Annotated in this window: 44 protein-coding genes (1 of these 44 running past the window's edge); 28 read left to right on the top strand and 16 right to left on the bottom strand. The window is 68.5% G+C overall.

Annotated elements, in window-relative coordinates:
• Nucleotides 1-388: 388 nt before the first annotated feature.
• On the bottom strand, nucleotides 389-1,600 hold the full coding sequence (tyrS, locus tag Q0P60_RS07760; protein ID WP_294990605.1) for a tyrosine--tRNA ligase: 1,212 nt from the start codon (nucleotides 1,598-1,600) through the stop codon (nucleotides 389-391).
• Between the two features lie 167 nt (nucleotides 1,601-1,767).
• Here tyrS and Q0P60_RS07755 point away from each other — a divergent pair, with 167 nt between their 5' ends.
• Together Q0P60_RS07755 and Q0P60_RS07750 are read left to right on the top strand one after the other, a co-directional pair.
• Complete coding sequence (locus Q0P60_RS07755) at nucleotides 1,768-3,240, top strand: peptidoglycan DD-metalloendopeptidase family protein (protein WP_294990602.1); 1,473 nt, start codon at nucleotides 1,768-1,770, stop codon at nucleotides 3,238-3,240.
• A gap of 65 nt (nucleotides 3,241-3,305) precedes the next feature.
• A complete protein-coding gene (locus Q0P60_RS07750) occupies nucleotides 3,306-4,433 on the top strand; it encodes an anhydro-N-acetylmuramic acid kinase (RefSeq protein ID WP_294990597.1) in 1,128 nt (375 codons plus the stop codon).
• Between the two features lie 68 nt (nucleotides 4,434-4,501).
• Here Q0P60_RS07750 and Q0P60_RS07745 read toward each other — a convergent pair whose 3' ends face one another.
• From Q0P60_RS07745 to Q0P60_RS07735, 3 genes are all read right to left on the bottom strand, one after another.
• Nucleotides 4,502-4,732, bottom strand: coding sequence for a hypothetical protein (locus Q0P60_RS07745; RefSeq protein WP_005420465.1), 231 nt, complete (start codon nucleotides 4,730-4,732; stop codon nucleotides 4,502-4,504).
• Between the two features lie 78 nt (nucleotides 4,733-4,810).
• A complete protein-coding gene (locus Q0P60_RS07740; protein ID WP_294990592.1) occupies nucleotides 4,811-6,115 on the bottom strand; it encodes an MFS transporter in 1,305 nt (434 codons plus the stop codon).
• Nucleotides 6,112-6,912 (bottom strand): exodeoxyribonuclease III, encoded by an 801-nt coding sequence (locus Q0P60_RS07735; RefSeq protein ID WP_294990589.1) that lies wholly within the window; start codon nucleotides 6,910-6,912, stop codon nucleotides 6,112-6,114. Before Q0P60_RS07735 ends, Q0P60_RS07740 begins: the two co-directional genes overlap by 4 nt.
• A gap of 161 nt (nucleotides 6,913-7,073) precedes the next feature.
• Here Q0P60_RS07735 and pyrE point away from each other — a divergent pair, with 161 nt between their 5' ends.
• From pyrE to Q0P60_RS07695, 8 genes are all read left to right on the top strand, one after another.
• Nucleotides 7,074-7,733, top strand: a complete 660-nt coding sequence (gene pyrE, locus Q0P60_RS07730; RefSeq protein ID WP_294990586.1) for an orotate phosphoribosyltransferase — start codon at nucleotides 7,074-7,076, stop codon at nucleotides 7,731-7,733.
• Nucleotides 7,734-7,751: 18 nt separating this feature from the next.
• Complete coding sequence (locus Q0P60_RS07725) at nucleotides 7,752-8,414, top strand: hypothetical protein (RefSeq protein ID WP_294990583.1); 663 nt, start codon at nucleotides 7,752-7,754, stop codon at nucleotides 8,412-8,414.
• A gap of 185 nt (nucleotides 8,415-8,599) precedes the next feature.
• The gene (locus Q0P60_RS07720) at nucleotides 8,600-8,692 is read left to right on the top strand and encodes a potassium-transporting ATPase subunit F (RefSeq protein ID WP_005407770.1); all 93 of its coding nucleotides are present in this window, start codon (nucleotides 8,600-8,602) and stop codon (nucleotides 8,690-8,692) included.
• Between the two features lie 12 nt (nucleotides 8,693-8,704).
• The gene (gene kdpA, locus Q0P60_RS07715) at nucleotides 8,705-10,411 is read left to right on the top strand and encodes a potassium-transporting ATPase subunit KdpA (protein ID WP_294990579.1); all 1,707 of its coding nucleotides are present in this window, start codon (nucleotides 8,705-8,707) and stop codon (nucleotides 10,409-10,411) included.
• Nucleotides 10,412-10,421: 10 nt separating this feature from the next.
• Nucleotides 10,422-12,479, top strand: a complete 2,058-nt coding sequence (gene kdpB, locus Q0P60_RS07710) for a potassium-transporting ATPase subunit KdpB (protein WP_294990576.1) — start codon at nucleotides 10,422-10,424, stop codon at nucleotides 12,477-12,479.
• Entirely contained in the window at nucleotides 12,476-13,126 is a 651-nt protein-coding gene (gene kdpC, locus Q0P60_RS07705; RefSeq protein WP_294990574.1) for a potassium-transporting ATPase subunit KdpC, read from the top strand. Before kdpB ends, kdpC begins: the two co-directional genes overlap by 4 nt.
• Before the next feature lie 51 nt (nucleotides 13,127-13,177).
• The gene (locus Q0P60_RS07700) at nucleotides 13,178-15,838 is read left to right on the top strand and encodes a sensor histidine kinase KdpD (RefSeq protein WP_294990571.1); all 2,661 of its coding nucleotides are present in this window, start codon (nucleotides 13,178-13,180) and stop codon (nucleotides 15,836-15,838) included.
• Nucleotides 15,819-16,532, top strand: coding sequence for a response regulator transcription factor (locus Q0P60_RS07695; protein WP_053448563.1), 714 nt, complete (start codon nucleotides 15,819-15,821; stop codon nucleotides 16,530-16,532). Before Q0P60_RS07700 ends, Q0P60_RS07695 begins: the two co-directional genes overlap by 20 nt.
• 105 nt (nucleotides 16,533-16,637) lie before the next feature.
• Here Q0P60_RS07695 and Q0P60_RS07690 read toward each other — a convergent pair whose 3' ends face one another.
• Genes Q0P60_RS07690 through coaBC form a run of 3 tightly spaced genes read right to left on the bottom strand, consistent with a single transcriptional unit; the run spans nucleotide 16,638 to nucleotide 20,731 of the window.
• Nucleotides 16,638-18,986 carry a phosphomannomutase/phosphoglucomutase gene (locus Q0P60_RS07690; protein WP_294990565.1) on the bottom strand — a complete coding sequence of 783 codons (2,349 nt, stop codon included), beginning with the start codon at nucleotides 18,984-18,986 and terminating at the stop codon, nucleotides 16,638-16,640.
• 12 nt (nucleotides 18,987-18,998) lie between these two features.
• Entirely contained in the window at nucleotides 18,999-19,472 is a 474-nt protein-coding gene (dut, locus tag Q0P60_RS07685; protein ID WP_294990562.1) for a dUTP diphosphatase, read from the bottom strand.
• Entirely contained in the window at nucleotides 19,469-20,731 is a 1,263-nt protein-coding gene (coaBC, locus tag Q0P60_RS07680; RefSeq protein ID WP_294990559.1) for a bifunctional phosphopantothenoylcysteine decarboxylase/phosphopantothenate--cysteine ligase CoaBC, read from the bottom strand. Before coaBC ends, dut begins: the two co-directional genes overlap by 4 nt.
• A 228-nt stretch (nucleotides 20,732-20,959) precedes the next feature.
• On the opposite strand from coaBC, the gene Q0P60_RS07675 reads away from it, so the two are divergent.
• From Q0P60_RS07675 to Q0P60_RS07660, 4 genes are all read left to right on the top strand, one after another.
• The gene (locus Q0P60_RS07675; protein WP_294990556.1) at nucleotides 20,960-21,586 is read left to right on the top strand and encodes a response regulator transcription factor; all 627 of its coding nucleotides are present in this window, start codon (nucleotides 20,960-20,962) and stop codon (nucleotides 21,584-21,586) included.
• 70 nt (nucleotides 21,587-21,656) lie between these two features.
• Nucleotides 21,657-22,361 (top strand): DNA repair protein RadC, encoded by a 705-nt coding sequence (gene radC / locus Q0P60_RS07670; protein ID WP_294990554.1) that lies wholly within the window; start codon nucleotides 21,657-21,659, stop codon nucleotides 22,359-22,361.
• A gap of 113 nt (nucleotides 22,362-22,474) precedes the next feature.
• A complete protein-coding gene (gene argS, locus Q0P60_RS07665; RefSeq protein ID WP_294990551.1) occupies nucleotides 22,475-24,169 on the top strand; it encodes an arginine--tRNA ligase in 1,695 nt (564 codons plus the stop codon).
• 21 nt (nucleotides 24,170-24,190) lie between these two features.
• Nucleotides 24,191-25,105, top strand: a complete 915-nt coding sequence (locus Q0P60_RS07660; RefSeq protein ID WP_294990548.1) for an SPOR domain-containing protein — start codon at nucleotides 24,191-24,193, stop codon at nucleotides 25,103-25,105.
• 98 nt (nucleotides 25,106-25,203) lie between these two features.
• Here Q0P60_RS07660 and Q0P60_RS07655 read toward each other — a convergent pair whose 3' ends face one another.
• On the bottom strand, nucleotides 25,204-25,956 hold the full coding sequence (locus Q0P60_RS07655; protein ID WP_294990545.1) for an SDR family NAD(P)-dependent oxidoreductase: 753 nt from the start codon (nucleotides 25,954-25,956) through the stop codon (nucleotides 25,204-25,206).
• A 169-nt stretch (nucleotides 25,957-26,125) separates the two neighbouring features.
• Between Q0P60_RS07655 and Q0P60_RS07650 the strand changes: the two genes are divergently transcribed.
• On the top strand, nucleotides 26,126-26,593 hold the full coding sequence (locus Q0P60_RS07650; RefSeq protein WP_294990542.1) for a DUF1456 family protein: 468 nt from the start codon (nucleotides 26,126-26,128) through the stop codon (nucleotides 26,591-26,593).
• On the opposite strand, the gene Q0P60_RS07645 is transcribed toward Q0P60_RS07650, so the two are convergent.
• Nucleotides 26,562-27,449, bottom strand: a complete 888-nt coding sequence (locus tag Q0P60_RS07645) for a LysR substrate-binding domain-containing protein (RefSeq protein ID WP_294990539.1) — start codon at nucleotides 27,447-27,449, stop codon at nucleotides 26,562-26,564. The genes Q0P60_RS07650 and Q0P60_RS07645 overlap by 32 nt on opposite strands.
• A gap of 143 nt (nucleotides 27,450-27,592) precedes the next feature.
• Between Q0P60_RS07645 and Q0P60_RS07640 the strand changes: the two genes are divergently transcribed.
• On the top strand, nucleotides 27,593-28,741 hold the full coding sequence (locus Q0P60_RS07640) for an MFS transporter (RefSeq protein ID WP_345780321.1): 1,149 nt from the start codon (nucleotides 27,593-27,595) through the stop codon (nucleotides 28,739-28,741).
• Here the strand turns inward: Q0P60_RS07640 and Q0P60_RS07635 are convergent.
• Complete coding sequence (locus Q0P60_RS07635) at nucleotides 28,738-29,436, bottom strand: TorF family putative porin (protein ID WP_294990533.1); 699 nt, start codon at nucleotides 29,434-29,436, stop codon at nucleotides 28,738-28,740. The genes Q0P60_RS07640 and Q0P60_RS07635 overlap by 4 nt on opposite strands.
• Before the next feature lie 178 nt (nucleotides 29,437-29,614).
• On the opposite strand from Q0P60_RS07635, the gene Q0P60_RS07630 reads away from it, so the two are divergent.
• A complete protein-coding gene (locus Q0P60_RS07630) occupies nucleotides 29,615-30,004 on the top strand; it encodes a DUF6165 family protein (RefSeq protein ID WP_046984111.1) in 390 nt (129 codons plus the stop codon).
• A 6-nt stretch (nucleotides 30,005-30,010) separates the two neighbouring features.
• Here Q0P60_RS07630 and Q0P60_RS07625 read toward each other — a convergent pair whose 3' ends face one another.
• Nucleotides 30,011-30,688 (bottom strand): response regulator transcription factor, encoded by a 678-nt coding sequence (locus Q0P60_RS07625; protein WP_294990526.1) that lies wholly within the window; start codon nucleotides 30,686-30,688, stop codon nucleotides 30,011-30,013.
• 199 nt (nucleotides 30,689-30,887) lie between these two features.
• Nucleotides 30,888-31,460 (bottom strand): Ax21 family protein, encoded by a 573-nt coding sequence (locus tag Q0P60_RS07620; RefSeq protein WP_294990522.1) that lies wholly within the window; start codon nucleotides 31,458-31,460, stop codon nucleotides 30,888-30,890.
• A gap of 209 nt (nucleotides 31,461-31,669) precedes the next feature.
• Between Q0P60_RS07620 and Q0P60_RS07615 the strand changes: the two genes are divergently transcribed.
• Nucleotides 31,670-34,072 carry a DPP IV N-terminal domain-containing protein gene (locus tag Q0P60_RS07615; RefSeq protein WP_294990519.1) on the top strand — a complete coding sequence of 801 codons (2,403 nt, stop codon included), beginning with the start codon at nucleotides 31,670-31,672 and terminating at the stop codon, nucleotides 34,070-34,072.
• Nucleotides 34,073-34,164: 92 nt separating this feature from the next.
• Nucleotides 34,165-34,524, top strand: a complete 360-nt coding sequence (locus tag Q0P60_RS07610) for a DUF1428 domain-containing protein (RefSeq protein ID WP_294990516.1) — start codon at nucleotides 34,165-34,167, stop codon at nucleotides 34,522-34,524.
• Nucleotides 34,525-34,539: 15 nt separating this feature from the next.
• On the opposite strand, the gene Q0P60_RS07605 is transcribed toward Q0P60_RS07610, so the two are convergent.
• Nucleotides 34,540-35,229, bottom strand: coding sequence for a hypothetical protein (locus tag Q0P60_RS07605; RefSeq protein ID WP_294990513.1), 690 nt, complete (start codon nucleotides 35,227-35,229; stop codon nucleotides 34,540-34,542).
• Nucleotides 35,230-35,335: 106 nt separating this feature from the next.
• On the bottom strand, nucleotides 35,336-36,241 hold the full coding sequence (locus tag Q0P60_RS07600) for a histone (protein WP_294990510.1): 906 nt from the start codon (nucleotides 36,239-36,241) through the stop codon (nucleotides 35,336-35,338).
• 490 nt (nucleotides 36,242-36,731) lie between these two features.
• Between Q0P60_RS07600 and Q0P60_RS07595 the strand changes: the two genes are divergently transcribed.
• From Q0P60_RS07595 to Q0P60_RS07555, 9 genes are all read left to right on the top strand, one after another.
• Nucleotides 36,732-38,165, top strand: coding sequence for a Do family serine endopeptidase (locus tag Q0P60_RS07595; protein ID WP_294990508.1), 1,434 nt, complete (start codon nucleotides 36,732-36,734; stop codon nucleotides 38,163-38,165).
• Between the two features lie 101 nt (nucleotides 38,166-38,266).
• Complete coding sequence (locus tag Q0P60_RS07590; protein WP_010486932.1) at nucleotides 38,267-38,632, top strand: hypothetical protein; 366 nt, start codon at nucleotides 38,267-38,269, stop codon at nucleotides 38,630-38,632.
• Between the two features lie 8 nt (nucleotides 38,633-38,640).
• On the top strand, nucleotides 38,641-39,111 hold the full coding sequence (locus Q0P60_RS07585; protein WP_294990504.1) for a phage holin family protein: 471 nt from the start codon (nucleotides 38,641-38,643) through the stop codon (nucleotides 39,109-39,111).
• Nucleotides 39,108-39,563: a protein sip-5 gene (locus tag Q0P60_RS07580; protein ID WP_294990501.1), complete on the top strand. Its 456-nt coding sequence runs from the start codon at nucleotides 39,108-39,110 to the stop codon at nucleotides 39,561-39,563. The genes Q0P60_RS07585 and Q0P60_RS07580 overlap by 4 nt, the downstream gene beginning before the upstream one ends.
• Before the next feature lie 73 nt (nucleotides 39,564-39,636).
• Nucleotides 39,637-40,746, top strand: a complete 1,110-nt coding sequence (locus tag Q0P60_RS07575) for an AI-2E family transporter (protein ID WP_294990498.1) — start codon at nucleotides 39,637-39,639, stop codon at nucleotides 40,744-40,746.
• A gap of 31 nt (nucleotides 40,747-40,777) precedes the next feature.
• The gene (locus Q0P60_RS07570) at nucleotides 40,778-41,497 is read left to right on the top strand and encodes an HAD-IA family hydrolase (protein ID WP_294990495.1); all 720 of its coding nucleotides are present in this window, start codon (nucleotides 40,778-40,780) and stop codon (nucleotides 41,495-41,497) included.
• Nucleotides 41,498-41,500: 3 nt separating this feature from the next.
• Nucleotides 41,501-42,868 (top strand): M17 family metallopeptidase, encoded by a 1,368-nt coding sequence (locus tag Q0P60_RS07565; RefSeq protein WP_294990492.1) that lies wholly within the window; start codon nucleotides 41,501-41,503, stop codon nucleotides 42,866-42,868.
• 136 nt (nucleotides 42,869-43,004) lie between these two features.
• Nucleotides 43,005-44,108 (top strand): catalase family peroxidase, encoded by a 1,104-nt coding sequence (locus tag Q0P60_RS07560; RefSeq protein WP_294990489.1) that lies wholly within the window; start codon nucleotides 43,005-43,007, stop codon nucleotides 44,106-44,108.
• Nucleotides 44,105-44,641 (top strand): cytochrome b, encoded by a 537-nt coding sequence (locus tag Q0P60_RS07555; RefSeq protein ID WP_294990486.1) that lies wholly within the window; start codon nucleotides 44,105-44,107, stop codon nucleotides 44,639-44,641. Before Q0P60_RS07560 ends, Q0P60_RS07555 begins: the two co-directional genes overlap by 4 nt.
• A gap of 557 nt (nucleotides 44,642-45,198) precedes the next feature.
• Here Q0P60_RS07555 and Q0P60_RS07550 read toward each other — a convergent pair.
• Together Q0P60_RS07550 and Q0P60_RS07545 are read right to left on the bottom strand one after the other, a co-directional pair.
• The gene (locus Q0P60_RS07550) at nucleotides 45,199-45,801 is read right to left on the bottom strand and encodes a response regulator transcription factor (RefSeq protein WP_294990483.1); all 603 of its coding nucleotides are present in this window, start codon (nucleotides 45,799-45,801) and stop codon (nucleotides 45,199-45,201) included.
• On the bottom strand, nucleotides 45,798-46,180 hold the 3' portion of the coding sequence (locus Q0P60_RS07545; protein WP_294990480.1) for a sensor histidine kinase. The gene runs 841 nt beyond the window's last position; 383 of the gene's 1,224 nt are visible here — the last part of the coding sequence; the start codon falls outside the window, past its right edge; the stop codon is at nucleotides 45,798-45,800. Before Q0P60_RS07545 ends, Q0P60_RS07550 begins: the two co-directional genes overlap by 4 nt.

Raw genomic sequence — 46,180 nt, 5'->3', positions numbered from 1 at the left:
CTTCACAAGATACCTGCGCATACTTTCAAAGATCCGGGGAAGTGGCCTCAGCGCCATTCCCGTGTGCTGCGAAGTTTCCTTCGTAGCGAGCCGCCCATTATGCCAGACTTTTTCAGTCCGTCAACACCTTCGTTCGATCATCTCGTTCGGCGGTGGTGGGCGCCCTGTTGTCGCTGAAGCCCCTTGGTGGCGACCCCTGCGACGGGGGAGAGAAAGTATGTCCCTATTCGCCCCGTTTGTGAAGGGGGTGTGGCAACTTTTTTCACTGGATGTTGCATCCGTTCATCCAGCCCGCTGCGGGAGGCCCCCGCAAGGAGCAGCCGAGCGTGGGCTCGGCTCTGCAAGAGCCTATAAGCCGGGGCCGGCTGGCGCCGGCCCCGGCTTCTGCTCAGGCGGCAACCAGGCGCACGCGGGCGAAGGTGCGCTTGCCAACCTGCAGCAGGCCTTCAAAGCCGGGCAGCAGCACCTGCTGGCCATCTTCCACGACTTCACCGTCCACCTTGACCGCGCGCTCCTTGAGCTTGCGGTTGGCCTCGGAATTGCTCGGGGTCAGGCCGGCAGCGGTCAGCAGGGCCGCAATACGCAGGCCTTCGGCCGGGATCGCCACGTCCTGCAGCGGCAGCTGGGTGATGTCGCCCTGCCCGGTCACCGCCGCTTCCCAACCGGCAATGGCCTGTTCGGCCGCCGCGGCATCATGGAAGCGGGTAGCCAGCTCGCGCGCCAGGCGCAGCTTGACCACACGCGGGTTCAGGCCGCCACTGGCCACCTGCTCGCGCAGCTGCACGGCTTCGGCCTGGCTGATGTCGAAGGACAGCAGCTCGATCCAGCGCCACATCAGGGTGTCGTCCACCTTCATGGTCTTGGTGACGATGTCGATGGCCGGTTCGCTGATACCAATGTAGTTGCCCAGCGACTTGGACATCTTGTTGACGCCGTCCAGGCCTTCCAGCAGCGGCATGGTCAACACCACCTGCGGCTTCTGCCCATGGTGTTCCTGCAGGCCGCGGCCCATCAGCAGGTTGAACTTCTGGTCGGTACCGCCCAGTTCGACGTCAGCCTCCAGGGCCACCGAGTCGTAACCCTGTACCAGCGGGTACAGGAATTCGTGGATGGCGATCGACTGCTGGGCGGCGTAGCGCTTGGCGAAGTCGTCGCGCTCGAGCATGCGCGCCACGGTGTGCTGGCCGGCCAGGCGGATCATGTCGGCCGCGCCCATCTTGCCGAACCACTCCGAATTGAAGCGGACCTCGGTACGGCTGCGGTCCAGCACCTTGAAGACCTGTTCCTCGTAGGTCCGGGCATTGGCCAGCACGTCCTCGCGGCTGAGCGGCTTGCGGGTCAGGCTCTTGCCGGACGGGTCGCCGATCATGCCGGTGAAGTCGCCGATCAGGAAAATGACCTGGTGGCCAAGGTCCTGGAACTGGCGCATCTTGTTCAGCAGCACCGTGTGGCCCAGGTGCAGGTCGGGCGCGGTGGGGTCGAAGCCGGCCTTGATCCGCAGCGGGCGGCCTTCCTGCAGGCGCGCACGCAGATCCTCAAGCTTGAGGATCTCGTCGGCACCGCGGCCGATCAGGGCAAGGGCTTCTTCAATCGAGGACACGTGACTACTCCCGGCAACGCCGATTCTTGTGTGGGGTGTTAAAGCGAAGTTAACCCGATTGGCTTCACAAAAGCCAATGGGCACAAGGGTTTGACGCGGTTTTCTCAGGTGTCTATGGTAACCGGCGATCAGGCCCGCGCTCCCGGGCTGCCAGGAAAAAACCGCCGATGCACAATTCCGAACAAGGGCGCGCACGCAAGCAGCGCTTCCAGGAACGCCTCCACGTCCTGCACGACAACGCCCTGCATCGGAAGCTCAGGCAACACCTTCCCGCCGCCTTCAGTGAGCGCTGGACCCGGCGCCACTGGATGCACGCCAGCCTGTTTGCGACCATCGGCGCCCTGGTGGCGACGATCGTCCCCGGCTTCTCGCACACCATCGATGCGCCGTTTGCCGACAGCCACACCAGCCTGGCGCTGCCGTTGCCGCCACTGACCATGGCCCGCCAGCAGCAGGTGCCCGGCGACAGCTGGCAGGTGCTGCGCGTGCAGCGTGGCCAGACCCTGAGTGACCTGTTCGACAAGGCCGGCATCCCGGCCACCACCCTGCACCGGGTGCTGGACCACCCCGGAGCGCGCGAGGCGCTGACCAAGCTGCGCCCGGGTGCCGAGATCGCCTTCGACATGCCGCTGTCCGGTGACCTGCGCAGCATCCGCTTCGACCGCGACGACGACAACCGGGTCGAGCTCAGCCTGGCCGGCGACGACATCAAGGAGAAGGTGACCCGGCGCGAGACCTCCACCCGCACCGTGGTCACCAGCGGCGAGATCACCAGTTCCCTGTATGCCGCGGCCCGCCGCGCCGGCTTGTCGCCGTCGGCGATCGCGACGATGACCGACGACATCTTCAAGTACGACATCGACTTCTCGAAGGACCTTCAGCCGGGCGACCGTTTCAGCGTGGTGATGGATGAAACCTGGCGCGAAGGCGAGAAGGTGGACACCAGCAAGATCCTGGCGGCGACCTTCACCACCGGTGGCAAGACCTATTCCGGCTTCCGCTTCGACCGCAACGGCAAGTCCGAGTACTACGACATCAACGGCCGCTCGCTGAAGAAGAGCTTCATCCGCATGCCGATCCCGTTCGCGCGGCTGAGCTCGACCTTCGGCGCCCGCAAGCACCCGGTGCTGGGCAAGATGCGCATGCACAAGGGCGTGGACTACGCTGCGCGCACCGGCACCCCGATCATGGCCGCCGGCGACGCCCGCGTGCAGTTCGCCGGCGTGCAGAACGGCTACGGCAACGTGGTGATCCTCGACCACGGCCGCGGCCACACCACCCTGTACGGCCACATGTCGCGCTTTGCGAACATCAAGACCGGCCAGCGCGTGGCCCAGGGCACGGTGATCGGCTATGTGGGCTCGACCGGCCTGGCCACCGGCCCGCACCTGCACTACGAATTCCGCGTCAACGGCGAGCACCGCAATCCGCTGACCGTGACCATGCCGCCGCCGGAACCGCTGAAGGGCGCCGAACTGGTCGCCTTCCGCGCGCAGACCGCGCCGGCGATGGCACGCATCCAGGGCATGGAGAAGCTGATCTACGCCGATGCCAGCCCGGCGCCGACCAGCCGCGACGAGGCCGCCCCCGAGGTGGCCAGCGCCAAGGACAAGCCGGGCAACGGCCGCAAGCGCGGCTGAGCCCCTGCGTTGACGAAGAAGGACGCGGCAGCCCAAGCTTGCCGCGTCCTTTTTCTATGCCCGCCATGAACACCACTGCCGACACTGACGCCCCCCTGTACCTTGGCCTGATGTCGGGCACCAGCGCCGACGGCATCGATGCCGCGCTGGTGCAGTTCCCCAGCGGCGGTGGCTGCCGCTTCGTGCACGGGCTGACCGCCCGCTGGGAGCCGGTGCTGCGCGCGCGGCTGGTGGCGCTGGGTGAAGGCGGCCCGCTGCAGTCGCTGGAAGAGCTGGGCGAACTGGACGCGCGGATCGCGATCAGCTTCGCCGAGGCCGCCAACCAGCTGCTGGCCGAGGCCGGGATCGCCCCTCACCAGGTGCGTGCGATCGGCTCGCATGGGCAGACCGTGCGGCATCGCCCGCTGGCCGACCCGGCCTTCACCGTGCAGCTGGGCGATGGCAACCGCATCGCCGAACTGACCGGGATCACCACGGTGTGCGACTTCCGCCGCCGCGACGTGGCGGCAGGCGGCCACGGCGCACCGCTGATGCCGGCCTTCCACCTGGGCATGCTGGGCACCTCCGACGAGGACCGTGCGGTGCTCAACCTGGGTGGCATCGCCAACCTCACCCTGATCCCGCGCGAAGGCGCGGTGCGCGGCTTCGATACCGGCCCGGCCAACGCGCTGATGGATGCCTGGTGCCAGCGCCACACCGGCCGCACCTTCGATGCCGACGGCGCGTATGCCGCCAGTGGTGCGGTGGATCCGGCCCTGCTGGCCGGATGGCGTTCGGACCCATGGTTCGCGCTGCCGCCGCCGAAGAGCACCGGCCGCGAACAGTTCCACCTGGCCTGGGCCGAGGCGCACATGGGGGAAGGCGAATACACCGCCGCCGACGTGCAGGCGACCCTGCTGGAGCTGACCGTGGTGACCGTAGCCGATGCATTGCTGGCGCAACAGCCGCACACCCGGCGCCTGCTGGTCTGTGGCGGCGGTGTGCGCAACCGGCAGTTGATGAAGCGGCTGGCAGCGCGGCTGCCCGGGGTGCTGGTGGAGTCCAGCGCAAGCCATGGGCTGGACCCGGAGTACGTGGAGGCGATGGGCTTTGCCTGGCTCGCCCAGCGCACGATGGACGGGCTGCCCGGCAACCTGCCGAGCGTGACCGGGGCGAACGGCCCGCGCATCCTGGGCGCAATCCATCCGGCGTGAGCACCGGCCATCCACGCGTGGCGTGGGCCTAGCGGGCGTGTGCGGTACGCCGCGGCATGCCCGCGCGGCTAATCGAAGCCCTGCCCTGCGGGCAAGGCCTGCAGCGCCGCGATGGCATCGGACAGCGCGTCCACTTCGGGATCACCGAAGCCGGAGCGGACCTCCAGCTCACTGCTGAACAAGCCCTGCTCCAGCAACGCCGCGCAGGTCTGTTCGTGGGTCCAGCCGCGGGCCACCGCGACACGTCGGATACGTTCCAGCAGCAGCGGGTCCAGGTCCCGCAGCACAACGTCGGCCATGCTCACTTCCCCGTTCGCAAGGCACCGCCCCCTCGGCGCGTCGGGGGCGATGATCCCGCAGACCGGGCGGGCAGGCAATCAGGCGACCGGCGGCGGCCCGCGATCGACGATGCGCGGCCACAGCCAGGCCAGCAGCAGCAGGGTCGGCACCACGGTGACCGAGCTGAGGATGAAGAACGTGCTGTAGGACGTGGCCTCGACGATGTAGCCGGAGACGCCGCCGACGAACTTGCCCGGCAGGTTGGCCAGCGAGACCAGCAGCGCGTACTGGGTGGCGGTGAAGTTGCGGTCGGTCAGCGACGACATGAAGGCGACCAGCACGGTGCCGGCAAAGCCCTGGAACAGGTTGTCAGCGCTGAGTGCGGCATAGAACGCCCACAGCTTGCCCGGGTTGTGCGCCATCAGCAGGAAGGCCAGGTTGGACAGCGCCACGCCCAGCGCGGCCACCAGCAGCATGCGGCGGAAACCAAACGCGGCCACCGCGATGCCGCCCAGGAAGGCGCCTGCAATGCCCATCCATACGCCGAACAGCTTGGAAACGGTGGCGATATCAGCCTTGTCGAACCCCGAGTCGAGGTAGAACGGCCCGGCCATCACGCCGATCACCTGGTCGGGGAACTTGAACAGGCCTACGAAGGCCAGCAGAACCAGGGCCAAGGCCACGCCGTTGCGGCTGAAGAAGCTGGTGATGGGCTGGACGAAGGCCTCGGCCACATCGATGCGGCGCTGCACGGCCGTCGCCGGACGTTCCGGTTCGGCGCACAGCAGGGTGGTGATGATCGGCAGCAGCATCAGCGCGGCCATCGCCAGGTAGGCAACGATCCAGCCCTCGAACTGGGCCAGGTACAGCGCGCCGGCACCGGCCAGGATCAGGCCGATCCGGTAGCCCAGCGTGTAGGTGGCTGCCAGCGCGGCCTGGGCCGCCTGCGGGGCGATCTCGATACGGTAGGCATCGACCGCCGAATCCTGGGTGGCGCCGGCGAACGAGGCCACCAGCACCCACATCACCAGCGGCCAGACGCCCTGCTCGGGCCGCACGAAGGCCAGCGCGACCAGGCCGACCAGCACCATCGCCTGCGATACCAGCAGCCATGAACGGCGGCGGCCGAGCCCCCCCAGCAGCGGGAAGGCGTAACGGTCCAGCAGCGGCGCCCACAGGAACTTCAGCAGGTAGAAGAAGCTGGCCAGGCTGATCAGGCCGATGCTGCCGAGGTCGAGGCCGACGTCGCGCAGGCGCGTGGACAGGGTCTGCGAGGCGATCAGCAGGAACGGCAAGCCGCTGCCAAAGCCGAGCATGGCCATGGTCAGCGCCGACGGGGTGCCGAAGGCGCGCTTGATGCCTGCCCAGCCCTTGTAGCTGACCGGCTTGGCCGCCTCGGTCACAGGTCGTAGTCCACGGTGAACGGGGCGTGGTCGGAGAAGCGCTCGTCGCGGTAGATCGAGCAGCCGCGCAGGCGGTCACGCAGGCCCGGGGTGATGAACTGGTAATCGATGCGCCAACCGACATTGTTGGCGCGGGCGGCACCACGGTTGCTCCACCAGGTGTAATCCTCGCCGGTGGGATGCAGCAGGCGGTAAGCGTCAGCCCAGCCCCGTCCGGCGCCGACATCGGTGGCCTGGCCATGGTCGGCGCACAGGGCGTTGAGCCAGTCGCGCTCTTCCGGCAGGCAGCCGGAGTTCTTCTGGTTGGACTTCCAGTTCTTGATGTCCAGCGCCGAGCGGACGATGTTCCAGTCACCGCACAGCACGTAGTCACGGCCACTGCGCGCCCATTCCTCGAGGATCGGCCGCAGCCATTCCATCACTTCGAACTTGAAGCCCTGGCGCAGGTCGCCCGAGCTGCCGGACGGAATATAGAAGGAGACCACGCTGAGGTTGCCGTAGCGCGCCTCGATGTAGCGTCCTTCATCGTCGAACGGGGCCCAGCCCAGCGAGGTGATGACCTGGTCCGGCTCGCGCTTGCTGTAGATCGCCACGCCGCTGTAGCCCTTCTTGGTGATGGCGTCGCGGTAGAAGCAGTGGTGGCCGTCCGGACGGAACATCGGGTCGGTCAGCTGGTCTTCCTGGGCCTTGGTCTCCTGGATGCACAGGACGTCGGCGTCCTGGGCCCGGAACCAGTCGAGGAAGCCCTTGGTCGCGGCGGAGCGGATGCCATTGGCGTTGAAACTGATGATGCGCATGCGGGGACCTGCGGCGGGAAACCGGGCAAGCATACCGGTTGCCTGCCGGGCTGCGCAGTCCGCCAGGCAGGGCCGCAACCGCCTTCACAGAGGGCCGGACGAGCGCGAAACGCCCAGCTGGATTAGGATTTGCTCTCCAAATGAAGATGAATCGAGTTTTGATGAGCGACCACCGCCACCGTTTCCTGCAGCTGGCCCTGACCGCCGATGCCCTGCGCTTCGGCCAGTTCACCCTCAAGTCCGGCCGGCTGAGCCCCTATTTCTTCAACGCCGGTCGCTTCGACTCCGGTTCGCTGCTGTCCCAGCTCGGCGCCTGCTACGCCGACGCCATCGACGCCGCCGGAATCAAGTACGACGTGGTGTTCGGCCCCGCCTACAAGGGCATTCCGCTGGCCACCGCGATGGCCTGCGAACTGGCCCAGCGGGGTCGTGACCTGCCGCTGTCGTTCAACCGCAAGGAAGCCAAGGACCATGGCGAGGGCGGCCAGCTGATCGGCGCCGACATGAACGGCAAGCGCGTGCTGATCGTTGATGACGTGATCACCGCCGGTACCGCGATCCGCGAAGCGCTGGCCATCATCCGCGCCGCTGGCGGCACTCCGGCCGGCATCGTGGTGGCCCTGGACCGCCAGGAGATCGCCTCGGAAACCGACCGCCGTTCGGCGGCGCAGTCGGTGGCTGAAGAAGCCGGCATTCCGGTGATCGCCGTGGCATCGCTGGCCGACCTGCTTGATTTCGCCTCCGGCAACCCGGAACTTGTGGGCTACCGGCAGCCGCTGGAAGCCTACCGGGCCCAGTACGGCGTCCGTTCGATCCGCTGACCGACCAGGGGAAAGGTCATGTCCCGAGTTCCTGCCGTGCTGTTTGCCAGCCTGTTGCTGGCTGCGCCGTTCACCGTGCCGGCGCAGTCGCGCGACAGTGGCAAGGTGGAAAAGAAGCTGTACTGCTGGAACGAGGGCAAGGAGCGGATCTGCAGTGATTCGCTGCCGGCCGACGCGGTCAATCACGCCCGCGAGGAATTCAATGCGAAGAGCGGCCTGCGCAATGCACAGGTCCAGCGCGCGTTGACCGACGAGGAGCGCGCGGCCGCCAGCACGGAGGCCGCGCAGCAGCAGCTGGACCTGATGGCGGTGCAGACCCGCCAGCGCACCGAGCAGGCGATGCTGTCCACCTATGGCAGCGAGGACGATCTGCGGCGGGTGTTCGCCGAACGCCAGGAAGTGCTGGACAACAACCTGAAGACCGCCGAGTACAACGTCACCAGCCTGCGCGAATCGCTGGTGGCCCTGCTGTCGGCCGCGGGTGACCGCGAGCTGTCCGGAAGCAAGGTGACCGACAAGCAGGCCGAGGCGATCCGCCAGCGGCACGTGCAGCTGCGGTCGCAACAGCGCCTGCAGGCCGGATTCCTGCAGCAGCAGCAGGCCCTGAAGGCCGAAATCGACAGTACCCTGCAGCGCTATCGCGAGCTGAAGGGGCTGCTGCCGGCGAGCCAGGCACCGTAGTTGCCGCGCGGCCGCGGCCGGCAACCGGCGCGCCATCCACGCAGGCGCCGGCCTTGGTTACGGTTTGGCCGGCGGAATTTATGCACTCTTTACGCGTCGGCCCGGTCCGGCGCGTAGTGCGTTTATGGGCGGCAGGACGACGATGACGGCCTGAGGTGGAGGGGTTCCACCAGGACGCTATTGCAATGTCCCCCTGGCTGTCGTTGTTGTGTGGCGTGCTGGTGCTGGTCGCCGCCGCTTATCTTCTCTATGTCGTGCTGCGGCCCGAGTCGTTCTGAGCGGAGCCTGCCATGACCGAGATGCTTGTCATTATTGCCGCCAGCCTGCTGCTGGCGTGGCCGTTGGGCCTGTACCTGGCGCGCGTGATGCGTGGTGCGCCGATGAAGGTGGACATCCTGTTCCACTGGATCGAGAAGCCGTTGTACAGGGTGTTCGGCGTCGATCCATCGCGCTCGATGTCCTGGCGCGGCTATGTGCTGGCCTTCGTGCTGAGCAACGTGGTGGTCGCGGTGCTGACCCAGGCGGTGTTCATGACCCAGGCCTGGCTGCCACTGAATCCGGACCAGATCCCGAACATGCGCTGGGATACCGCGCTGCACACGATGATCTCGTTCCTGACCAACACCAACCAGCAGCACTACTCCGGCCAGGCGCAGCTGTCCTATCTCTCGCAGATGACCGGCATCACCGGCCTGCAGGTGGTGACGCCGATGATGGGCCTGGCGTTGGCCGTGGCCACGCTGCGGGCGCTGTTCGCGCGGGCACCGCAGGCGGCGGCCGCCGTTGCTGGCGATGACCGCCAGGTGGCGGTGGGCAACTATTACGTGGATGTGGTGCGCCTGTGCGTGCGCTTCCTGTTGCCGCTGTGCCTGGTCTGGACGCTGCTGCTGACCAGCCAGGGCGTGCCGTCGACGATGGCGGGCGGTCCGCAGGCCACGCCGATCGACGCCAGCGCCGGCATGGCCACCCAGAAACTGCCGCTGGGCCCGGTCGCAGCGATGGTCGCAGCCAAGCAGCTGGGCGCCAACGGTGGCGGCTGGTATGGCCCGAACAGCAGCTTCCCGCTGGAGAACCCGACGCCGCTGTCGAACGCGCTGGAGATCGTCGGCATCCTGCTGGTGCCGATGGCGGTGATCTTCATGATCGGTGCATTCACCGGCCGCCGCCGCTTCGGCGCACTGGTGTTCAGCTGCATGCTGGGCATGTCGCTGCTTTCCACCGGCGCGATGATGTGGAGCGAAGGTCACAGCGCCAGCGCCGCCACGCCATTGCTGATGGAAGGCAAGGAGGTCCGCTTCGGCGCCGATGGCACCGCACTGTGGGCGGCGGTCACCACCCAGGTCTCCAACGGCTCGGTGAACGGCATGCACGATTCGCTGGCACCGCTGAGCGGTGGCATCGCGATGGTCAACATGCTGGTCAGTGCGATCTGGGGCGGCATCGGCTGCGGCCTGCAGCAGTTCATCGTGTACCTGCTGCTGGGCGTGTTCCTGGCCGGGCTGATGACCGGGCGTACGCCGGAACTGTTCGGGCGCAAGCTGGAGACGCCGCAGGTACGCCTGCTGGCCCTGCTGGTACTGCTGCAGCCGATCACCCTGCTGGTGTTCACCGCGATCACCCTGGCGGTGCCCGGCCTGGCCGGCACCTCCAACCCAGGCTTCCATGGCATCAGCCAGGTGTTCTACGAGTACGTCTCGGCCTATGCCAACAACGGTTCGGGCTTTGAAGGCCTGGGTGACGCCACGCTGTGGTGGAACCTGAGCTGCTCGCTGGTGCTGCTGCTCGGCCGCTTCCCGCTGCTGGTGATTCCGCTGGTGGTGGCTGCGCAGCTGGCCGCCAAGCGCCAGGCGCCGGAGTCTGCCGGCAGCCTGCAGATCGAAACCCCGACCTTCGCCCTGACCCTGGTCTCGGTGATCGTCATCCTGACCGTGCTGCAGTTCATGCCGGCGCTGGTTCTCGGCCCGATCGCCGACCACCTGAGCCTGGGACTGCACTGAGGACACCCCCATGAGTAGTCATGCAAGTTCAACCCGTAGTACCCATGCCCCGCGCCCTGCCCTGCTCGATGGCGCCGGCCTGCGCCGTGCGCTGATCGAAGCGGTGCGCAAGCTGTCGCCGATGCACCTGGTGCGCAGCCCGGTGATGGCGGTGGTGATGGCCGGCACGATCGTGGCCGCGATCGTCACCCTGACCGGCAATGCGCCGCTGGGCTTCGGCCTGGCGGTGACCGCGATCCTGCTGGTGACCGTGCTGTTCGGCAATTTCGCCGAGGCCGTGGCCGAAGCGCGTGGCCGTGGCCAGGCTGCGTCGCTGCGGCGTGCCCGCCAGGACCTGGTGGCGCGCCGGCTGTCCGCTCCGCAGCCGGGCGCGGCTGAAGCCCAGGTGCCGGCCGCCGAACTGCGTCCGGGCGACCACGTGATCGTCAGTGCCGGTGAACTGGTGCCGGCCGATGGCGAGATCGTGCAGGGCCTGGCCACCATCAACGAAGCGGCGGTGACCGGCGAATCGGCACCGGTGCTGCGCGAGGCCGGCACCGACCGGTCCGGCGTGATCGGCGGTACCAAGGTGCTGTCCGACCAGATCATCGTGCGCGTCACCGCCGAGCCGGGGCACAGCTTCCTGGACCGGATGATCGCGCTGGTGGAAGGCGCCAACCGGCAGAAGACCCCGAACGAGGTCGCGCTGACCCTGCTGCTGGCGGCGATGACGCTGACCTTCCTGGTGGTGGTGGCGACGCTGCCGGCGATCGGCGCCGCGGTCGGCGTCAAGGTCGACCCGCTGCTGCTGATCGCGCTGCTGGTCTGCCTGATCCCGACCACCATCGGCGGCCTGCTGCCGGCCATCGGCATCGCCGGCATGAACCGTGCACTGGCCGCCAACGTGCTGGCCAAGTCGGGCAAGGCGGTGGAAGTGGCCGGTGACGTCGACGTGCTGCTGCTGGACAAGACCGGCACCATCACCTACGGCGACCGCCAGGCCAGCCACTTCCACCCGTTGGCCGGTATCGACGCCAGCCAGCTGCGCGAAGCCGCCCTGCTGTCGTCGCTGGCCGACCCGACCCCGGAAGGCAAGTCGATCGTGCGCCTGGCGCGCGAGCAGGGGTGCGCCACCGCCGAACCGGAACATGCCGAGTACCTGGCCTTCAGCGCGCAGACCCGCATGTCCGGTGTCGACCTGGAGCATGGACGGCAGATCCGCAAGGGCGCGCTGGATGCGATCCGCAACCACGTGCAGGCCCTCGGTGGCACCGTGCCGGTTGAACTGGGCGGCCGCGTCGAGCAGGTCGCACGCAATGGCGCCACCCCGCTGGTGGTGGCCGAGGGTCGCCACGTGCTGGGCGTGATCGAGCTGTCGGACGTGGTCAAGCACGGCATGCGCGAGAAGTTCGCGCAGCTGCGCGCCATGGGCATCCGCACGGTGATGATCACCGGCGACAACCCGCTGACCGCCGCTGCCATCGCTGCCGAGGCGGGCGTCGACGACTACATCGCCGAGGCCCGCCCGGAAGACAAGCTGGCGCGCATCCGCCAGGAACAGGCCGGTGGCCGCCTGGTCGCGATGGTCGGCGACGGCACCAACGATGCCCCGGCACTGGCCCAGGCCGACATCGGCCTGGCGATGAACTCGGGCACCCAGGCAGCGAAGGAGGCCGGCAACATGGTCGATCTCGATTCGGACCCGGCCAAGCTGCTGGCGGTGGTGGAAGTGGGCAAGCAGCAGCTGATCACCCGCGGCGCACTGACCACCTTCTCGCTGGCCAACGACGTGTCCAAGTACTTCGCGATCCTGCCGGCGCTGTTTGCCGCAGCCGTTCCGACCATGGCCGCACTGAACGTGATGCAGCTGTCGAGCCCGCGCAACGCGGTGCTGGCGGCGCTGATCTTCAATGCCCTGGTGATTCCCGCCCTGATCCCGCTCGCCCTGCGTGGCGTGCGCTTCCGCCCGGCCACCGCCACCGCGCTGCTGCGCCGGAACATGCTGGTGTACGGCCTCGGCGGCGTGCTGCTGCCGTTCGCGGCGATCAAGGCCATCGACCTCCTTCTTGTCCTGGTATTCGGCGCATGAACCGTTCTGCTTCCACCTCCACCTCCGTTCCGCACGACGCCAAGGCCGAGACCCGCGTGGCCAACCTGCAGGACGGTGCCAGCTGGCGCCCGGCGATCGGCCTGGGCCTGGCCACCCTGCTGCTTGCCGGCGCGGTCTACGCCGGCATCGCCACCGGTTTTGCCGGCCTGGCGTTCCCGACCCAGGCCGAAGGCAGCCTGCTGCGCGATGGCAGCGGCCAGGTGCGCGGCTCGGCGTGGTTGTCGCAGCCGTTCAGCGGCGACGGCTACTTCCAGGCACGGCCGTCGGCGGCCAACTACGACCCGATGGCCGCAGCGGGCTCCAACCTGGCGCGCAGCAACCCGGCCCTGGCCGAGCGGGTTGCCGCCAGCACCGCGGCGGTGGCCGCACGCGAAGGCGTCGCCCCGGCGCAGGTGCCGGCGGACCTGGTCACCCAGTCCGCGGGCGGACTCGATCCGCAGCTGTCGCCGGCCGCGGCCGCGCTGCAGGTGGCACGCGTGGCACGCGCCCGTGGCCTGCCGCTCGAACGCGTGCAGGCGCTGGTGCAGGCCAATACCGAAGGACGCCAGTGGGGCGTGTTCGGCCAGCCGCGGGTGAACGTGGTGAAGCTCAACTTCGCGCTGGACCATGCGGCCAAGGCGCCGTGATGCGGGCATGCACCGGCTGCGCGCACAATGGCGGCCATGACAGCGGCCCCCATGACTGATGCGCGTACCCGCCAGGCCGATGCCCTGGTTGAAGGCCTGCAACGCGAAGCCGGCGGCAAGCTGACCGTGTTCCTGGGTGCGGCACCGGGCGTAGGCAAGACCTACACCATGCTGACCCGCGCACAGGAACAGCTGCGGCGTGGGGTCGACCTGGTGGTGGGCCTGGTCGAGACCCACGGCCGCGCCGACACCCAGGCGCTGCTGGAAGGCCTGCCGCAGCTGCCGCTGAAGGACGTGGCCTACCACGGCCATGCCCTGCAGGAGATGGACCTGGATGCCGTGCTTGCACGGCATCCGGCGCTGGTGCTGGTCGACGAGCTGGCCCACCGCAACGCGCCGGGCAGCCGCCACGAACGACGCTGGCAGGATGTGATGGAACTGCTGGACGCCGGCATCGACGTCTGGACCACGGTCAACATCCAGCACCTGGAAAGCCTCAACGATGTGGTCATGCGCATCACCGGCGTGCGCGTCAGCGAAACCGTTCCGGACGGCGTGCTCGACCGCCTGCATGACATCGTGCTGGTCGACCTGCCGCCGCGCGAACTGATCGCGCGCCTGCAGCAGGGCAAGGTCTATGTGCCGGAACAGGCCGCGCAGGCCCTGCAGGCCTTCTTCTCGCCGGCCAACCTGACCGCCCTGCGCGAACTGGCAATGCAGGAGGCCGCCGACCGCGTCGACAGCAGCCTGCGCGAAACCCGTGCCGCGCGTGGCGAGGGCAACCTGCCGCTGCGCCGCGGCGTGCTGGTGGCCATCGATGGTGGCGGCCAGAGCGAGTACCTGGTACGCGTGGCGCGGCGCATTGCCGAACGCCGCGACGCACCGTGGACCGTGGTAACCGTGCAGGGCCGGCGCCAGGACGAGGCGACCCGGCGCGAGATCGATGCCGCCTTCGCACTGGCGCGCCGCCTGGGCGGTGACGCCGAACTGCTGCATGGCTCGAGCATCGCCGATGCCCTGCTCGACCACGCCGCCCACAACGGCGTATCGACCCTGGTCCTGGGCCGGACCCGCGAGCGACCGCTGGCGCGGATGTTCAACCGCACCCTGACCCAGCAGCTGATCCAGCGCGGCGCGCACTACGAGATCACCATCATCAGCACCCCGCAGGCCCGTGCACGTTCGCGCCGCGAGGGCCTGCTGCCCCCCATGCGCGGCATCAGCCATGAGCCCGTGCAGGCCCTGATCGCCACCGCGCTGGCCTGCGCCGTGGCATGGCTGGCCGAACGCTGGGTCGGCATGGCCGACCTGTCGATGGTGTTCATCGTGGCGGTGGTGCTGGTGGCCGCGCGCACCCGCGCCAGCGTGGCGGTCATGGCCGCGATCCTGTGCTTCCTTGCCTACAATTTCCTGTTCATCGCCCCCCGCTTCACCTTTGCGATCGGTGCGCGCCAGGGCGTGATCACCGTGTTCCTGTTCCTGGCCGCCGCGCTGGTGGCCGGCCGCCTGGCATCACGCCTGCGCATGCAGGTGATCGCGCTGCGCGCGGCCAACCGCCACGCGCGCGCGCGCCAGCAGCTGGGCCGGCAGCTGGCCAGTGCCGCCGGCCACGGCGAAGTGGCGCAGGCTGGACGACAGGCACTGGAGCAGGCGATGGATGTGCCCGCGTGGTTGCGGATCGGCACCGATACCGCCGCCGGTGGCCGCAGCCAGCCCGGCGACACCGACCTGGCCGCCGCCGACTGGGCACTGCGCCACGGCCAGCCCAGTGGACGCTTCACCGATACCCTCGCGGGTGCACAGTGGTGGTTCCTGCCACTGCTGGATGGCGAGGACCACGCGATCGGCGTGGCCGGCCTGTACCTGCCCGGCGCGCAGGCACGGCTGCTGCCCGAGCAGCGCCAGCTGGCCGAAGCCATGGTCGATGACATCGCACAGGCCGCGCTGCGTACGCGGCTGGTGGCCGAGCTGGAGCAGGCACATGTCAGCAACGAGACCGAGCGCCTGCGCTCGGCCCTGCTTTCTTCGGTGTCGCATGACCTGCGCTCGCCGCTGGCGGCGATGATCGGTTCGGCCGACAGCCTGGCCAGCTATGGCGCGGCGATGGATACCGCCGATCGGCGTGCCCTGCTGGACACCATCCTGGTCGAGGGCGAGCGGCTGGACCGCTATATCCAGAACCTGCTGGACATGACCCGGCTCGGCCACGAAGGGCTGAAGATCAACCGCGATTGGATCGGCGTGGACGAGCTGATCGGGTCGGCGGCACGGCGCCTGCAGCGCTACCAGCCCAAGGTCCGCCTGGAACTGGATATTCCCTCCACGTTGGCGCCGATCTGGGTGCATCCGGCGCTGGTCGAACAGGCCGTGTTCAACGTGATGGAGAACGCGGCCAAGTTCTCGCCGCCCGAGGCCGCCGTGCAGGTGCAGGCACGCGAGCTGGACGGCCAGCTGCGCATCGACGTGATCGATGCCGGTCCCGGCATCCCCGATGACGAGCGTGCGCGCATCTTCGACATGTTCTACAGCGTCGAGCGCGGCGACCGCGGCCGCCACGGCACCGGCCTGGGCCTGACCATCTGCCAGGGCATGATCGGCGCGCACGGCGGCAGCGTGCAGGCGCTGCCCGGACGCGACGGTCGCGGTACCCTGATCCGCATCACCCTGCCCCTGCTCAAGCCAGCCTCCCACGATGAGCCCGACCCCGATTGATGCCAGCGTGCCGGCCGCGCGCGTGCTGGTGATCGACGATGAAACCCAGATCCGCCGGTTCCTGGACATCAGCCTGCGCGCGCAGGGCTACCAGGTACGCCAGGCCGCCACCGGCCAGGAGGGCCTGCAGCTGGCGGCCAGCGAAGACATGGACCTGGTGATCCTGGACATCGGCCTGCCGGACATGGAAGGCCACGAGGTGCTGGAGCAGCTGCGCCAGTGGAGCCAGGTGCCGGTGATCATGCTGACCGTGCGTGCCGGCGAGGCCGAGAAGGTGCGGGCACTGGATACCGGCGCCAACGACTACGTGACCAAGCCGTTCGGCACCCAGGAACTGATGGCGCGGGTGCGGGCGCTGCTGCGTACCCGCAGCGTGCCCAGCGATGGCACGCCGCCGGTGTTCGATGACGGCCACCTGCACGTGGACCTGGTACGCCGGGAAGTCGCGCTGGACGGCGAGCCGGTGGCGTTGACCCGCAAGGAATACGCGCTGCTGTCACTGCTGCTGCGCAATGCCGGCCGGGTGGTGACCCAGCCGCAGATCCTGCAGGAGATCTGGGGGCCGACCCACCAGCAGGACACCCATTACCTGCGCATCCTGGTTGGCAAGCTGCGGCACAAGCTGGGCGATTCGGCGCTGGATTCGCGCTACCTGTTCACCGAACCGGGCGTGGGACTGCGGTTCAAGGGGTGAGGTGTGCCGACCAACGGTCGGCACCCACCACAATGCATACTGTTGCTGATGTTGCCGGCCAGCGGCCGGCACTACCGCAGGTGCCGGGCGCAGCCCGGCCTCACCTCAGAATCCCAGCGGGGTGTCGCCCAGCACCGGTTGCAGCTGGCTGCGGAACAACGCCTGGATACGCTCCAGCGCTGCCTCGTCGTTGCCTTCGAAACGCAGCACCAGCACCGGCGTGGTGTTGGAGGCGCGCACCAGGCCCCAGCCATCGGGGAAGTCCACGCGCAGGCCATCGATGGTCGACAGCCGGCCGCCCACGTACGGGTTGTCCGGCGACTGCGCCGCTGCCACCAGCATGGCCACCAGTGCGTGCGGCGTACCTTCGGACACCGCTACCTTCAGTTCCGGCGTGGCCACCATGTCCGGCAGCTCGGCCAGCACTTCATCCGGGGTTTCCTCGCGCTGGGCCAGGATCTCCAGCAGGCGCGCCGCTGCATACAGGCCATCGTCGAAGCCGAACCAGCGTTCCTTGAAGAAGAAGTGGCCGCTCATCTCGCCGGCCAGCTCGGCGTCGGTTTCGCGCATCTTCGCCTTCATCAGCGAATGACCGGTCTTCCACATCAGCGGACTGCCACCGTTACGCAGCACGTGGTCGGACAGCTTGCCGGTGCACTTCACATCGTAGATCACCATCGCGCCGGGGTTGCGCATCAGCACATCGGCAGCGAACAGCATCAGCAGGCGGTCGGCATAGATGATCTTGCCTTCGCCGGTGACCACGCCCAGCCGGTCGCCATCGCCATCGAAGGCAACACCGAGGTCGGCACCAAAGCGCTTGACCGTCTGCACCAGGTCTTCCAGGTTCGCCGGTTCGCTGGGATCGGGATGATGGTTGGGGAAGCTGCCGTCCACATCGCAGTACAGCGGGATGACTTCGGCGCCGATCGCTTCCAGCAGCTGCGGGGCGAGTGCGCCGGCGACGCCGTTGCCGGCATCGGCCACGACCTTCAACGGCCGGTCCAGCTGCACGTCATCGGCGATGCGCTGGATGTAGTCGGCCGCCACCTCGCGCTGCTGGTAGTCGCCAGGTTCGGCCGCCTGCACCAGGCGGCCCTCGACGATGCGCTGGTGGAGATCGGTGATGGCATCGCCGGACAGCGTCTCGCCGCCGATCACCACCTTGAAGCCGTTGTACTCGGGTGGATTGTGGCTGCCGGTGACGGCCACGCAGGTGCCGGTGCGCAGATGGAACGCGGCGTAGTACACCAGCGGCGTCGGCGCCAGCCCGATGTCGATCACCGCACAGCCGGCGCGGCGCAGGCCTTCGGCCAGCCCTGCGGCCAGTTCCGGCCCGGACAGGCGGCCATCGCGGCCGATCACCACTTCGCGGAGGCCCTGCTCCAGCGCCACGGTGCCGATCGCCTGGCCGATCAGCGCGGCGGTCCTGGCGGTCAGTTCGCTGCCGACAACGCCACGGATGTCATAGGCGCGGAAGATACCGGCGGCCAGTTCCTCGGCCGGCACCGGCGGCGGCGGCGGCGGCGGCGCGACGTCATCGCTGGCGGCAGCGGCCAGCGGTGGCGGCGCCCTCTGCAGGGTCTCGCTCAGGGTCGGGCCGTGGTCGGCTTCCGCTGCGGCGGCACGGCGCGGCAGCGGCAGGGTCTTCGGCAGACGGCCGCGTCCCACCACCAGCAGCACGGCAATGAAGGCCAGCAGCAGCGCAACGATGGCGCTGGCCAGCGCACCGAGGCCGAGCGGGCCGGGCTCGACGTTGGGCACCGCCGCCACCAGCCGCAGCGGCGTGCCCGGAACCGGCCGGGCCAGCGCTTCGGCACTCTCGGCCAGGCTGGCATCGCCCTGGGCGACAAGATCATGTGCGCCCTGGCGCAGGGCGAGGAAGCCAGTGGACGGCGCACTCACCTGGTCGAGCGGAGAGGTCAGCCGCAACAACGGCTGGCGCACGTAAAGTACGGCCGGGCCAAGGCTGCCCAACTGTACCGGCGCCGCCAGCCCCAGGCGGTTGCCACCGCCATCGCGGACCACGCGCAGCCCGGGCCGGGCCTCGGCCAGCGCTTCTTCCAGCAGGGCCAACCGGGCATAGCCGAAGGCTGCCGGGTCGGCATAGGCACTGGCCAGATCGGCAGCCAGCACGTCAACCTGCTCAACGCCGGTCCAGCTCTCGCGCACGGCCAACGCCGCCGCTGCGGCATCACCGGCCTGCAGCGCCTGCTGCACGCGTTCATTCTTCAGCTGCTGCTGCAGCTGCTTCAACTGGCCGGCCGCCGCATCCTGCAGGCCCTGCACGGCCTGGTCACGCGCTTCTTCCAGCGCCTGGCCATTGGCCTCCTGGCGCCATTGCTGCACCGCGCTCCATCCGAACCAGCCGGCCAGCAGGACCAGCAGCCCGCCCAGTAGTGGCGCGCTGCGTCCCAACGACCGTCCCCGCTGTCCTTCCCCGATGCCGCTCATCGATGTCCCCCGTCAACGCACCCCGGTATGGCCGAATCCACCCGTTCCGCGCACGCTGTCGGTGAAAGTATCCACCACCTGCAGGCTGACGCGGGCGATCGGTACCACCACCAGCTGCGCGATGCGATCGCCCGGCTCGATGGTGAAGGCCTCGCGGCCACGGTTCCAGACGCTGATCAGCAGCGGCCCCTGGTAATCGGCGTCGATCAGGCCGGTGCCATTGCCGAGCACGATGCCGTGGCGGTGGCCCAGCCCCGAACGCGGCAGGATCACTGCGCACAGGTTCGGATCGGCAATGTGGATGGCCAGCCCGCTGGGAACCAGCGCGGTGTCACCCGGCTGCAGGGTCAGCGCGGTATCCAGCGCGGCGCGCAGGTCCATGCCGGCACTGGCTTCGGTGGCATAGGCCGGCAACGGCCAGCTGTCGCCGAAGCGGGGATCCAGCAGCTTGACCTGCAGCGGTTGGGACGTGGATGGGTGGGTCATGCCTGGAGTCTCCGCGCGATCAGCGCCAGCAGTTGTTCGGCCAGCTCGCGCTTGGAGGTGGCCGGGAATACCTGTTCACCGTCCTGCCAGAAGGCAGTGGCGGCATTGTTGTCGCTTTCGAAGCCGCCGCCGCTGATGCCGACCTGGTTGGCGATCACCAGGTCCAGGCGCTTGTCGACCAGCTTGCCACGCGCATATTTCTCCACATCGTGGGTCTCGGCGGCGAAACCGACCACCAGCTTCAGCGACTGCGTCTGCGCGGCGACTTCGGCAAGGATGTCCGGCGTGCGCACCAGCTCGATCACCAGCGACTGGCTGTCGGCGGTCTTCTTCAGCTTCTGCGCGGCCACCTGGCGCGGCGTGTAGTCGGAGACCGCCGCGGCACCGATATAGATGTCGGCCGGCAGCGACTTCAGCACGGCCTCGCGCATCTGCGCGGCCGAGCGCACATCGACGCGCTGCACGCCGGGCGGCGTCGGCAGCTGCACCGGACCGCTGACCAGCACCACCTGCGCGCCCATCGTCGCGGCGGCGGCGGCCAGGGCAAATCCCATCTTGCCGCTGCTGCGGTTGCCGACATAGCGCACCGGGTCGATGTCTTCATAGGTCGGGCCCGCGCTGATCAGCAGGCGCAGGCCCTGCAGCGCGCGGGTTTCCGGCGCGGCAACCGCTGCTGCCGGGCTGCCGTTGGCCGCAAGCGCGGCGACGATGTCGCCGGGTTCGGCCAGGCGGCCGGGGCCGGATTCGCCTTCGGCCAGCGGGCCATCGACCGGACCGATCACCTGCGCGCCGCGCTGGCGCAGCAGGGCGATGTTGGCCTGGGTGGCCGGATGCAGCCACATGCGGTGGTTCATCGCCGGGCAGAGGGTCAGTGGCGCGGTGCTGGCCAGGCACAGGGTGCTGACCAGATCATCGGCATGGCCCTGGGCCAGCCGGGCCAGCAGATCGGCGGTACCCGGCGCGACCACGATGCGGTCGGCCCAACGCGCCAGTTCGATGTGGCCCATGGCCTGTTCGGCGGCGCTGTCCCACAGCGTGGTGCGGGTTGGCTGCCCGGACAGGGCCTGGAAGCTGAGCGGAGTGACGAACTGCTGGGCACCGGCGGTCATCGCCACCTGCACCTGGGCACCGGCGTCGCGCAGGCGCCGCACCAGTTCCAGAGCCTTGTAGGCCGCGATCCCGCCTCCGACGCACAACAGCAGTTTCTGACCTTCCAGCGCGCGGGCCGGCGCGGGGGAAGCGTTGGGGGAGTCAGCCACCTGGAATTCCTGTGCAAACGAGGGCGTTAGCTTACCCGATGGCCAGTAATGTCCCGGTGCACGGTGCACATAGCCGGCAGCTATCAGCAGATGGAGTCGGTCCGGGTTGACCGGAGTTCACCCGGCATCGGTTTCGGACCATTCCTATACCGCGACCGCCCAGGCCTTTGCAGAATCGAACGTTGTCCGCTGCCTGCAGCCCTTCATCCACGCTCCGAGGAACCCCCTTTGCACCCACGCATCATCATCGCCGATGACCATCCTGTCGTCGTGCACGGTATCCACACCGTGCTGCAAACCCATCCGCTGCAGATCGTCGCCAATGCCGGCGACGGCGCCGAGCTGCTGCAACTGCTGGAGCGTCTTGAGTGCGACGCAGTACTGACCGATCTGGCAATGCCGGGCCCCGGCCCGGAAGGGGCGGAACTGATCGGCACGCTGCATGCCCGCCATCCCGGCCTGCCAGTGGTGGTGCTGACCAGCGCCCGCAATCCCGGCCTGCTCGACGGCCTGTTGCGCAGCGGCATCCGTGGTCTGGTCGACAAAAGCGCCGACTTCAACGATCTGCCGCAGGCACTGAACGCGGCGCTGTCCGGACAGCTGTTCATATCCGAGAGGCTGCGCCGCCGCCTGCAGGCCCGCGACCTGATGTTTGCGCGCACACCGCCGCCCCTTTCCACGCGCGAACAGGAAGTGCTGGACCTGCTGGCGGCCGGCCTGAGCGTGAATGCCATCGCCGGACAGTGTGGGCGCAGCCCGAAGACGATCAGCCGGCAGAAGGGCGAGGCCAAGCGCAAGCTGGGCCTGCGCAACAACCAGGAACTGTTCGACTACCTGCAGACCCGGCGCAACTGAGGCATCGGCTGACCCGGGCCTGCGGCAAGCGCCGATGGGAGGCGCCCGCGCAGGCAGCGATGATGCAGGTATGCCCATCCACGACTGGCCCGAGCAGGAACGTCCCCGCGAGAAGCTGATCGCGCGCGGGGCAGCGGCCCTGTCCGACGCCGAGCTGCTGGCCCTGTTCCTCGGCTCGGGCGTCGGCGGCCGCGATGCCGTGCAGACCGCGCGCGACCTGTTGCAGGCACACGGCCCGCTGCGGGTACTGCTCGACCGTTCCGCCGGTGAACTGGCCCGCCTGCCCGGGCTCGGCCCGGCGCGCAGCTGCACCCTGGCCGCCGGCCTGGAGCTGGCGCACCGCTACCTGGCCGCCGAGCTGGAACACGGCGAGGCGGTCGGCAGCAACCCGGCCGCGGTCGGCCGCTACCTGCAGCATCGCCTGCGTGGCCAGGCCAGGGAGATCTTCATGGCCCTGTTCCTGGACAACCGCCACCGCCTGATCGCCTGTGAAGAGCTGTTCCACGGCACCATCAACGCCGCCCCGGTCTACCCGCGCGAGGTGGTCCGGCGCGCCCTGCTGCACAACGCAGCGGCGGTGATCCTCAGCCACAACCACCCCTCGGGTGACCCCGAACCCTCCGGCGCCGATACCCGCATCACCGATGAACTGCAGCAGGCGCTGGCACTGGTGGATGTGCGCCTGCTGGACCACTTCGTGGTCGGCGAGGGCCGTCCCGTTTCGTTTGCTGAACGGGGCCTGCTGGCCCAGCCGCAACCGCGCCTGTTCGGCTGAGCGCCCGCCCACCAAGGGGCGTCGGCTGCCCCACAGGCATGTTCTGGTCAGCGTGGTCGCTGGTATCTGCGCTAAAATGGGCGATTCCGCCGCTCATTCTCACAGCAGGCCTCGTGAAAAATCTCCTCCGCGCCCTGATCAGCCAAGGCATCGAAGCCTTGCGCGCCAATGGCACCCTGCCCGCCGACTCCCTGCCGCCGGACTTCGTGGTCGAGCGCCCGAAGACCCGTGACCACGGCGACTTCGCCACCAACGCCGCGATGCTGCTGGCCAAGGCCGCGCGCAGCAATCCGCGCGCACTGGCACAGGCGCTGGTCGAGGCGTTGCCGCGCAGCGAGGATGTCAGCAAGGTCGAGATCGCCGGCCCCGGCTTCATCAACTTCCACCTGGCCCCGGCCGCGTACCAGCGCGAAGCCGCATCGGTCATCAAGGAAGGCCACGACTACGGCCGCAACCTGTCCGGCAATGGCCGCACCGTGGGTGTGGAGTACGTGTCGGCCAACCCGACCGGCCCGCTGCATGTCGGCCATGGCCGCGCCGCGGCGATCGGCGACTGCGTGGCACGCGTGCTCGATGCCAACGGCTGGAACGCCAAGCGCGAGTTCTACTACAACGATGCCGGCGTGCAGATCGAGAATCTGGCGCTGTCGGTGCAGGCCCGCGTGAAGGGCATCGCCCCGGACCAGGATGGCTGGCCGGAAGGCGGCTACCGCGGTGAATACATCGCCGACGTCGCCCGCGCCTACATGGCCGGCGCCAGCGTCGACCTGGAAGGCACCCTCGTGGTTGGCGCCAAGGACCCGCAGGACATGCAGGCGATCCGTCGCTTCGCCGTGGCCTACCTGCGCAACGAGCAGAACCTGGACCTGGCCGCGTTCGGCGTCGACTTCGACATCTACTTCCTGGAAAGCTCGCTGTACGCCGACGGCAAGGTTGCCGAAGCCGTGGCCAAGCTGCAGGCCTCGGGCCACACCTACGAGGAAGGTGGTGCACTGTGGCTGCGCAGCACCGACTTCGGTGACGACAAGGACCGCGTGATGCGCAAGTCCGACGGCACCTTCACCTACTTCGTGCCGGACGTGGCCTACCACCTGTCCAAGTGGCAGCGCGGCTACGAACGCGCGATCACCGAGCTGGGCGCCGACCACCACGGCTCGCTGGCGCGCGTGCGCGCCGGCCTGCAGGCGATGGAAGTAGGCATCCCGCAGGGCTGGCCGGAATACGTGCTGCACCAGATGGTCACCGTCATGCGCGGCGGCGAGGAAGTGAAGCTGTCCAAGCGTGCCGGCAGCTACTTCACCCTGCGTGACCTGATCGAGGAAGCCGGCCGCGATGCCACCCGCTGGTTCCTGATCGCGCGCAAGCCCGATTCGCAGCTGACCTTCGACATCGACCTGGCCCGCCAGCAGAGCAACGACAACCCGGTGTTCTACGTGCAGTACGCGCACGCCCGCGTCTGCAGCATGCTGCGCATTGCCACCGAGAAGGGCATCAGCCATTCGATGAGTGCCGGCCTGGCAGGCCTGTCGATGCTGGACGACGACGACTCGTTGATCCTGATGAACGAAATGTCGCGTTACCCGGAAGCGGTCGAATCCGCGGGCAACCTGCTGGAACCGCATCTGATCGCGCAGTACCTGCGTGAATTGGCGCACGCCTTCCACACGTGGTATCAGAGCAAGAAGATTCTTGATCTGGACCTGGACCCGACCGAACGTGATGCACGCCTGACCCTGGCCTGCGCAGCACGCCAGGTACTGGCCAACGGCCTCGACCTCCTGGGCGTCAGCGCCCCGGAAAAAATGTAAGCATCAGGAGACGCAGTACTCATGGCAGCACGACGCGGCAAAAGCCAGGCACGACGCAACAGCGGCAGCCAGGGCACACCCGGATGGGTGTGGCTGGTGGCCGGTGTGGCGATTGCTGCCGTGGTGTTCCTGGCGGCGCCGAACCTGTTCAAGGGCGAAGGTGACGGCTTCCTGCGCGCCGGTCCGCAGCCCAACCCGAACGCGCAGCCGGCCCCGGTCGCTGATGCCGACAGCGATGTCGGCACCCAGCCGGCCGCGCAGCCGGCCACGCCGAAGCCGGCCGAACCGGAAAAGCCCGCCGCCACCCAGTACGACTTCTACACCCTGCTGCCGGGCAAGGAAGTGGAGATGTCCGACGCCGAGCTGGCCGCCAGCGCGCGCGCCGAAGACCAGCGCCGGGCCAAGGCCGAGGCGCAACGCGCACAGGCCGCGCTGGAAGGCAAGCCGGTGCCGCCGGCGACGGCGACTACGCCCGCTCCGGCAGTGGCCAGCACCGCCAGCGTGTCCAGCACCGCGCAGGTGACCGCCAGCAGCCGACCGCTGCCGGCACCGCTGAGTGAACGTCCGGCGGCGGCAACGCCAGCGGCGGCCACGGCACCGGCCTCGACCAGCAGCACCGCTGCGGCTCCGGCACCGCGCACGGAAACCGCAGCCGCCGCTGCCAGCACCGCTCCGGCGGCTGCCGCGCCGGCTGCCGCCGACAACGCCCGCTACATCCTGCAGGCCGGCGCCTTCGGTGCCTCCGGCGATGCCGAAGCGACCAAGGCCAAGCTGGCGATGATGGGCCTGGCGGCACGCGTGGAGTCAGCGCAGATCAACGGCAAGACCGTGTACCGCGTGCGCATGGGGCCGTATGGCAGTGCCGGCGAACTGTCCGAAGCCAAGCAGAAGCTGGATGGTACCGGCCTGCAGGCGATGGCGATCAAGGCCCAGTGAGCCTTCGGGCCTGAACAGGAAAAGCCGGGCATTGCCCGGCTTTTTTTTGGCCCCTATAGCGCCGAGCCCACGCTCGGCGCCAGGCAACGCGCTGGCCGTCAGCCTTCGCGGGCAACCTGGAACCCTGCGAACGACTGGCTGACCGGCATCAGTTCCAGCCGATTGATGTTCAGGTGCGGCGGCAGGCTGGCCACCCAGAAGATCTGTTCGGCGATGTCTTCGGCCGTCATCGGGTTGGCGCCGCTGTACAGCTTGTCCGAGGCATTCTGGTCGCCGTGGGTACGGACCACGGTGAACTCGGTTTCGGCCATGCCCGGCTCGATCGTGGTCACGCGCACGCCGGTGCCGTGCAGGTCCGAACGCAGGCCCAGCGAGAACTGGCTGACGAAGGCCTTGGTGCCCCCGTAGGCGTTGCCGCCCGGATACGGATAGACACCGGCCACCGACGAGATATTGATGATCGCCCCCTTGCGCTCGACCAGCTGCGGCAGCAGGCGGTGGGTCAAGGTCACCAGTGCGGTGATGTTGGTATCGATCATCGTGGTCCAGTCGGACAGCTTGGCGCTCTGCGCCGGCGCGGTTCCCTGCGCCAGGCCCGCGTTGTTGACCAGCAGATCGATCTCGCCGAAGGCCGGCGGTAGCGCCAGCAGGGCCGCTTCCATCGCCACCGGATCGCGGATGTCGAAGGCCGCGGCATGCACGACGTCCTTGCCATAGCGATCGACCAACGGCTGCAGGCGCTCACCGCGGCGGCCGGTGGCGATCACCTTCCAGCCCGCCTGGGCGAAGCGGTGGACGGCGGCGGCGCCGAAGCCGGAGGTGGCGCCGGTAATCAGGACAGTGCGGGTCATCAGGCAACTCCAGAGGGAAAAACCAGACCCCCATTCTGGCACTGACGGCTGCTGCCGGTGTTGCTGGATCGGCCCGCTCCGGGTCAGATCCCGTTGCTCCGCAAAGGGATCTGACCCCAGCGGCGAAGGGATCCGGCCCCGGCCGATGGGGTGACCGGTACAATGGGCCATGATCAACAATGATGTCCTGCGCAGCGTGCGCTACTCCCTGGACCTGGGCGACCACCATGTGGTGACCCTGTGCCAGATGGCCGACCCGGCCTTCGCCGTGGATACCGAGCAGGTAAAAGCCTGGCTGCGTCGCGAGGACGAAGCCGGCTTCGAGGCGATGAGCGATGGCGCGCTGGCGCACTTCCTCGATGGCCTGATCGTGCACCTGCGTGGCCGCGATGAAAGCCAGCCGCAGCGTGCGGTGGAAACCCGCATCGACAACAACCTGGTGCTGAAGAAGCTGCGCGTGGCCTTCCAGTTGCGCGACGTCGACCTGATGGAGATCTTCGCCAGCGCCGGTTTCAACGTGTCCAAGTCCGAAGTCGGCGCGCTGTTCCGCCAGCCCGGCCACGCCAACTACCGGCGCTGCCTGGACCAGATGCTGCGCAACTTCCTCAAGGGGCTGAGCCTGCGCCTGCGCGGCTGAGCACGGCTTCGACGAACGCCCGCGCCGCCGGGGTCGGCAGCCGCTGCCAGACCAGGTGCACGCGCCGGGTCGGGGTCGGTTGCAGCGGAATCTGCACCACGCCCTCGAACCCATCGGCGATCAGCGCTGGCACGATACCGACCGCCAGCCCATGGCGGACGAAGCGCTCGACCAGCTCCATCAGGTTGACCTCGAAGCGCACCGCATGCGGCAGGCCGGCGGCGGCGAACGCCTCATCGGTCTGCCGGCGTGCACCGGTCCCGCGCGGGAAATCGACCAGCGCCTCGTCCCGCAGTGCGGCCAGCGGCAACCGCTTGCGCCCGGCCAGCCGGTGCGACGGCGCCAGCACCGCCACCAGGTCTTCCTCCTGCAGCATCTGGTGGCAGACGCCATCCAGCGCTGCCGAAGGTGCCAGCCCGACCAGGGCAACATCCAGCTCGCGCGACTGCACCTGCGCGATCAAGGCCTCGCTCTTCTCCACCCGCAGCTGGAATTCCACCTGCGGGTGCGCCTGCTGGAAGGCCGCCAGCATCGCCACCACGTCGATATCGGTGAGCGAGGAAATCTGCCCGATCGCCAGCTGGCCGCGGACTTCGCCGCTGACCGCGGCCACCTCGGCACGCAGGTGGCGCAGGCTGGCCAGCACCTGGCGCGCGTGCACCAGCAGCACCTCGCCCGCAGCGGTGGCGCGGACCCTGCGTGGCAGGCGCTCGAACAGCGGCGTGCCCAGTTCCTGCTCCAGGTAGGCGATCTGGTGGCTGAGCGCGGACTGCACCACGTGGCAGCGCTCGGCGGCGCGGGTGAAGTTGCCCTCCTCGGCCAGGGCGACGGCGAACTCGAGCTGCTTGAGATTCACGCAACCATCTCATTTCCAGATGACAGGGATGATGATGATTCATTTCCATCATGCCTGCAGCAGGCGGACACTGTACACCCCGCTTCCTGGAACACCGCGTGAGCCCCACCCTTCCCCCCCTGCACCGCTGGCAGGTACTGCTGATGTCGGTCGCCACCGGCGTTGCGGTCGCCAGCAACTACTATGCGCAGCCGCTGCTGCACACCATCGCCGATGCCTTCGGGGTGCCGTTCGGCCAGGTCGGCATGGTGGTCACCGCCGCGCAGCTGAGCTATGCCGCCGGGCTGATCCTGCTGGTGCCGCTGGGTGACCTGTTCGAGCGGCGCCGCCTGATCGTGGTCATGAGCCTGCTGTCGGCCATCGGCCTGGTGATCAGTGCCTGCGCCCCGTCACTGGCCTGGCTGCTGGTGGGCACCGCGATCACCGGCTTGTTCTCGGTGGTGGCGCAGGTGCTGGTGCCGTTCGCGGCCACGCTGGCCGCACCCGAGCATCGTGGCCGCGTGGTCGGCACGCTGATGAGTGGCCTGCTGCTTGGCATCCTGCTGGCACGCACCGTGGCCGGCCTGCTTTCCAGCCTGGGCGACTGGCGCCTGGTGTATGCCATCGCCGCCGCCACCCTGGTGCTGACCGCGCTGGCACTGCAGCGCGGCCTGCCGCGCTTCCACCACAGCGCCGGCCTGGGCTACTTCGCGTTGCTGCGCTCGATCGGCGTGCTGTTCGTGCAGGAACCGGTGCTGCGCCAGCGCACCCTGCTCGGTGCCTGCAGCTTCGCCATGTTCGCCATCTTCTGGACGCCGCTGGCGTTCCTGCTGGCCCAACCGCCCTACGCCTACAGCGACGCCACCATCGGCCTGTTCGGGCTGGTCGGTGCAGCCGGCACCCTGGCGGCCGGCCTGGCCGGGCGCATGTCCGACCGTGGCCAGACCGGTCGTGCCACCGCCATCGCGCTGTTGCTGTTGCTGCTGTCGTGGCTGCCGCTGGGGCTTTCCGCACAGTCGCTGCTGGCGCTGCTGGTCGGCGTGGTGGTGCTGGACCTGGCGGCACAGCTGCTGCACGTCAGCAACCAGAACCTCATCTATGCGCTGCAACCGGCGGCGCGCAACCGCCTCAATGCCGGCTACATGACCGGCTACTTCATCGGCGGATCACTGGGGTCGCTGCTGTCCGCGCAGGTCTACCAGCGCTTCGGCTGGACCGGTGTCTGCCTGGCCGGCGCCGCCGTTGCGGTACTGGCCCTGCTGTTGTGGCTGCCCGGCGCGCTGCGCGCGCGCCAGGCCACGGCGCCGAACTAGAAGCTGCCCTGCAGCGCCAGCTCCCAGCGCCCACCGGCATTGCCCGGGAACAGTCGCTTGGCCGCAGTGTCGGTGTCGTGCACGGTAGCGCGCAGCTCCCAGGCCGGCGCCAGCGTGGCAACGGCACTGAGCTGGCCATGCAGGTAATCCGGGCCCTGTGCGGTGGCCAGCCAGTACTGGCCCACCGCCGCCTCCAGGCGGAACCGCTCGTGCAGCGGCACGCGCAGCCCCAGCTGGGCATAGGTGCCGCGATGGCCCCCGGCCAGTGCGTCGCTGGAATGCGCCAGCTGCAGCCAGGCACGCTGCTTCCAGGTCAACGTCGTATTGAGCTCGGTCCAGTCCAGCGCGCGGCCGGTACCCGGGTACACATAGCGGGTCAGGTTCGCATCCAGCGACCAGTCCGGGGCCAGTGCCCCGGACCAGCCGGCCACCAGGTCGAACTCGCTGCGCGCACCATTGTCCGGCTTGAACGAGACACTGGAGCCCCACACGCTGGCATACCAGCCCGACCCGATCGAAACCTTGGCACCCGCCTGCACCGCCGGGTCTCCATCGCTCTGCGAGCTGCCGCGCCACACGTAATCGCTGGTCAATGCCGCATTGCCGTTGACCTGTACCTGCGCCTGCGCACTGCCGATTCCCAGCAGCCCTGCCAGGGCGGCCACCATCGCCGCCATCATCCCCTTGCTGTTCACTGCACTGTTTTCCTCGTCGAAGGCGGTCACGCCGCCGGGACGGCAGTGTCGGCGGCAGGGCCGTAACGGATCGAGGGTGCAGCCCGGCTGTGCGCGCAAATTCGGCGTAAATCCCGCATGGCGGGGCCGCACGCCAGCGGCGCGGTATCATGGTGCCTTGTTTCCAGGAACCAACCGCGTGGACGCCATCCTGACCCCGGTATCGATCGGCGAGCTGATCGACAAGATCACCATTCTCGAGATCAAGGCCGAGCGCATCGACGATGCCGCCAAGCTGGCCAACGTGCGCACCGAGCTGGACGGCCTGCTGCCGTTGCTGCAGCAGCAGCTGCAGGCACAGCCGGCCCTGGCTGCGCTGAAGCAGCAGCTGAAGGCGATCAACGAGCGCATGTGGGACATCCAGGACCAGTTGCGCGACAAGGAAGCGGCGCAGGTGTTCGATGATGCGTTCATCCAGCTGGCACGCGGCGTCTATGGCACCAATGGCGAGCGCGTGCAGGTGAAGAACGAGATCAACCGCGTGGCCGGTTCGGCGCTGGTGGAAGAGAAGCAGTACCAGGGCGAGTAAGCCCGTTCAACCGCATTCGAGCAGGTGGCGGAAGCGGAACAGATCACAGTCGCCGCGGATGCCGAGCTTGCGGTAGGCCGCGCTCTTCTGCGAGCTGACCGTGCTCGGCGAGCGGCCCCAGCGCTCGGCTATTTCGCTGGTGGTTTCACCCTTCAGCACCAGGCCGAGCACCTGCCGCTCACGCGGGCTCAACGGCGTCAGCACCGGGAGCCGGGTGTTTCGCGCGTGCGGCAACCGCAGCTCCGCGCGCAGCTCCGGGGGCACGAAGCGCCCTCCTCGGGCCACCACATTGATCGCGCGCAGCAACCACTCCGGCGGGGTCGATTTGGACAGGAAGCCGCGTGCTCCGGCACGCATGGCGCTGGTTACCGTGCTGGCATTGCAGTATGCCGAGAGCACCAGTACCGGCAACGCCGGCCAGCGCCGTGACAGTTCGCGCAGCAGGGCCAATCCATCGCCCTGGTCACCCAGCGGCAAGGCGTCCACCACCACCAGGTCAATACCGGTCGGGTTGCGCTCAAGCAGCTGCAGCAGGTCTCCTTCGCAGGACAGGCTCGCTGCCACCCGCAGGTTGCTGTGCGGACGCAGCAGCACTTCCACGCCCAACCGCAGTACCGGATGCGGATCCAGCACCGCCACGCGTCGTGGCCGAAGAGGATGCCGGGGCGAAGGTGCGGGCGGCATTGGCAGCGGGTCCAGCAACAGGGAACGCTCACCCTAGAGCGGCGCCTGCAGTGGCGGTATCCAATTCCTTGCAATGCCCGGCCGGGGCGCAGCGCAGGCCAGCGGGGCGTTCCGTCTGCACGCCGCGCAAACGCAACAGGCCCGGCATGGGCCGGGCCTGTTGAGGCATCTTCAGCGCGCATGCGCGCCGAGGAGGCAATTACCAGCTGAAGCGCGGGCCGACGGTGTATTCCTTGTCGCCGTGGCGGTTCATCTTCAGCTCGCCGTTCAGGCCCCAGTTCTGGTTCAGCTTGACCTGGCCACCCAGGCGACCGTACCACTGGCCGTCGATGTTGACGCCGTGCTTCTTGGCGTAGTCTTCGTAGCCGACCATGCCGTAGACCTCGGCGTGGGCACCGAAGGCGGTGCGGATACCGGCTTCAGCGCTGTAGCCGTTGAAGTCCAGGCCGTGCTTGCGATCGAACTTCTGGTAGGCAACGCGGGCCACGAAGTCGGTCGACGGAGCGATTTCGACGTTGTAGCCGGCACCGATCTTCCACTGGTCAACCTTGATGTTGGTGTGGTCGATTTCCTGGCGGTTGTACTCGCCGAAAGCGTGGAAGTTCGGCAGGAAGCCGTAGGAACCCTTCACGCCCCAACCATCAGCCTTGATGCCGTCGACGTCGGTCTTGGCATAGTCGGCTTCAGCGTAGTTGTAGGACAGGTTCTCAGCAGCCGAAGCGGTGAACGGCAGGGCAGCGGCCAGGGCCAGAGCAATCAGCGAATTCTTCATGGGGGTACACCTTTACTTTCTTATGGTGTGCAGCAGCGCCAGGGCGCCATCGCATCGGAAATGTAAATTCTCCGTTATTCGCCACAACGTTCCCTGAAAACAGCCGTTTTCGCATTGCTGAATTTTTGGGCTTGATTCAGGCTGGCTCTGGCATACGCGCGCGGCGCGCGTGCATTTGTCTCCATCGACGATTGCAACAGGAGGTTGCCTTGCACGTGCCCGATCCGTTGTGGATGCCCGTTCGCGCCGCCCTTGTGGCATGCGCTGCCCTGTTCCCACTGCACCCGGTACATGCGCTGCAGGCGGCCGACTACCAGCGCGCCGAACGCGTGCACGACAGCCATCTGCGCGGTGCGCTGCGCAATGCCTCGGTCGTGCCGAACTGGCTGGCCGATGGGCGCTTCTGGTATGAACGCGAAGACGCGCTGGGCCGGCGCCAGGCGGTCTTGGTTGATCCGGCACGGGCTGCCCGCCAGGTCCTGTTCGAGCCTGCCGCACTGGACAGCGCAGTTGCCCCCCTCGGTGCCAGCGGGCCACGCCTGCGCCTGGCCAATATCCAGCTGACCGGGGATGGCCTGCAGCTGCGTTTCAGCGGTGAGATGCCGATCGATTGCCAATGGCCACGCTGGCACTGCGTGCGTTCGCAGGGCGCCATGGCAGCGGCCGATGCACTGCCCTCGCCCGCTGGCGATGCCTGGCTGCAGGTACGCGACAACAATCTGTGGCTGCAGTCGCCCGCAACGCCAGCACGCGCGCTCACCACCGGCGGTGAAGCCGGTCATGGCTATGGCGTACTGCCAGACTTCAGCCTGCGCGGCATTCCACGCCGCCAGGGCCGGATGCCGGTGCGCCCGTTCGCGGTCGGCTGGTCAGCGGACGGTCGCTACGTGGCCGGCATCCGCTTCGACGAGCGTGCGCTGCAGGACTACCCCTATCTGGAAAGCAGCCCGGGCAACGGTGCACGCCCGCGCCTGCACACGGTGAAGCTGGGGCTGCTGGGCGACAGCCAGCAGGTACGCGACAGCCTGTATGTGGTGGATTCCCGCAGCGGCAGGCAGCATGACATCGCCCTGCCCGAAGGCTGGAACACCTTGGCCGAGGCCGGCATCCTGGGCTGGGACGGTGACCGCCTGTACGCCGCGATCGCGCACTTCGGCGCGCCGCGCCGCCTGCGCCTGGTGGAGATCGAGGCCGCCAGCGGTGCAGTGCGCACCGTGCTGGAGGAAGCCAGCGAGACCCGCATGCAGCTCAACGTGTATTCGTACAACCGGCCGGCGGTAGCGATCCTGCCCGGGCAGGACACCGCCGTGTGGTTCTCGCAGCGCGATGGCCGCGGCCATCTGTACCGGGTGCGTCTTTCCGACGGCAAGCTGCTGCGCCAGCTGACCCGCGGCCCATGGGTAGTGCGTGACCTGCTGGGGGTGGATGCGGCAGGTGGCTGGGTGTACTTCAGTGCCGGTGGCGTCGACGCTGGCGATCCCTACGTGCGTGGCCTGTACCGGGTATCGCTGCAAGGCGGGCCGATCCAGCGCCTGGCCGCCGATGGCAACGATCACATGGCCGATGCCGGTACCAGCACTCTGTTCGGAGGACGCCCAGCACGCGCCGTGTCGCCCCGTGGCGACTACCTGGTGGATACCGTCTCCAGTCTCACGCAGCCTCCTCGCACGGTGCTGCGTGCCAGTGACAGCGGCCGCGAAGTGCTGCTGCTGGAAGCGGCAGACAACCACGCGGTGGTTGCCGCAGGGTGGCGCCCGCCGCGGCGCGAACGGCTGCTGGCCGCCGACGGGCACACGCCGGTCTTCGCCACGGTCTACCTGCCACGCGACTACCGCGATGACGGCCGTTTCCCGGTGATCGATGCGATGTACGGCGGCTCCTTCGTCAGCAATGCGCCGGTGACCTATGCCGAGGCGGTGTCGGCCTTGAATCCGGTATCGCGGGCCAGCCTGGCCGAACTCGGCTTCGTGGTGGTCAGCATCGATGCCCGCGGCACCGGCGGCCGCGACAGGACGTTCCATGACAGCAGCTTCCTGCAGGGCGCCGATGTGCAGCTGGATGACCACGTGGCCGCACTGCGCCAGCTGGGCCAACGCTACCCGGGCATCGATCTGCAGCGCGTGGGCATCTACGGGCATTCGTTTGGTGGCTACAGCGCAGCACGCGCCCTGCTGCGCTACCCCGCCTTCTACAAGGTGGGCGTGGCCTCGGCCGGCAGCCACAACTTCCAGGGTATGTACGGCGGGGCGGTGCATGGCATGGACCGGCTGTTTGCGGGCGTGCTGCCGGCCACGGCCATGGCCGATGGCGTGCCGGCGCCCTTTGCCGGACTCGACAATGCAGCCTTGGCCGGCAACCTGCGCGGCCATCTGATGCTGGTCTATGGCGAGCTGGACGAGAACGCGCCGCCTGCGCTGACCCTGCAGCTGGCCGCCGCGCTGAACCAGGCCCAGCGCGGATACGACCTGCTGTACCTGGCCCGCCAGGACCATGAGTTGTTCCGCAACGACGCCACCTACACGCACCGCATGTGGGACTACTTCGTGCGCCACCTGGCCGGCCAGCAACCGCCGGATACGCTGCTGGCGCCGCTGCCCGGCGGCCCTGGCTGAACAGGCCCAGGCACGATGTCGATCCACGCCGCCCGGGTTCGTCGGTTACATGAAGGCCGTGCATGCGGCACGGTCCACCCAGGAGACAGGCAATGAGCTACATCGATGGTTTCGTGCTGGCGGTGCCCACCGCCAACAAGGAGAAGTTCCTCGCCCACGCACGCAGTGGTGATGTGGTGTTCCTCGAGTACGGCGCATTGCGCGTGGTCGAATGCTGGGGCGATGACGTGCCGCACGGCAAGACCACCGACTTCTTCGGTGCGGTGAAAGCCACGCCGGATGAAACGGTGGTGTTTTCCTGGATCGAGTGGCCGGACAAGGCGACCCGCGACGCCGGCATGAAGAAGATGATGGAAGACCCGCGGCTGGACCCGGAGAAGAATCCGATGCCGTTCGACGGCGCGCGGATGATCTTCGGCGGCTTCGTGCCGATCTACGAACTGACCCGCTGAGCCCGGCGGCCGCGCTCAGCGCGCGTCCGCTTCATCGCTGGAAGAGGCATGGCCGGCGCCCAGTGCGGCGCCGGCACCGAGACCCATGCCAGCTCCCATTCCGCCGCCTCCGCCACCTCCACTGCCACCGCCAGCCCGGCCGCCCTTGGCGTCGCCGTCGTTGCGGCCCTTGCCGCCACCGCTGGCACCGGGCCGGGTCGGCCCCTGCGGTGGAATCTGCAGATCGGCCGGGATCGGCGCAAGGTCCAGCGCCCCGCGTACGAAGTCGCGCAGCGAGACCACCAGGGCATGGGTGTGCACCGGCCGTCCCTGCGCCAGCTCGTTGGCAGCGCGCGCGGCCAGCCGCACCTGTTCATCGGTGCCGAGCAGCAGGATGTCCGACAGCGCCGCTTCCACGGCGTCGCGGATGCGACGTGCACGATCCGAGCGCGGCTCGGCGATGCCTTCCGCATCCTCGCGCAGGCGCAGGTCGCGGCGATGGCTGGGATCGACGCCCAGGTCACCGGTGAACGAGCCACCGAGGGTCTTGTAGGCCGCCATCAACGTGCGCAGGCGTTCGTTGATCTGCCGGTTCTCGCGCTCGCGGCGCTGCTGCAGGGTCTGCATCACCAGCAGGCGGATACCCACGCCCAGCAGGGTGATCAGGACCAGGCCGGCCAACGTGGACAACACGCCCTGCCAGGAACTGAAGTCGATACCACGCATGGTCGGGACTCCGGCGGGAAGAACCTGCATCTTGCCCCATCCGCCGCCCCTGAAACGCGAAAGGCCCTCCCGCCGGTGGGCGGAAGGGCCTTCTGTCGCAACGCGATTACTTGCGCTTGGCGACCTTGCGCACAGCCTTGACCGGCGCCTTCTTGGCCGGAGCCTTCTTGGCGGCGACCTTCTTCAGCGGTGCAGCCTTCTTGGCGACAGCCTTGCGGGTAGCGGCGACCTTCTTGCCAACCGCCTTCTTGGCGACGGCGGTCTTCTTGCCGACAACCTTCTTGGCAGCAGCGGTCTTCTTGGTGGCGACCTTCTTGGTGGCGGCAACCTTCTTGCCGACAACCTTCTTGGCAGCAGCGGTCTTCTTGGTAGCGACCTTCTTGGTGGCGGCAACCTTCTTGCCGACAGCCTTCTTCGCAGCCACGGCCTTCTTGCCGGCGACCTTCTTGGCGGCGACGCTCTTCTTGGCCACAGCCTTCTTGGCGGTGGCGACCTTCTTGCCGACCACCTTCTTGGCGGCCGCAGCCTTCTTGGCAACGGTCTTCTTCGCGACGGCAGCCTTCTTGGTGGCAGCCTTCTTCACGGTGGCGACCTTCTTGCCGGCGGCCTTGGTGGCAGCCTTGGTGGTCTTCTTGGCAGCGGCGGCCTTCTTGGTCACAGCCTTGCCGGCAGCAGCCTTCTTCTTGGCCACTTCCTTCTTCAGGGCAGCGGCTTCGGCCTTGGCGTTGTTCTTGGCGGCTTCCAGCTTCTTCTTGGCCTTGGCAACGGTCTTGCCGACCGACTTGGCAGCCTTCTCGGCCTTCTTGGCAACGGTCTTCTCGACCTTGGCCACGGCCTTCTTGGCCTTGGCAACGCGGGTACCGGCAGCCTTGGTGGCGCGCTTGACGGTCTTCTTGACCGACTTCACTGCGTCCTCGGCAGCGTGGGCGATGGTCTCGCCGACATTGGTGGCGGCTTCTTTGACGTTCTCGACGGCGTCGGTCACGACCGACACACCATTACCGTTGCTCATGTTGCCCTCCTGCGGGCCTTAAGTATCAAAACGGGGCGATGCTATACCGACATTGACGATCGTGGAACGGGGCATGCGCCAGCAATCGCATCTGCTGCGACGGCAATGGTGTAGCCCAATGCCCCGGCGCACGCGGTGGGTTTTCAGGAAACCCCTTTTTTTAAGCGCTACGCCACGCGTGCCGCGTGCGCCATGACGGTGCTTGCGTACACCGGCGCGGGTAGAGCCACCGGTGCGCGTTGTGGCGCATTGCGGCACCCGGTTGCGCGGAACTGCGCAAGTATCGGTCTGTGTCCACGTGGCGTGCGGTGGCCTGCGGTGGTGCAGGCATCGTCGGCGCGGATGTCGCCAGCACCCGCTTTGCGCCCCCGGCAACCGCCCGCGGAACGGGCCGTTTTCATGGCGCATTTATCCAGATCGCGACACACTCATTCAGCTTGTTCTAACGTAGGGCCGAACCGCCCCCACCCACGCCAGCGAACCGACTCCCATGCGACCGCTTCCCACCCTGCTCACGCTCGCAATCGCCGCCGCCTTTGGTGGCTTCGTTGCCACCGGCCTCAATGCCCACCTGGACAACCGTGCCGATGCCGCTCCGTTGCCGACGGTACTGCCGACCACGGCAGCGTTGCCGGCCTCGGTCGCCGGGCAGGCGGTGCCGTCGCTGGCGCCGATGCTGGAGAAGGCGATGCCGGCCGTGGTCAGCGTCAACACCAAGCAGGTGGTGCGGGTGCGCAACCCGTTCTTCAACGACCCGTTCTTCCGCCGCCTGTTCCCGGACATCCCGCAGGAGCGCATCAACGAATCGCTCGGTTCCGGGGTGATCATCGACGCCAAGGAGGGCCTGGTGCTGACCAACCACCATGTCATCGAGAACGCCGATGACGTGCAGGTGACACTGGCCGACGGGCGTACGGTCAAGGCCGAGTTCCTCGGTTCGGACCGCGATACCGACATCGCACTGATCCGCATCCCGGCGCAGAACCTGACCGACATCAAGCTCGGCAACAGCGACCAGCTGCGCGTCGGCGACTTCGTGGTGGCGATCGGCAACCCGTTCGGCTTCAGCCAGACGGTCACCTCCGGCATCGTCTCGGCGGTGGGCCGCAGCGGCATCCGTGGGCTGGGCTACCAGAACTTCATCCAGACCGATGCCTCGATCAACCCGGGCAATTCCGGTGGCGCGCTGGTCGACCTGCAGGGCCAGCTGGTCGGCATCAATACCGCCAGCTTCAACCCGCAGGGCAGCATGGCCGGCAACATCGGCCTCGGCCTGGCGATTCCGTCCAACCTGGCGCGCAGCGTGGTTGACCAGCTGGTCAAGCATGGCGTGGTGGTGCGCGGCACGCTGGGCGTGGAGAGCCAGAACCTGACCGCGCAGATCGCACAGGGACTGGGCCTGGGTGAAACCCGTGGCGCGCTGATCACCCGCGTGCTGGCCGGTTCGGCGGCCGCAGCCGCCGGCCTGAAGCCGGGCGACGTGGTGGTATCGGCCAACGGCCAGCGCGTGGACAGTGCCGAAGCCCTGCACAACGTCGAGGGCCTGGCCGCAGTGGGCAGCCCGCTGGCACTGGAGGTGCGCCGCGAAGGCAAGCCGCTGCAGGTCAAGGCGACGCTGAAGGAACAGGCGCGCGCGGTCAGCGGCGACAGCCTGGACCCGCGCCTGGGCGGCGCCACCTTCGTCGATCTGCCCGAGTCGTTGCGCCAGTCCGGCGTGGGCGGCGTGCTGGTCAGCGAGGTCAAGCGCGGCAGCCGCGCCGCGAGCAACGGCCTGCAGCAGGGCGACATCATCACCGATGCCACCGTGGGTGAATTCGCCGACCTGGCCAGCTGGCGCGCCAATTTCCAGCAACGCCCGCCGACCCTGGTGCTGCGCGTGCTGCGCAACAACGGCCAGCAGCAGGGCCAGCTCGTGATGCGCTGATCGCCCAGCCGTAACACCCCCTATACCCCGGCAATGCTATTGCTGTCAGTCCAGGTCGGCACCGCCGACACCCGTTCCCCCATCGCAACAGGAGTGATTCGATGAGCCCCACCAATACCGAGAACCTGAAGGAACACCTGGGTGAAGCCGGTTCCCACCTGAAGCAGGCCGCCAGCGCTGCCGGCGGTGCGATCAAGGGCGCCACCGGTGCCGCCACCGATGAACTGCGCATCGGCAAGGCCAACGTCAAGGCCGAGCTGTCCGACAGCGCACTGTCCGGCCTGGCCGCTGCCGAGTTCGGTGGTGCTGCCGCCAAGGAACAGGTCGACGCGCTGATGGACAAGGGCAAGGACCTGATCGACAGCGCCGCCGAGCTGATCCGTGAACGTCCGCTGGCCTCGTTCGGCGTCGCCTTCGCTGCCGGCTGGATCATCGCCAAGCTGGCCCGCGGCAGCAGCGACAAGTAAGCCGCGGCGTGAGCGAAGACAACGCGCAAGCGCCTGATCCGGCGGCGACCCCGCCGCTGGATGAGAGCATCCGCCAGGTCGGCGCGGCCGGCCGTGCCGCCGCCGATTCGGCCAAGCACACCCTGCGTTCGCTGCGCCGGTTGGCCTCGGCCGACTTCGCGCTGGCACGCAGTGCGTTCGGTCGTGCGCTGGCCTGGGCCGGCGTGGCGATCGTATTCGGGGCCTCAGCCTGGCTGCTGATGGCCGCCACCCTCATCGCCCTGCTGCAGAGCTGGGGCCTGAGCTGGCTGCAGGCCCTGCTGATCACCTCGCTGCTGAGCCTGGCGGTCACCGTCTATGCCATCTGGCGGGTGTCGTACTTCTTCCACCACACCGGCATGCACGCGACCCGGCGCCAGCTGTCACGCCTGGGCCTGTTCGACGAGCCCAGCGAGGACGATCCGGATGCCGGCGTGCAGCTGCCGGAGGGCAAGCCATGAAGTTCGGTGCACTGCAGCGGCGGGTGAAGCGCTGCGAACAGGTGGTGACCGTTCGCCTGGGCGAGACCCAGGACCACTGGTCCACGCTCAGCCAGGTCTGGCGCCAGGGCTGGTCGCCGCTGCGCATCGTGGTGGTCGGTCTGGCCGGTGGCTTCATCGCCGGCAAGCTGGAGGTACCGGGCAAGGTCAACGGTGCCCGTTGGCTGCAGATGGTGGGTTCGGTCTCGAACCTGTTCGCCAGCGCACAGGCCGCGTTCGCCACGGCGATGGCGGCGCAGGCCGCAGCCAGCGCCGACGATGCGGCCGAAGAAGCCGACGACGCCAGCGAGCAGGCACAGTCGGCTGCCGCGGCCTCCACGGCACGGGCGGCGACGGCGCCAGCGCCCGGCACCGAACCGGAACTGCGCGAACCGCGCCCGGCCGAAGCGGCCACCGAACTGTCCGAACGTTGATCCCTGGAATCCGCCGCGCCGGTCGCGGCCGGCGGATAATGCGCTTCCTTTTCCGGTTCCGGCTGATGCATCGATGAGCGACCCCCTCCTGTCCCCGCCAGCGGCCGGCGCCGAGATTCCCGAGCCAGCGTTGCCGCCACCGTCACGCCCGCGCGGGCCGATGTCACTGGTGGTACTGGCCACCCTGGCGGTGGGTTACACGCTGTGGGCAGCACAGGACATCATCCTGCCGGTGCTGCTGGCGGTGTTCTTCGCCCTGGTCGGCAACCCGATCCTGCGCCTGCTGCAGAAACTGTGGATTCCGCGTGCGCTGGGCGCACTGCTGGTCCTCGGCGCCGGCCTGGGCGTGACCGGCGCACTTGCGGTGCAACTGATCGGCCCGGCGATGGAATGGGCGCAGGAAGCACCGCAGCAGCTGCGCAAGGTTGCCCGCCAGGTGCAGGACCTGACCAAGCCGGTGCAGCAGGCCAACCAGGCTGCGGAGAACTTCGCCCGCGTCGCCGGCGGCGACAGCAACCACAAGGTGCAGGTGATCCGCACCCAGCTCGACGACCCGTACCGCATGCTGACCCGCGCGCCACGGCTGGCCGCCTCGGTGCTGGCGGTGGTGCTGCTGACCCTGTTCTTCATGATCTACGGGCAGAACCTGCAGCGCGCGGCAATCGCGTTGTTCCCGAACCGCCAGCAGCAGCGCTTCACCAGTGACATCCTGCGCTCGATCGAACGCGAGGTGTCGCGCTACGTGCTGACCATCAGCGTGATCAACACCCTGGTCGGCCTGGTCTTCGCCGGCGTGCTGATGCTGTTCGGCATCAGCCTGCAGGACGCCCTGCTATGGGGCACGGTGGCGGCGCTGCTGAATTTCGCCCCGTACGTGGGCCCGCTGATCGGCGTGGCGCTGATGCTGCTGATGGGCTTCGTCGAGTTCCGCGATCCGCTGCAGGCCCTGCTGCCGGCCGCCGCCTACCTGGGCCTGCATACCCTGGAGGGCCAGCTGGTGACCCCGATCGTGCTCGGCCGGCGCATGAAACTGTCGCCGCTGGTGCTGATCCTGGCGCTGATGGTGTTCGGCTGGGCCTGGGGCATGATCGGCCTGCTGCTGGCGGTGCCGCTGCTGGTCTGCATCAAGCTGGTGCTGGCACGGCTGGACGGCATGCAGGGCTGGGCGCGCCTGCTGGAATGAAAGCCCGCCCGGGCGGGGGTAGAATGGCGGGGTGAATTTCCCCGTCCAAGCCATCACCCTCGACCTTGACGACACGCTGTGGCCGTTCGCTCCGATCGGCGCCCGCATCGACCTGGTCCTGCACGAGTGGATGCGCGAACACAGCCCTGTCACCGCCGCGATGTATCCGGTGGTGGCGATGCGCGAACTGCGCGAGCGCCTGTATCACGCCCATCCGCACCTCCACCATGACCTGAGCGCACTGCGCCGGCTGACCCTGCACGAAGCGCTGCACAGCAGCGGGGCCAGCCTGGAGCTGCTGGAGCCGGCCTATGAAGTGTTCTATGCCGCGCGCAACCAGGTCGAGTGCTACCCCGATGCGATCGACGCGCTGGCGCGCATCGCCGCGCGGGTACCGGTGGCGGCACTGAGCAATGGCAACGCCGATCTGGAGCGGATCGGCCTGGCCCATCATTTCGCCTTCCAGCTGGGCGCGCGCGAACATGGCGCGGCCAAGCCAGAGGCAAGCATCTTCCATGCCGCCTGCACCCGCCTGGGTGTGGCGCCGGCACAGGTACTGCACGTCGGCGACCATGCCGAGATGGATGTGGCCGGGGCGATCGCCGCTGGCCTGCGCGGGTGCTGGATCAACCGCGAAGCAGCCACCTGGACCCATCCGCAGCTGCAGCCGGACCTGCAGTTCGACACCCTCACCGGCCTGGCCGACTGGTTGGATGCCAACCTCGATGCCGCCGCACCCCGGAGTATCTGACGCATGAGCGAGATCACTGGTTTCACCACCGACACCGCCGCAGCCCTGCCGCTGCATGTGCTGGACCGCGAGCAGTTCGCCGCGTGGAAGGACGGCCAGCCGGCCGCCACCCAGGCCTGGCTGGCCTCGCAGGGCTTCACCGCCGGCGCGCACAGCGTGGCCCTGCTGCCGGGTGCCGATGGCCTGGCCGGTGCCGTGATCGGTGTCGGCGATCGCGCCGATGCCTACAGCTATGCACATGCGCCGCACGCACTGCCGGAAGGCAGCGTGTGGCAGCTGGCCAGTGAACTGCCGGCCGCCGAACAGGCGCTGCTGCAGCTGGGCTGGGGCCTGGGCAGCTACCGCTTCGACCGCTACCGCAAGCGCAACCGTGCGCCGGCGCAGCTGGTGGCCGCACCGGGCGGCGAAGTGGCTGATCTGATCGCCGCCAGCCTGCGCGTGCGCGACTGGGTCAACACCCCGACCGAAGACATGGGCCCGCAGCAGCTGGAAGACGCCGCGCGCGCTCTGGCCGAGGCGCATGGCGCGCAGGTCGAGGCGATCACCGGCGATGAGCTGCTGAAGCAGAACTTCCCGGCCATCCACGCCGTCGGCCGCGCCTCGCACCGCGCGCCGCGCCTGGTGGTGCTGCGCTGGGGCAAGGACACCGACCCGGCGCTGGTGCTGGTCGGCAAGGGCGTGTGCTTCGACACCGGTGGGCTGGACATCAAGCCGGCCGACGGCATGCGCAACATGAAGAAGGACATGGGCGGCGCCGCGCATGCACTGGCCCTGGCCGGCCTGGTGATGGCACGCGGGCTGCCGGTGCGCCTGACCCTGCTGGTGCCGGCGGTGGAAAATGCGATCGGCCCGGATGCGTTCCGCCCGGGCGAAGTGATCGCCACCCGCAAGGGCCTGAGCGTGGAGATCGACAACACCGACGCCGAAGGCCGGGTGATCCTGTGCGACGCCCTGACCTTCGCTGGCGAACAGAAGCCGGACCTGGTGCTGGACTTCGCCACCCTCACCGGCGCCGCGCGCATCGCGCTCGGCCCGGACCTGCCGGCACTCTTCAGCAATGACGACAGCGTGGCCCAGCAGTGGCTGCAGGCCGGCGACGCGACCCGCGACCCGGTCTGGCGCATGCCATTGTGGCGCCCGTACCTGCGCTACCTGAGCAGCGGCATCGCCGACCTGGCCAACGCCGGATCGCGCATGGCCGGCTCGGTGACCGCGGCCCTGTACCTGGAGCGCTTCCTGGAAGACGGCCAGCGCTGGGCGCATCTGGACGTATACGCCTGGAACGACGGTGAACGCCCGGGCCGCCCGGCCGGTGGCGAAGCGCTGGCGCTGCGCTCGGCGTGGGCGATGCTGAAGCAGCGCTACGGCTGATCGGGTGGGTGCCGACCGTTGGTCGGCACGCCGTCCCCGGCAAATCTGACGAAAAATTGAATTTCGGCCCCGGCCGGGTTCTGCGAGGATGTGTGGGTCGACCACCCACACGCTCCGTGAAGGCAGGACTCCGACCATGTCGCTCTTCCGCTACACCCGCGCTGGCCAGACCCCAGGCGCACCGCGCACGCATTCGCCGCTGCTCTGGATCGCACTGATCGCGCTCATCCTTGGTGCGGTCGCGCTGACCTTCGCCTGGCTGGCCGGCTGGATCGGTGGCCGCCTGACCGCGCAGCGCTTCACCGACACCATCGAAGCCACCGGCCCGGCCCACCCCGGCTTCCGCCGTGCGCACAGCAAGGGGGTCTGCGTGAGCGGCTGGTTCGAGCCCAGCGCGCAGGCGCCCACCCTGTCCAGTGCCCGGGTGTTCTCGCAGAAACGCGTGCCGGTGATGGGCCGCCTGTCGATCGGCGGCGGCGACCCCTATGGCGCCGACAACACCGCACGCGTACGCAGCCTCGCCGTGCAGATGGTCAGCGATGATGGCCAGGAATGGCGGATGGCGATGAACAGCTTCCCGTTCTTCGCGGTCCCCGATGCCGAGGCGTTCTACGAACAGACGCGCGCCTCCATTCCCGACCCGGCCACCGGCAAGCCCGACCCCAAGAAGATGGCCGCGGTGCTGGCGAAATACCCCAGCGCGCAGGCGTTCCAGCAGTGGGCCAAGAGCGCACCGTGGACCAGCAGTTGGGCCGACACCACCTTCAACAGCGTCAACAGCTTCTGGTTCACCAACGCACAGGGCCAGAAGCGCGCGGTGCGCTGGCGCTGGCAGCCGCAGGCGCCGGTGCTGGAAATGGATGCGGAAACCCGCAGCAGGGCCAGCGTGGATTTCCTCAGCCAGGAACTGCAGCAGCGCCTGGCCCGCGGCCCGGTACGCTGGAACCTGGTGGTCACCACCGCCGAGCCCGGCGATGCCATCGATGATCCGTCGGTACCGTGGCCCGAGTCACGCGACCAGGTGGTGGCCGGCGTGCTCAGCCTGGACCAGATGCAGTCACAGGAAGCGGGCGCCTGCGGCCAGATCAATTTCGATCCGCTGATACTGCCCAGTGGTGTGCGCGGCAGTGACGATCCGATCCTGGCAGCGCGCTCGGCGGTGTATTCGCAGTCCTTCAACCGTCGCGAGCGCGAGCGCGCCAGCGGCAACGTCGAGCAACCGAAGGAGGCGGCACGATGAGCACCGGCAATGGCCACTTCAACCCGCTGGCGCGGGTGCTGCACTGGTCGATGGCGCTGATGATCATCGCCATGCTGTTCATCGGCGTGACCATGGTCGCCTCGTTGCACCTGCGGCCGATGCTGATCGACCTGCACCGCCCGCTCGGCATCGCCATCGGCGTACTGGTGCTGCTGCGCCTGTACAACCGGCTGCGCCATCGCCCGCCCCCGCTGCCGGCCGACCTGCCTGCGTGGCAGATGATGGCGGCCAAGGCCTCGCACTGGATGCTGTACGCCCTGATGCTGGCGATGCCGCTGATCGGCTGGGCGATGTTGTCGGCCGGCGGTTATCCGATCGTGCTGTGGGGCGGGCTGCACCTGCCGCCGATCGTGCCGCACACCCCGGCGCTGTATGCCGCCCTGCGCAATGCGCACAGCCTGCTGGCCTATGTGCTGTTCGCCACGGTGCTGATGCACGTGGGCGCGGCGCTGTTCCACCTGTGGGTGCGCCGCGATGGCGTGTTCCAGGCGATGGCGCGCGGCAAGGATTGATCGGGTTCGCCGGGGGTTCCCGGCGGGTTGTTTCCGCCGCCTGCGGAGAGGTGTCACTTTCTTTGCTCGTGCAAAGAAAGTAACCAAAGAAACACGCCGCCGGGGCGCGAGCCGGTGCTACGCACCGGTGCCCTGCGCTTCTCGGGGAATCAGGGGACGGCGCCGAACTCGCTGCGCTCAAACACCGGCGCCTCTTCGCCCCTGATGCCCCTGCGATGCTCGGCTCGCTCAAGGCGGACCCAAGGTCAAATGCCACAGCTGCACCCAGTCGATCCACGCCATGCGTGGATGCCGTTGCCGTTGCCGTTGCCGTTGCCGTTGCCGTTGCCGTTGCCCTCCCAGTCCGCCTTCAAGCGAGCCGAGCACCGCAGGTCCGGCGAGGGCGAAGAGGTGCGGGTGTCTGAGCGCAGCGAGTTCCCGCACCGCCCCTCGACGGACCGAGGAGCGCAGGGCACCGGCGTGCGAAGCGCGCCGGCTCGCGGCCGGCGGAGCGTTTCTTTGGCTACTTTCTTTGCGCGCAAAGAAAGTGACACCCCCGCAGGCGCGGAAATGATCCGCTACAACCACCCCTTCTGCCGCGCCAGCCGGTAGGCCTCGATGCGGTTGCCCACGCCCAGCTTGCCGATGCACTCGGACAGGTAATTGCGCACCGTGCCGTGCGACAGGCCCAGCTGCTCGGCGATCTCGCTGGCGCTGCGGCCCTCGCCGGCCAGCCGCAGTACCCGCCGCTCGCGGTCGGTCAGCGGGTCGGCCTGCGACCAGGCGTCCAGCGCCAGCTGCGGGTCGATCGCGCGGATGCCCTGCTTCACCTTGCGCAGCGCGTCGGCCAGGTTCTCGGCCGGCGCATCCTTCAACAGGTAGCCCAGTACCCCCGCTTCCAGCGCGCGGCGCAGGAATCCGGCGCGGGCGAACGTGGTCACGATCACCACCTTGATCGGCAGTTCGTGGCGGGCAATGCGCTGCGCCAGCTCCAATCCGGACAGGCCCGGCATCTCGATGTCGGTGACCAGGATGTCCGGTTGCAGCTGCTGCAGCATGCGCCATGCCGCCTCGCCGTCAGCGGCGCTGCCCAGCACTTCGATATCCGGCTCCAGCCCCAGCAGCGCCGACAGCGCGCCACGCACCATCGCCTGGTCTTCGGCCAGCAGGATGCGGATCATGCCGCACCGTCCTGGGCCAGCGACGGCGGCGCGCCCGGCGGAAGTGGCGTGGTCGCGGCGGCCAGCGGCACACGCACGGTCAGTACGGTGCCGTCGCCGCGTACGGATTGCACCGTCAGCTGCCCTCCCAGTGCGGCAACGCGTTCGCGCATCCCGCACAGGCCGTTGCCTTCGGCCTGTACGCCGCCGCGGCCATCGTCGCGGATCTGCATCGCCAGCATGCGTCCCTCCAGCATGAACTCCACCCGTGCCTGGGTTGCCTGCGCATGGCGCACGATATTGGTCGCCGCCTCGCGCAGCACCAGCGCCAACCCGCGTTCGACATCCACCGGCATTGCCGGTGGCGGCGCGTACTGCAGGTGCACCTGCTGGCATTCCA

This window comes from uncultured Stenotrophomonas sp., assembly GCF_945952405.1.
GTDB lineage: Bacteria > Pseudomonadota > Gammaproteobacteria > Xanthomonadales > Xanthomonadaceae > Stenotrophomonas.
Note: the sequence above shows the minus strand (reverse complement) of the source record. Positions and strands in the feature narration are given on the sequence as shown.

What these genes read in the sequence shown, in the direction of transcription:
- Q0P60_RS07755 (WP_294990602.1), top strand. Translation starts at nt 1,768, where the DNA reads ATGCACAATTCCGAACAAGGGCGCGCACGCAAGCAGCGCTTCCAGGAA.
- Q0P60_RS07750 (WP_294990597.1), top strand. Translation starts at nt 3,306, where the DNA reads ATGAACACCACTGCCGACACTGACGCCCCCCTGTACCTTGGCCTGATG.
- Q0P60_RS07745 (WP_005420465.1), bottom strand. Translation starts at nt 4,732, where the DNA reads ATGGCCGACGTTGTGCTGCGGGACCTGGACCCGCTGCTGCTGGAACGT.
- Q0P60_RS07735 (WP_294990589.1), bottom strand. Translation starts at nt 6,912, where the DNA reads ATGCGCATCATCAGTTTCAACGCCAATGGCATCCGCTCCGCCGCGACC.
- pyrE (WP_294990586.1), top strand. Translation starts at nt 7,074, where the DNA reads ATGAGCGACCACCGCCACCGTTTCCTGCAGCTGGCCCTGACCGCCGAT.
- Q0P60_RS07725 (WP_294990583.1), top strand. Translation starts at nt 7,752, where the DNA reads ATGTCCCGAGTTCCTGCCGTGCTGTTTGCCAGCCTGTTGCTGGCTGCG.
- Q0P60_RS07720 (WP_005407770.1), top strand. Translation starts at nt 8,600, where the DNA reads ATGTCCCCCTGGCTGTCGTTGTTGTGTGGCGTGCTGGTGCTGGTCGCC.
- kdpA (WP_294990579.1), top strand. Translation starts at nt 8,705, where the DNA reads ATGACCGAGATGCTTGTCATTATTGCCGCCAGCCTGCTGCTGGCGTGG.
- kdpB (WP_294990576.1), top strand. Translation starts at nt 10,422, where the DNA reads ATGAGTAGTCATGCAAGTTCAACCCGTAGTACCCATGCCCCGCGCCCT.
- kdpC (WP_294990574.1), top strand. Translation starts at nt 12,476, where the DNA reads ATGAACCGTTCTGCTTCCACCTCCACCTCCGTTCCGCACGACGCCAAG.
- Q0P60_RS07700 (WP_294990571.1), top strand. Translation starts at nt 13,178, where the DNA reads ATGACTGATGCGCGTACCCGCCAGGCCGATGCCCTGGTTGAAGGCCTG.
- Q0P60_RS07695 (WP_053448563.1), top strand. Translation starts at nt 15,819, where the DNA reads ATGAGCCCGACCCCGATTGATGCCAGCGTGCCGGCCGCGCGCGTGCTG.
- Q0P60_RS07690 (WP_294990565.1), bottom strand. Translation starts at nt 18,986, where the DNA reads ATGAGCGGCATCGGGGAAGGACAGCGGGGACGGTCGTTGGGACGCAGC.
- dut (WP_294990562.1), bottom strand. Translation starts at nt 19,472, where the DNA reads ATGACCCACCCATCCACGTCCCAACCGCTGCAGGTCAAGCTGCTGGAT.
- radC (WP_294990554.1), top strand. Translation starts at nt 21,657, where the DNA reads ATGCCCATCCACGACTGGCCCGAGCAGGAACGTCCCCGCGAGAAGCTG.
- Q0P60_RS07660 (WP_294990548.1), top strand. Translation starts at nt 24,191, where the DNA reads ATGGCAGCACGACGCGGCAAAAGCCAGGCACGACGCAACAGCGGCAGC.
- Q0P60_RS07655 (WP_294990545.1), bottom strand. Translation starts at nt 25,956, where the DNA reads ATGACCCGCACTGTCCTGATTACCGGCGCCACCTCCGGCTTCGGCGCC.
- Q0P60_RS07650 (WP_294990542.1), top strand. Translation starts at nt 26,126, where the DNA reads ATGATCAACAATGATGTCCTGCGCAGCGTGCGCTACTCCCTGGACCTG.
- Q0P60_RS07640 (WP_345780321.1), top strand. Translation starts at nt 27,593, where the DNA reads ATGTCGGTCGCCACCGGCGTTGCGGTCGCCAGCAACTACTATGCGCAG.
- Q0P60_RS07625 (WP_294990526.1), bottom strand. Translation starts at nt 30,688, where the DNA reads ATGCCGCCCGCACCTTCGCCCCGGCATCCTCTTCGGCCACGACGCGTG.
- Q0P60_RS07620 (WP_294990522.1), bottom strand. Translation starts at nt 31,460, where the DNA reads ATGAAGAATTCGCTGATTGCTCTGGCCCTGGCCGCTGCCCTGCCGTTC.
- Q0P60_RS07610 (WP_294990516.1), top strand. Translation starts at nt 34,165, where the DNA reads ATGAGCTACATCGATGGTTTCGTGCTGGCGGTGCCCACCGCCAACAAG.
- Q0P60_RS07605 (WP_294990513.1), bottom strand. Translation starts at nt 35,229, where the DNA reads ATGCGTGGTATCGACTTCAGTTCCTGGCAGGGCGTGTTGTCCACGTTG.
- Q0P60_RS07600 (WP_294990510.1), bottom strand. Translation starts at nt 36,241, where the DNA reads ATGAGCAACGGTAATGGTGTGTCGGTCGTGACCGACGCCGTCGAGAAC.
- Q0P60_RS07595 (WP_294990508.1), top strand. Translation starts at nt 36,732, where the DNA reads ATGCGACCGCTTCCCACCCTGCTCACGCTCGCAATCGCCGCCGCCTTT.
- Q0P60_RS07590 (WP_010486932.1), top strand. Translation starts at nt 38,267, where the DNA reads ATGAGCCCCACCAATACCGAGAACCTGAAGGAACACCTGGGTGAAGCC.
- Q0P60_RS07580 (WP_294990501.1), top strand. Translation starts at nt 39,108, where the DNA reads ATGAAGTTCGGTGCACTGCAGCGGCGGGTGAAGCGCTGCGAACAGGTG.
- Q0P60_RS07575 (WP_294990498.1), top strand. Translation starts at nt 39,637, where the DNA reads ATGAGCGACCCCCTCCTGTCCCCGCCAGCGGCCGGCGCCGAGATTCCC.
- Q0P60_RS07565 (WP_294990492.1), top strand. Translation starts at nt 41,501, where the DNA reads ATGAGCGAGATCACTGGTTTCACCACCGACACCGCCGCAGCCCTGCCG.
- Q0P60_RS07560 (WP_294990489.1), top strand. Translation starts at nt 43,005, where the DNA reads ATGTCGCTCTTCCGCTACACCCGCGCTGGCCAGACCCCAGGCGCACCG.
- Q0P60_RS07555 (WP_294990486.1), top strand. Translation starts at nt 44,105, where the DNA reads ATGAGCACCGGCAATGGCCACTTCAACCCGCTGGCGCGGGTGCTGCAC.
- Q0P60_RS07550 (WP_294990483.1), bottom strand. Translation starts at nt 45,801, where the DNA reads ATGATCCGCATCCTGCTGGCCGAAGACCAGGCGATGGTGCGTGGCGCG.